Annotated in this window: 53 protein-coding genes and 3 tRNA genes (2 of these 56 cut by a window edge); 18 read left to right on the top strand and 38 right to left on the bottom strand. The window is 58.3% G+C overall.

Features of this window, described 5'->3' with window-relative positions:
* From G6L97_RS04835 to rpmG, 3 genes are all read left to right on the top strand, one after another.
* Positions 1-524 carry the 3' portion of an NUDIX domain-containing protein gene (locus G6L97_RS04835; RefSeq protein WP_065704967.1) on the top strand. 145 nt of this gene lie to the left of the window's left edge, so only the last 524 of its 669 coding nucleotides appear in the window; its start codon lies beyond the left edge, outside the window; it ends in the stop codon at positions 522-524.
* A 17-nt stretch (positions 525-541) separates the two neighbouring features.
* Positions 542-1,705 (top strand): MFS transporter, encoded by a 1,164-nt coding sequence (locus G6L97_RS04830; protein ID WP_019565488.1) that lies wholly within the window; start codon positions 542-544, stop codon positions 1,703-1,705.
* Positions 1,706-1,794: 89 nt separating this feature from the next.
* Complete coding sequence (gene rpmG, locus G6L97_RS04825) at positions 1,795-1,962, top strand: 50S ribosomal protein L33 (protein WP_003496403.1); 168 nt, start codon at positions 1,795-1,797, stop codon at positions 1,960-1,962.
* 878 nt (positions 1,963-2,840) lie between these two features.
* On the opposite strand, the gene G6L97_RS04820 is transcribed toward rpmG, so the two are convergent.
* Positions 2,841-4,211: a PleD family two-component system response regulator gene (locus tag G6L97_RS04820; protein ID WP_019565487.1), complete on the bottom strand. Its 1,371-nt coding sequence runs from the start codon at positions 4,209-4,211 to the stop codon at positions 2,841-2,843.
* Between the two features lie 18 nt (positions 4,212-4,229).
* Complete coding sequence (locus tag G6L97_RS04815) at positions 4,230-4,601, bottom strand: response regulator (RefSeq protein WP_003496409.1); 372 nt, start codon at positions 4,599-4,601, stop codon at positions 4,230-4,232.
* Between the two features lie 131 nt (positions 4,602-4,732).
* Here G6L97_RS04815 and G6L97_RS04810 point away from each other — a divergent pair, with 131 nt between their 5' ends.
* The 3 genes from G6L97_RS04810 to G6L97_RS04800 all read left to right on the top strand — a co-directional run bounded on the left by G6L97_RS04810 (position 4,733) and on the right by G6L97_RS04800 (position 7,798).
* Positions 4,733-5,041 carry a DUF3572 domain-containing protein gene (locus tag G6L97_RS04810; RefSeq protein WP_080798728.1) on the top strand — a complete coding sequence of 103 codons (309 nt, stop codon included), beginning with the start codon at positions 4,733-4,735 and terminating at the stop codon, positions 5,039-5,041.
* A 69-nt stretch (positions 5,042-5,110) separates the two neighbouring features.
* The gene (locus tag G6L97_RS04805) at positions 5,111-6,394 is read left to right on the top strand and encodes a DNA polymerase IV (protein ID WP_111783128.1); all 1,284 of its coding nucleotides are present in this window, start codon (positions 5,111-5,113) and stop codon (positions 6,392-6,394) included.
* Positions 6,395-6,559: 165 nt separating this feature from the next.
* Complete coding sequence (locus G6L97_RS04800) at positions 6,560-7,798, top strand: L,D-transpeptidase family protein (RefSeq protein ID WP_111783129.1); 1,239 nt, start codon at positions 6,560-6,562, stop codon at positions 7,796-7,798.
* Positions 7,799-7,810: 12 nt separating this feature from the next.
* Here G6L97_RS04800 and dnaE read toward each other — a convergent pair whose 3' ends face one another.
* The 26 genes from dnaE to G6L97_RS04670 form a co-directional block, all read right to left on the bottom strand.
* Positions 7,811-11,311, bottom strand: a complete 3,501-nt coding sequence (dnaE, locus tag G6L97_RS04795) for a DNA polymerase III subunit alpha (protein ID WP_111783130.1) — start codon at positions 11,309-11,311, stop codon at positions 7,811-7,813.
* Between the two features lie 483 nt (positions 11,312-11,794).
* Complete coding sequence (locus G6L97_RS04790; RefSeq protein WP_013635957.1) at positions 11,795-12,478, bottom strand: ABC transporter ATP-binding protein; 684 nt, start codon at positions 12,476-12,478, stop codon at positions 11,795-11,797.
* A gap of 15 nt (positions 12,479-12,493) precedes the next feature.
* Complete coding sequence (locus G6L97_RS04785; protein ID WP_003512696.1) at positions 12,494-13,801, bottom strand: lipoprotein-releasing ABC transporter permease subunit; 1,308 nt, start codon at positions 13,799-13,801, stop codon at positions 12,494-12,496.
* Between the two features lie 122 nt (positions 13,802-13,923).
* Positions 13,924-15,246: a proline--tRNA ligase gene (proS, locus tag G6L97_RS04780; RefSeq protein WP_174002777.1), complete on the bottom strand. Its 1,323-nt coding sequence runs from the start codon at positions 15,244-15,246 to the stop codon at positions 13,924-13,926.
* Positions 15,247-15,932: 686 nt separating this feature from the next.
* On the bottom strand, positions 15,933-16,238 hold the full coding sequence (locus tag G6L97_RS04775; protein ID WP_162633693.1) for a DUF1467 family protein: 306 nt from the start codon (positions 16,236-16,238) through the stop codon (positions 15,933-15,935).
* Between the two features lie 148 nt (positions 16,239-16,386).
* On the bottom strand, positions 16,387-18,054 hold the full coding sequence (locus tag G6L97_RS04770; RefSeq protein ID WP_174002775.1) for a ribonuclease J: 1,668 nt from the start codon (positions 18,052-18,054) through the stop codon (positions 16,387-16,389).
* Positions 18,055-18,261: 207 nt separating this feature from the next.
* Positions 18,262-19,002: a biotin--[acetyl-CoA-carboxylase] ligase gene (locus G6L97_RS04765; RefSeq protein WP_025593259.1), complete on the bottom strand. Its 741-nt coding sequence runs from the start codon at positions 19,000-19,002 to the stop codon at positions 18,262-18,264.
* A gap of 26 nt (positions 19,003-19,028) precedes the next feature.
* Complete coding sequence (gene nuoN / locus G6L97_RS04760; protein ID WP_003512691.1) at positions 19,029-20,471, bottom strand: NADH-quinone oxidoreductase subunit NuoN; 1,443 nt, start codon at positions 20,469-20,471, stop codon at positions 19,029-19,031.
* Between the two features lie 18 nt (positions 20,472-20,489).
* Positions 20,490-22,001, bottom strand: coding sequence for an NADH-quinone oxidoreductase subunit M (locus G6L97_RS04755; RefSeq protein ID WP_013635953.1), 1,512 nt, complete (start codon positions 21,999-22,001; stop codon positions 20,490-20,492).
* Entirely contained in the window at positions 22,001-23,998 is a 1,998-nt protein-coding gene (gene nuoL, locus G6L97_RS04750; RefSeq protein WP_013635952.1) for an NADH-quinone oxidoreductase subunit L, read from the bottom strand. Before nuoL ends, G6L97_RS04755 begins: the two co-directional genes overlap by 1 nt.
* 7 nt (positions 23,999-24,005) lie before the next feature.
* Complete coding sequence (gene nuoK, locus G6L97_RS04745; RefSeq protein WP_003496445.1) at positions 24,006-24,314, bottom strand: NADH-quinone oxidoreductase subunit NuoK; 309 nt, start codon at positions 24,312-24,314, stop codon at positions 24,006-24,008.
* 29 nt (positions 24,315-24,343) lie between these two features.
* Complete coding sequence (locus G6L97_RS04740) at positions 24,344-24,958, bottom strand: NADH-quinone oxidoreductase subunit J (protein ID WP_003512680.1); 615 nt, start codon at positions 24,956-24,958, stop codon at positions 24,344-24,346.
* A 141-nt stretch (positions 24,959-25,099) separates the two neighbouring features.
* The gene (gene nuoI, locus G6L97_RS04735; protein ID WP_003512679.1) at positions 25,100-25,591 is read right to left on the bottom strand and encodes an NADH-quinone oxidoreductase subunit NuoI; all 492 of its coding nucleotides are present in this window, start codon (positions 25,589-25,591) and stop codon (positions 25,100-25,102) included.
* A 36-nt stretch (positions 25,592-25,627) separates the two neighbouring features.
* Positions 25,628-26,674 carry an NADH-quinone oxidoreductase subunit NuoH gene (nuoH, locus tag G6L97_RS04730; protein ID WP_013635951.1) on the bottom strand — a complete coding sequence of 349 codons (1,047 nt, stop codon included), beginning with the start codon at positions 26,672-26,674 and terminating at the stop codon, positions 25,628-25,630.
* Between the two features lie 12 nt (positions 26,675-26,686).
* Positions 26,687-28,768: an NADH-quinone oxidoreductase subunit NuoG gene (gene nuoG, locus G6L97_RS04725; protein ID WP_041694373.1), complete on the bottom strand. Its 2,082-nt coding sequence runs from the start codon at positions 28,766-28,768 to the stop codon at positions 26,687-26,689.
* 156 nt (positions 28,769-28,924) lie between these two features.
* Positions 28,925-30,229 carry an NADH-quinone oxidoreductase subunit NuoF gene (gene nuoF, locus G6L97_RS04720; RefSeq protein ID WP_003512673.1) on the bottom strand — a complete coding sequence of 435 codons (1,305 nt, stop codon included), beginning with the start codon at positions 30,227-30,229 and terminating at the stop codon, positions 28,925-28,927.
* Positions 30,230-30,239: 10 nt separating this feature from the next.
* Positions 30,240-31,349, bottom strand: a complete 1,110-nt coding sequence (locus G6L97_RS04715) for an NADH-quinone oxidoreductase subunit E (protein WP_013635949.1) — start codon at positions 31,347-31,349, stop codon at positions 30,240-30,242.
* 16 nt (positions 31,350-31,365) lie between these two features.
* Positions 31,366-31,626 carry a hypothetical protein gene (locus tag G6L97_RS04710; RefSeq protein ID WP_013635948.1) on the bottom strand — a complete coding sequence of 87 codons (261 nt, stop codon included), beginning with the start codon at positions 31,624-31,626 and terminating at the stop codon, positions 31,366-31,368.
* A complete protein-coding gene (locus G6L97_RS04705) occupies positions 31,626-32,816 on the bottom strand; it encodes an NADH-quinone oxidoreductase subunit D (protein WP_003512668.1) in 1,191 nt (396 codons plus the stop codon). Before G6L97_RS04705 ends, G6L97_RS04710 begins: the two co-directional genes overlap by 1 nt.
* 1 nt (position 32,817) lies before the next feature.
* Positions 32,818-33,246, bottom strand: coding sequence for a GFA family protein (locus G6L97_RS04700; RefSeq protein WP_003512658.1), 429 nt, complete (start codon positions 33,244-33,246; stop codon positions 32,818-32,820).
* Positions 33,243-33,845 (bottom strand): NADH-quinone oxidoreductase subunit C, encoded by a 603-nt coding sequence (locus G6L97_RS04695; RefSeq protein WP_111783131.1) that lies wholly within the window; start codon positions 33,843-33,845, stop codon positions 33,243-33,245. Before G6L97_RS04695 ends, G6L97_RS04700 begins: the two co-directional genes overlap by 4 nt.
* 21 nt (positions 33,846-33,866) lie before the next feature.
* Complete coding sequence (locus G6L97_RS04690) at positions 33,867-34,451, bottom strand: NuoB/complex I 20 kDa subunit family protein (RefSeq protein WP_003512655.1); 585 nt, start codon at positions 34,449-34,451, stop codon at positions 33,867-33,869.
* Positions 34,442-34,807, bottom strand: coding sequence for an NADH-quinone oxidoreductase subunit A (locus G6L97_RS04685; protein ID WP_003512653.1), 366 nt, complete (start codon positions 34,805-34,807; stop codon positions 34,442-34,444). The genes G6L97_RS04690 and G6L97_RS04685 overlap by 10 nt, the downstream gene beginning before the upstream one ends.
* A gap of 435 nt (positions 34,808-35,242) precedes the next feature.
* Positions 35,243-35,319: transfer RNA gene (locus G6L97_RS04680), tRNA-Asp, on the bottom strand.
* A gap of 41 nt (positions 35,320-35,360) precedes the next feature.
* Positions 35,361-35,437, bottom strand: a tRNA-Asp gene (locus G6L97_RS04675).
* 89 nt (positions 35,438-35,526) lie between these two features.
* Complete coding sequence (locus G6L97_RS04670) at positions 35,527-35,658, bottom strand: hypothetical protein (protein ID WP_003512651.1); 132 nt, start codon at positions 35,656-35,658, stop codon at positions 35,527-35,529.
* A 226-nt stretch (positions 35,659-35,884) separates the two neighbouring features.
* On the opposite strand from G6L97_RS04670, the gene G6L97_RS04665 reads away from it, so the two are divergent.
* Positions 35,885-35,960: transfer RNA gene (locus tag G6L97_RS04665), tRNA-Val, on the top strand.
* A 311-nt stretch (positions 35,961-36,271) separates the two neighbouring features.
* On the top strand, positions 36,272-36,412 hold the full coding sequence (locus G6L97_RS04660) for a hypothetical protein (protein ID WP_003512649.1): 141 nt from the start codon (positions 36,272-36,274) through the stop codon (positions 36,410-36,412).
* Between the two features lie 208 nt (positions 36,413-36,620).
* On the opposite strand, the gene G6L97_RS04655 is transcribed toward G6L97_RS04660, so the two are convergent.
* From G6L97_RS04655 to clpP, 5 genes are all read right to left on the bottom strand, one after another.
* Positions 36,621-38,819, bottom strand: a complete 2,199-nt coding sequence (locus G6L97_RS04655) for an esterase-like activity of phytase family protein (RefSeq protein WP_111788238.1) — start codon at positions 38,817-38,819, stop codon at positions 36,621-36,623.
* 358 nt (positions 38,820-39,177) lie between these two features.
* Positions 39,178-39,453, bottom strand: coding sequence for a DNA-binding protein HupB (gene hupB, locus G6L97_RS04650; protein WP_003496481.1), 276 nt, complete (start codon positions 39,451-39,453; stop codon positions 39,178-39,180).
* Positions 39,454-39,741: 288 nt separating this feature from the next.
* Complete coding sequence (gene lon / locus G6L97_RS04645; RefSeq protein ID WP_003512645.1) at positions 39,742-42,159, bottom strand: endopeptidase La; 2,418 nt, start codon at positions 42,157-42,159, stop codon at positions 39,742-39,744.
* A 412-nt stretch (positions 42,160-42,571) separates the two neighbouring features.
* Positions 42,572-43,849 carry an ATP-dependent Clp protease ATP-binding subunit ClpX gene (clpX, locus tag G6L97_RS04640; RefSeq protein WP_003512644.1) on the bottom strand — a complete coding sequence of 426 codons (1,278 nt, stop codon included), beginning with the start codon at positions 43,847-43,849 and terminating at the stop codon, positions 42,572-42,574.
* 291 nt (positions 43,850-44,140) lie between these two features.
* Complete coding sequence (gene clpP / locus G6L97_RS04635; RefSeq protein WP_003496491.1) at positions 44,141-44,773, bottom strand: ATP-dependent Clp endopeptidase proteolytic subunit ClpP; 633 nt, start codon at positions 44,771-44,773, stop codon at positions 44,141-44,143.
* Between the two features lie 455 nt (positions 44,774-45,228).
* Here clpP and G6L97_RS04630 point away from each other — a divergent pair, with 455 nt between their 5' ends.
* Both G6L97_RS04630 and G6L97_RS04625 read left to right on the top strand, forming a co-directional pair.
* Positions 45,229-46,476 carry a GGDEF domain-containing protein gene (locus G6L97_RS04630; RefSeq protein WP_065704702.1) on the top strand — a complete coding sequence of 416 codons (1,248 nt, stop codon included), beginning with the start codon at positions 45,229-45,231 and terminating at the stop codon, positions 46,474-46,476.
* A gap of 85 nt (positions 46,477-46,561) precedes the next feature.
* Positions 46,562-47,815: a cytochrome P450 gene (locus G6L97_RS04625; protein WP_065704705.1), complete on the top strand. Its 1,254-nt coding sequence runs from the start codon at positions 46,562-46,564 to the stop codon at positions 47,813-47,815.
* Positions 47,816-47,873: 58 nt separating this feature from the next.
* Here G6L97_RS04625 and G6L97_RS04620 read toward each other — a convergent pair whose 3' ends face one another.
* The 4 genes from G6L97_RS04620 to G6L97_RS04605 form a co-directional block, all read right to left on the bottom strand.
* Positions 47,874-48,242, bottom strand: a complete 369-nt coding sequence (locus G6L97_RS04620) for a cupin domain-containing protein (protein ID WP_003512641.1) — start codon at positions 48,240-48,242, stop codon at positions 47,874-47,876.
* 15 nt (positions 48,243-48,257) lie between these two features.
* Positions 48,258-49,541, bottom strand: coding sequence for an O-acetylhomoserine aminocarboxypropyltransferase (locus G6L97_RS04615; protein ID WP_003512640.1), 1,284 nt, complete (start codon positions 49,539-49,541; stop codon positions 48,258-48,260).
* A gap of 73 nt (positions 49,542-49,614) precedes the next feature.
* Complete coding sequence (locus tag G6L97_RS04610) at positions 49,615-50,049, bottom strand: CoA-binding protein (RefSeq protein ID WP_025593243.1); 435 nt, start codon at positions 50,047-50,049, stop codon at positions 49,615-49,617.
* 497 nt (positions 50,050-50,546) lie between these two features.
* Positions 50,547-50,693: a hypothetical protein gene (locus G6L97_RS04605; protein WP_162163069.1), complete on the bottom strand. Its 147-nt coding sequence runs from the start codon at positions 50,691-50,693 to the stop codon at positions 50,547-50,549.
* A gap of 239 nt (positions 50,694-50,932) precedes the next feature.
* On the opposite strand from G6L97_RS04605, the gene G6L97_RS04600 reads away from it, so the two are divergent.
* The 6 genes from G6L97_RS04600 to G6L97_RS04575 all read left to right on the top strand — a co-directional run bounded on the left by G6L97_RS04600 (position 50,933) and on the right by G6L97_RS04575 (position 55,900).
* Positions 50,933-51,769 (top strand): EamA family transporter, encoded by an 837-nt coding sequence (locus tag G6L97_RS04600; protein ID WP_065704708.1) that lies wholly within the window; start codon positions 50,933-50,935, stop codon positions 51,767-51,769.
* Positions 51,770-52,020: 251 nt separating this feature from the next.
* Positions 52,021-52,485 carry a 50S ribosomal protein L13 gene (gene rplM / locus G6L97_RS04595; RefSeq protein ID WP_038490710.1) on the top strand — a complete coding sequence of 155 codons (465 nt, stop codon included), beginning with the start codon at positions 52,021-52,023 and terminating at the stop codon, positions 52,483-52,485.
* A gap of 2 nt (positions 52,486-52,487) precedes the next feature.
* Complete coding sequence (rpsI, locus tag G6L97_RS04590) at positions 52,488-52,955, top strand: 30S ribosomal protein S9 (protein ID WP_003512631.1); 468 nt, start codon at positions 52,488-52,490, stop codon at positions 52,953-52,955.
* Positions 52,956-53,086: 131 nt separating this feature from the next.
* A complete protein-coding gene (gene speB, locus G6L97_RS04585) occupies positions 53,087-54,040 on the top strand; it encodes an agmatinase (protein WP_174002773.1) in 954 nt (317 codons plus the stop codon).
* A gap of 71 nt (positions 54,041-54,111) precedes the next feature.
* Complete coding sequence (gene argC, locus G6L97_RS04580; protein ID WP_065704711.1) at positions 54,112-55,044, top strand: N-acetyl-gamma-glutamyl-phosphate reductase; 933 nt, start codon at positions 54,112-54,114, stop codon at positions 55,042-55,044.
* A 10-nt stretch (positions 55,045-55,054) separates the two neighbouring features.
* Positions 55,055-55,900 carry an aminoglycoside phosphotransferase family protein gene (locus G6L97_RS04575; RefSeq protein ID WP_111783134.1) on the top strand — a complete coding sequence of 282 codons (846 nt, stop codon included), beginning with the start codon at positions 55,055-55,057 and terminating at the stop codon, positions 55,898-55,900.
* A gap of 6 nt (positions 55,901-55,906) precedes the next feature.
* Here G6L97_RS04575 and G6L97_RS04570 read toward each other — a convergent pair whose 3' ends face one another.
* Positions 55,907-57,025, bottom strand: a complete 1,119-nt coding sequence (locus tag G6L97_RS04570) for a COX15/CtaA family protein (RefSeq protein WP_065661568.1) — start codon at positions 57,023-57,025, stop codon at positions 55,907-55,909.
* A 227-nt stretch (positions 57,026-57,252) separates the two neighbouring features.
* On the opposite strand from G6L97_RS04570, the gene G6L97_RS04565 reads away from it, so the two are divergent.
* Positions 57,253-57,465 (top strand): DUF2842 domain-containing protein, encoded by a 213-nt coding sequence (locus G6L97_RS04565; protein WP_003512618.1) that lies wholly within the window; start codon positions 57,253-57,255, stop codon positions 57,463-57,465.
* Positions 57,466-57,563: 98 nt separating this feature from the next.
* Positions 57,564-57,671: the 5' end (the start) of a polysaccharide biosynthesis GNAT family N-acetyltransferase UppA gene (uppA, locus tag G6L97_RS04560; protein WP_111783135.1), read on the top strand. 1,125 nt of this gene lie beyond the right edge of the window; only the first 108 of its 1,233 coding nucleotides appear in the window; the start codon lies at positions 57,564-57,566; the stop codon falls past the right edge of the window.

Genomic DNA, 57,671 nt, shown 5'->3' with positions numbered 1-57,671 from the left:
GCGCTTACGTGTTTCCCGGCGGCAAACGCGATCCACGCGACCACGCCCTGCCCTTCTCCGGCGATCTGCACCCCGCCGTGCTGCGCAGCCTCACCTCGTCTGCCGCGCGCCGCCTGAGCGCTGCCGGGGCACGGGCGCTGGCGCTTGCCGCCGCGCGCGAGCTCGTGGAGGAAACCGGCGTCGATATGGGCATGGACGCTGATGGTCCGGATCTTTCGCGTTTTCGATATGTGGCGCGCGCAATCACCCCGCCCGGCAATATCAGGCGTTACGACACGCGATTCTTTTGCTGTTACGCCGACGAGTTGCGGCTGGATACCCGGCTAATCAGGGATTCAGATGAGCTGCACAATGTGCAATGGCTTGACATGACAGCGCTTTCCAGTCTGAACATGCCGAAAATCACACGCACGGTTCTCGAAGATGTCACAAAACTCATGATAGGTGATCCGTCACTGCCCTTTGAAAGCCCCGCGCGGCTCTATGTCACGCGCCACGGCCGATTCATTCGAGACTTTGTATAAAGGCCGTCATGTCACAAATGAAATGCGAAGCGGACGCCATTCACTGGCCCTCACTGATCGCCGCCATCTCCGCCATCAGTGCGGTCGGTGTCGCCATCGGCCTGGGCCTGCCGCTCCTGTCGATCATCCTTGAGAAGCGCGGCATCTCCTCCACCATGATCGGGGTAAATTCGGCAATGGCCGGCGTTGCGGCGATGATGGCAGCGCCGGTGACCACCAAGATCGCCCATGATTTCGGCGTGGCGCGAACGATGCTATTTGCCGTTGTCGTGTCGGCCCTGAGTGCGCTCTGTTTCTATTTCGCCGACGCCTTCTGGATGTGGTTTCCGCTGCGAATCGTCTTCCATGGCGCAACCACCACGCTGTTCATCCTCTCCGAATACTGGATCAACATGACCGCACCGCCGAAAAAACGCGGCATGGTTCTCGGCATCTATGCCACCGGACTTGCGGTTGGCTTTGCGGTTGGCCCATTATTGTTTTCCGTGGTCGGCAGCGATGGCATCCTGCCATTTCTGGTCGGGGCGGCAATCATCCTGCTTGCCGCGATCCCGATCTTCCTTGCGCGCGGCGAAAGCCCGGAGCTGAGCGAAAGGCCGAACCACCATTTCGCCCGTTATATATGGCTGGTGCCGATGGCTTCTGCGGCGGCCTTCGTGTTCGGCGCCGTGCAAGCGGGCGGTCTGTCGCTCTTTCCCATCTATGCGACCCGCGAAGGCTTCAACGAATCGCAGGCGGCACTTCTGCTGACCGTAATGGGCATCGGCAACATGGTCTTCCAGATACCGATCGGCCTGCTTTCGGACCGAATGAAGGACCGGCGCACAATGCTGGCGCTGATGGCCTTTGCGGGCGTTTGCGGCACGCTGGCGCTGCCCTTGCTGGTGGATAGATGGATTCTCGTCGCGGCCCTGCTGCTGTTCTGGGGCGGCCTCGTATCCGGCATGTATACCGTCGGCCTCACCCATCTGGGATCGCGTCTCAAAGGGGCCGATCTGGTGGCCGCCAACGCCGCCTTCATCTTCTGCTATGCCATGGGCACTATAGCCGGACCACAGGCCGTCGGCATTTCCATGGATGTTGCGGGTACCGATGGTTTCGCCTGGGCGCTTGCCGTGTTTTTCGGGCTTTACGTGGTGCTTTATGCCTTCCGTTTTGTTTTCAGGGCAAAACAGACTTGACTTTTCAGGCGCGATACGTAGTTTCGCGCCAGATTTAGCCGAGGTGAGAAGCGCCTGCGGCTTCTCTTTTGTTTAAAGGCAGGACGACCATGGCGAAAGCTACAACAATCAAGATCAAGCTGCTGTCGACAGCCGACACCGGTACCTTCTACGTCACCACCAAGAACAGCCGTACGTTCACGGACAAGATGACGAAGACGAAGTATGACCCGGTTGTACGCAAGCACGTTGAATTTAAGGAAACCAAGATCAAGTAATTCTTGATCGGGTTCTCCGGCAAAAGCGCGCCCAACGGGCGCGTTTTTTGTTTGTATGGAAAGGATGCCGCCAACGGCATTCTTTGCGCCAGCGCCCTCGCAAGGCCCGCCACGGGCCAACGAATCGCAACCTTCCTAGTTGCGGTTGTTGAGTTTGGAACCCAGTCGGCGCTATTGGCACGGCGGGAAAACTCTTTATCACCGTCTCGCCTAACCAGCGCCTCTCCTAATCAGCGTCTCATCGGCCAAATGCGTCAACCGCTGCGACAGCGCGCTGCCTGCGCGCGCAGCCGGATGTGCTGCGCTATAAGCGGCAGCACAAGCACAGAATATTTTGGGAGATAAGGCGGTCGGCCAACGATGTGATCACGGCACGAGGAACCGATTCGGACATCGTCAGCCGACCGACCCCACGATCCAGGAGATGCGGCGGACCTGAGCATCATGGGGCATTCAAACTACGCAATACCAGCCCCTGACGACCGAAACATCAGCGGTGTAAACCGCCATCGTTTCTTCATCACTAGACGGAAAAACCGCCGGAAGAACTGTTATTCTCGATTGGGAGTGTGCGCAGAAGTAAAATAAAAATCAACAAATTCTTAAGCCAGAGATACATCACCTGGAAAACATGGTTAAATATACAACGCTGGCACACTATAGTTCCGTGAGCGATTGAATTCAACGTATTTTTCAACTTGAACTCTATTAACCCTGTTAGACTTCACCCCCTCATTGTAAGAAGATAAAATACTGGCAAGGTCAGGGACTTCGCGCTTGCCACAGTTTGCCGTCAGGTCTTTGGGCGGCTATCGATAACGGTAAACGTCGAAAGTCTCAAAAGGCGGCACGGATTGTCAGCGTCATGGTCTGCGCCTTTAGGCGGCGGCCGCCACGACGCGGTTGCGTCCCGTGTGTTTCGCCTCGTAGAGCGCCCTGTCGGCCTGCTTCAGAAGCTCGTCCGGCGCACCGAATGCTCCGCTGCTGGTGGCGATGCCGAGCGAAGCCGTGATACTCAACTCGCGGTCGATGGAACGAACGTGAAATGGCTTATCCTCGATGATTGCCCGCAGGCGTTCGGCAACGCTTGTGGCAAGCTCCATCGGCGTGTCGGGCATCACAACCACGAATTCCTCTCCGCCATAACGGCAGGCAAGATCGGCGCCGCGCACCGTGCTGCGGATGCGGGCTGCAAACTCGCGCAGAACCTCATCGCCGACATCGTGGCCATAGGTATCGTTGACCAGCTTGAAGCGGTCGATATCGGTCATGCAAATGGAAATCGGGCGGCCACGCACGGCGGCGCGGTCGAAAAGTATTTTCAGATGATTGTCGAGATAACGGCGATTGTTAAGACCAGTCAGCCCGTCGACAATAGCAAGCTCCATCGTGTGCTGGAGATTGAGCCGCAGATGCTCGTTATAGCGCTTGCGCCGGATCTGCGTCAGAGACCGGGCGACAAGTTCGTTGGGATCGATCGGGCGGAGAATATAATCGTTCACGCCAAGATCGAGCGCCCGCGCCACCATGTCGTCCGCCCCCTGTTCCGCTACCAGAAGCAACGGCAGGAACCGGGTACGCTCCAGCGAACGAAGCTGCGAACACAGTCTCAGCGGATCGTAATCCTCAAAATTGGAATTGACGATGACAAGCTCGAAGGGGTTGCTCGCGGCCTTCAACAGGGCCGCCTGAGGCTCCGTGACGGCATCGACCTCGGCAACCGGCTTCAGCGCCCTGACGATGCGTTCCTGCGAGCTGGCGCGGCCATCCGCCACCAGAACGCGGCCAGGCGTCTGCATGAGGCCATCGCTGCGCAGCATCTCCTCGATGCCGATCTCGCGCGCGGTCTCGGCCCGCAGCCGCAATTCGTCACTGACGGCCTTGAGGCGCACGAGGCTTTTGACACGGGCGATCAATTGAAGGTCGTTAACGGGCTTGGTCAGAAAATCATCGGCGCCGGCTTTCAGGCCGCGCACGCGGTCTGAGGGCTGATCGAGTGCGGTGACCATGACAACAGGAATATGCGCCGTTTTCGGATTGGCCTTCAGCCGTTCGCAGACCTCGAAACCGTCCATGCCAGGCATCATGATGTCCAGCAGGATGATATCGACCTGTTCCTGGTCGCAGATATCAAGCGCCTTGAAACCATCCTCGGCGGTTACGACGTCGAAATATTCCGCGACAAGCCGGGCTTCGAGAAGCTTTACGTTTGCGGGTATGTCGTCAACAACCAGAACTCTCGCCGTCATAACAGTTCCCCAACCGCCTTACGCATCGCCTAGATAGGTCTTGATGATTTCGATGAATTTCGGAACGGAGATCGGCTTGGACACGTAGGCCTCGCATCCGCCCTGACGAATGCGCTCCTCATCCCCCTTCATGGCGAAGGCGGTTACCGCGATGACCGGAATGACGTGCAGCTCATCATCCTCCTTCAGCCATTTCGTCACCTCCAGCCCGGAAACCTCCGGCAGCTGAATATCCATGAGAATGAGGTCGGGGCGATGCTTGCGGGCAAGATCCAGCGCTTCCATGCCGTTGCGTGTCTGGATCGTCGTATAGCCAGACGCCTCGATCAGGTCACGAAAGAGCTTCATGTTCAGCTCGTTGTCTTCGACTATCATGACCTGCTTGGGCATGGTGGGCAGTCCCCGTTTCGCTTTGAAACCTTCTCCCAGACATATAGGGTGCCAGAGAACCGATTCCATCGTCCATTTGTTGCGCAAGGCTAGAACGATTTGGTTTCAAAATAGGTAACTTCGGTAGAGAAATGCTGAGAGATACAAAAAACAAAGACAATGCCGGAAAAGATCCGCAAGAAACGGCGGCCGCCATACTTGGCTGGCTGGCAAACGAGCCGGAAATGCTCGGGCGTTTTCTGGCGCTGAGCGGATTGCAGGCCAATATGCTGCGCCATGCCGCCCACGATCCCGGCTTTCTGGCGGGGCTCACCGATTTTCTGATGAGCCACGAACCAGACCTCATGGCCTTCTGCGCGGCGACCGAAACATCCCCCGAAACGGTTGCCGCTGCCTGGCACCATTTTTCCGGCCCGGGACTGGATTCGGGTGAGTATTGACAGACCACCCCTTGAGCCACCGTCACGGCCGGAGTATGGTTGGCGACGTTCTGGTTTTGTTTTCGGCCCATGTCCACGTCGCATCTTTATGATCCCGGGTTTTGCCGCGACTGTCTGGCCGGCCAGCCAGCGGACCTGAAGCGTTGTCGCGCCTGTGGCAGTCCCCGCCTCGTCTACCATGACGAACTCTACGACCTCAGCATCGCCCATATCGATTGCGACGCCTTTTACGCCTCCGTTGAAAAACGGGACAATCCCGATCTTGCCGACAAGCCGTTGATCATCGGCGGCGGAAAACGCGGCGTGGTTTCCACTGCCTGCTACATTGCCCGCATCCAGGGCGTGCGCTCCGCCATGCCAATGTTCAAGGCGCTGGAAGCCTGTCCGGACGCCGTGGTCATCAAGCCCGACATGGAAAAATATAGCCGCGTCGGCCGTCAGATCCGAACCATGATGCAAGATTTGACACCGCTCGTGCAGCCGCTTTCCATAGACGAGGCGTTTCTCGATCTTTCCGGAACGGAGAGGCTGCATCACGATCCGCCGGCGCGGGTTCTGGCGAAATTTGTGAAACGGGTGGAAAAAGAAGTGGGCGTGACCGTCTCGGCCGGGCTGTCCTATTGCAAATTTCTGGCCAAGGTCGCGTCCGACCTTAAAAAACCGCGCGGTTTTTCGGTGATCGGCGAAGCGGAAGCGCTTTCCTTTCTGGCAGCACGGCCAGTCACGACGATATGGGGCGTTGGAAAGGCGTTTGCGGCGACGCTGGAGGCGGACGGCATCCGCATGATCGCGCAGTTGCAGGAGATGGAGGAAGGCGACCTGATGCGCCGCTATGGCGTGATGGGACAACGGCTGTTCAGGCTTTCGCGCGGCATCGATGAACGGCACGTGCACAATAACGACCCCGTGAAAAGCGTGTCTTCCGAGACCACCTTCTTCAACGATATTTCCCGGCACGAGGACCTCGTACCGATCCTGCGGTCGCTTTCCGAAAAAGTTGCCTGGCGCCTGAAGAAGAGCGGCATTTCCGGCCAGACGGTTGTGCTAAAAATGAAGACGGCCGATTTCAAACTCCGCACCCGCAACCGCAAGCTTGACGACCCGACCCAGCTTGCCGACCGCATATTCCGCGCCGGCCTTTCGCTGCTTGCGAAAGAAACCGACGGCACCAAGTTTCGCCTGATCGGCATAGGCGTCAGTGATCTGCGCGATGCGGACCTTGCCGATCCTCCCGATCTCGTCGACAGGCAGGCGGAACGGCGGGCGGCGGCGGAAGCGGCAATGGACAAGTTGCGCGACAAGTTCGGCAAGGGCAGCGTCGAGACCGGCTACACTTTCGGTACACGCAAATAGCGGCCATGCCGCTTGCAAACGCCGTGAAACCCTGCGGCCTGCAACACCCCGCCCCTATTTTAGATATTACACAAATTAGTGATGTGGCAGACGCCGTATCCTTAAACTTCATTAAACTTCGCGTGGTTGAGTAAACGAAGTTTTGTGCATGTGGTGTATTGCGTCATGTCCCTTCGCTTCCGTCTTCTGACCGGCATGCTGTCGGCCAGCATTCTTGCCTTTCCGGCGCTTGCCGCCGACAACAAGTCCCTGCAGATCGTCGTTTCGAAAAGCGATCAATCGCTGGCGCTTTACGAGAACGGCGAGATCGTTGCTACATCCAAGGTCTCAACCGGCAAGGCCGGGCATGAGACGCCGAGCGGCATTTTTTCGATTCTGGAAAAACGCAAATACCACGAATCGAACATCTACTCGGCCGCGCCCATGCCTTTCATGCAGCGACTGACATGGTCGGGCATCGCGTTGCACGAAGGCAAGGTGCCAAATTACCCGGCCTCGCATGGCTGCGTGCGCCTGCCTTCGAAATTCGCGCAGTCGCTGTTCGGCGAGACCCGCTACGGCGTGCATGTCATCATCACCGACCGGTCGGTTTCTCTACGCTCCGTACAACATTCAGCCCTGTTTGAGCCGCGGGACGATGCCGATGACGGCAAGCTGCTTTTATCCGACGTCGAGCTGCGCCCCGCGACCTTCGACGCCGCATTGGGCACCGTTGAGGTGGCCGTGAATGAAAAAACGCAAGCCATCAAACCGATGGCCAAAGGCAAGGAGCCCTCGCCCTTGCGTATCCTCATCACCCGGCGCGGCGAGCGCGAAAAGGTGATGGATATTCAGGCCGTGCTGACCCGCCTTGGCTTCGATGCCGGCGCACCGGACGGCTATACCGGAGAAATGACGATCAGCGCCGTCAACGGGTTCAAGCGCTGGAAGGGGCTGAAAACCACCGGGCCGCTACTGACCGACGATTTCGTTGCTGCACTTTACGCGTCCGCCGGCGAAGATCATCCACCGAATGGCCAGATCATGGTGCGACAGGATTTCAAGCCGCTATTCGAGGCTGCGATCGACATCAAGGATCCCGAGGTGGCACTCGGAACGCATTTCTTCGAAGCCGTTGCCGTCAACCGCGCAGCCGGAACCGCCGAATGGAATGGCGTAACACTGGAAAACCATCTGCCGGCCGCAGCCCGCAAGCGGCTCGGCATCACCGTTACCGAAGCGCCCGGTGGCTTTGACCAGCTAAGCGCCGTACTCGGCCGCCTTGAAATACCGGCTGAAATTCGCTCCCGAATCGAGAAAGAGCTTTCAACCGGCAGTTCGATTACCGTTTCCGACCTCAGTCACCAGATGGAGACAGGGATGGGGACGGACTTCATTACCGTGACAAAGGAAGGGCCGGTTTGAGGGCTTGAGGCCTCACACCAGCTCCACATCAACAACGCCGGGGGCAGAGCGAAGTGCGGCGGCGATCTCAGGGGAAATACGGTATTTCTCCGTCAGCTCCACCTCGATCTCACGGCTCCCCTCGTCCTTGATGACGATGAAATAAACCGATCCGTCACCTTTGGTATTGAGGTGGCGGGCGACGGTTTTCAGCGGGCCTGAATCGCGCACATAAACCCGCAACGCCTTCTGCATTTGGACGGATTTTTCCTCGAGCGATTGCGCCGTCTGGATGCGAAGACCGATGCCTTCCGGGCGCTCTTCCGCCTGCACGGTGATAACAAGCGATTTGCCCACCTCGAGCAGATCGCGAAACTGGGCAAGCCCTTCGGAAAACAAAACCGCCTCATATTGGCCGGAGGCATCGGAGAAGGTGACGATACCCATCTTGTTGCCAGTGCGGGTCTTGCGCTCCTGCTTGCCGGTGACGGTGCCGGCCAGACGCCCGGCGGTCGCACCCTGTTTCACTGCGGCGGAAAAATCGGCGAAATTCTGCACCCGCAACTTTTCCAATACAGGGCGGTAGGTATCGAGCGGATGTGCGGTCAGGTAAAAACCGAGCACCTGATATTCGCGCAGCAGTTTTTCCGAGGCGAGCCAGGGCTGGAAGGCAGGCAGGATGAGCTTTTCCGGACCGCTTGCGCCGCCGGAGCCGAACATGTCCGACTGGCCGGTAACGCGGCTTTCCTGCGCGCGTTGCGAATAACCGATGATACGGTCCAGCCCGCCGATCATCTCGGCGCGGTCGCGGCCAAAACAATCGAAACCGCCAGCGTTGATGAGGCTTTCGAGCACACGCCGGTTGATCTGCTTCGGATCGATGCGCAGGCAGAAATCCTCCAGGCTCGCAAATGGCTTGCCGTCGCGCACGGTAACGATGTGTTCCACAGCGCCCTCGCCCACGCCCTTGATGGCGGCCAGCGAATAATAGATGCGGTTCTCACCCGTCTCGAACTGCCGGAAGGACGTCTGCACCGAAGGTGCCACGACCTCTATACCGAGACGGCTGGCATCCTGGCGGAAATCATTGAGTTTTTCCGTGTTGGCCATATCCAGCGTCATGGAGGCCGCAAGGAACTCAACCGGATAATGCGCCTTCATATAGGCGGTCTGATAGGACACGATGGCGTAAGCGGCGGCGTGGCTCTTGTTGAAGCCGTAATTGGCGAATTTCGCCAGAAGGTCGAAGATGGTGTTGGCCTGCGGCTTCGACACGCTGTTTCTGATCGCGCCGTCCACGAAGCGCTCGCGCTGCTGGTCCATCTCCTCCTTGATCTTCTTGCCCATGGCGCGGCGCAGAAGATCGGCTTCGCCGAGCGAATAACCTGACAGAACCTGGGCGATCTGCATCACCTGTTCCTGATAGACGATAACGCCCTGCGTTTCCTTCAGGAGGTGGTCGATGGTGGGGTGGATCGACTCCAGCTCCTCCTCGCCATGCTTGCGGGCATTGTAGACCGGAATGTTTTCCATCGGACCCGGACGATAAAGCGCCACCAGCGCAATGATGTCCTCGATGCAGTCCGGGCGCATGCCGATAAGCGCCTTGCGCATGCCGGCACTTTCCACCTGGAACACGCCGATGGTTTCGCCGCGTGACAACATCTCGTAGGTTTTGGCGTCGTCCAGCGGAATTGCGGCGAGATCCACCTTGATGCCGCGTTTGGCAACGAAATCGACGGCAACCTTCAGCACCGTCAGCGTCTTCAGACCGAGAAAGTCGAATTTGACGAGGCCGGCGCTTTCCACCCACTTCATGTTGAACTGGGTAACCGGCATGTCGGAGCGCGGATCGCGATACATCGGCACCAGCTTCGACAGCGGCCGGTCACCGATGACGATACCGGCAGCATGGGTGGAGGCGTGACGGTAAAGCCCCTCGATCTTCTGGGCGATATCCAGAAGTCGGGCAACAACGGGTTCCTTGTCCGCCTCTTCCTGCAGACGCGGCTCTTCCTCGATCGCTTTTGACAGCGGCGTCGGATTGGCTGGGTTGTTGGGGACCAGCTTGCAGATCTTGTCCACCTGCCCATAGGGCATTTCCAGCACGCGGCCGACGTCGCGCAATGCCGCGCGCGCCTGCAACGAACCGAAGGTAATGATCTGCGCCACCTGCTCGCGGCCATATTTGCGCTGCACGTAGCGGATCACCTCTTCGCGGCGGTCCTGGCAGAAGTCGATATCGAAGTCGGGCATCGACACGCGTTCGGGATTGAGGAAGCGCTCGAACAGCAGCGAGAAGCGAAGGGGATCGACATCGGTGATGGTCAGCGCATAGGCCACGAGCGAGCCTGCACCCGAACCGCGGCCGGGGCCGACCGGAATATCCTGCTGCTTGGCCCATTTGATGAAGTCCGCAACGATCAGGAAGTAACCTGGAAAACCCATGCGTTCGATGACGCCAAGCTCGAAATCCAGCCTGTCGCGATATTCCTGCTCTGTGTAGCCAGGTGCCATGCCGAGGGCCACAAGGCGAAGATCAAGACCTTCGACGGCCTGACGGCGAAGCTCTTCGGCCTCTGCCCGTTGCGCCGCTTCGGGATCGTCGCTGGCACCGGTGAAGCGCGGCAGGATCGGCCCACGCTTCTTCAGCACATACGAGCAACGCATTGCGATTTCGACGGTGTTTTCCAGTGCCTCCGGAAGGTCGGCAAACAGCTCCGCCATCTCCTCACGGCTTTTCATATAATGGTCGGGGGTCAGGCGGAACCGGCTGTCATCCGAAACGATGGCGTTATGCGCCACCGCCATCAATGCATCATGCGCCTCATAATCGGCCCTCGAAGGGAAGAAGGCCTCGTTTGTGGCGACCAGCGGAATATCATGTTCATAAGCAAGCCCGATCATACGCCGCTCATGGGCGCGGTCGAAACCGGACTGACGCTGCAATTCGATATAAAGCTTGTCACCGAAGAGTGATTTCAGCGCCAGCAGGCGTTCTCTCGCCTGTGCCGTATGCCCTTCCTTCAGAGCCATATCCACCGGACCACCGGAGGCACCCGTCAGCACGATCAGCCCGGCATTGGAGGCTTCCTCCAGCCATGCACGGGTAATATGCACGGACTGGCCACCGCTTTCGCCTTCCAGATAGGCGCGGCTGATAAGGTCCACTAGCCGCTCGTACCCTCCGGCATCAGCCGCGAGCAGCACGATGGCTGGAAGCTTGGCAAGGTGGCTGTTGTGATTGCGGCGATCATCCACCGCATCCTGCATGTCGATCGACACCTGACAGCCGATAATCGGCTGCAAGCCCTCATCACGCGCCTTTTCGGAAAACTCCAGCGCGACGAAAAGATTGTTGGTGTCGGTAATGGCTATGGCCGGCTGGCCGTCTGCAACGGCCTTGGACATGATTTTCTTGAGGGGTAAAGCCCCCTCAAGCAGGGAGTAAGCGGAGTGAACCCGCAGATGGACGAAACCGGGTGTTTTCAGCGTTTCGCCAGAGGTCTCTCCACGCGTAACCGTCTCGCCCATATCGTCATCCTGTCATTCTGAATCGAGGGGGCGATTTTCCGATTTTCGGCCTTCAAAGTCCACCGCCTTTCGGCGTCTATACAGGCTTCTGCGCCGGTGTGCCCTTCACAGGGCAGTGAGGATCACCGAAAAGCTGGCGACAAACACAGCGATGGAGGCGAAAGCGGCAACGTCACGGATGAAATCAGTCATTGGTCTCTCCTTACTCGTTATGTTCTAACTTTGTTCTCATTTTGTTCGATTGTCAACAGGCTTTTATTGATAGTCTCCTTGCTAACGCGGCAGAATCGGCCGCGGTTCCACCTTCGTGAATGGCAAGCCACTGACTCCAAAGCAAAAAAACCCGGAGGCAAAAACACCTCCGGGTTCGTGAAAATTCAATTGTGGAAGGACGAGTGGCCTTGCGGGAAACGTGAACGTAGACAGACTCAGCCGCAGAAAAGATCTCAAAGGCGGCGTTATGGTCGCCTTACTGCATCACGATCAGAAGTCTACGATCTTGCCGTCTGCAAGCGTCACGCGGCGGTCCATGCGGTTGGCGAGCTCGTGATTATGGGTGGCGATCAGTGCGGCAAGGCCGGACTGGCGCACCAGCGCCTCCAGCGCATCGAACACGTAATGCGCGGTCTCGGGATCGAGATTGCCGGTCGGCTCGTCGGCGAGAAGCAGGAGCGGTGCGTTGGCAACGGCGCGCGCAATCGCCACACGTTGCTGTTCACCGCCGGAAAGCTCAGCCGGGCGATGTTCGCCGCGATGGCCGACGCGCATGTAATCGAGTAGCGCGCTCGCACGCTTGCGAGCCTCGCCCTGCGTCAGACCGGCGATGAGCTGCGGCATCATCACGTTCTCCACCGCCGTGAACTCCGGCAGCAGATGATGGAACTGGTAGACGAAACCGATGTCGCTGCGGCGGATCGCCGTGCGCTTTTCATCCGGCAGACCATTGCAGGGCGCGTCATTGATGAAAACCTCGCCAGCATCCGGATGTTCGAGAAGCCCGGCGAGATGCAACAGCGTGGATTTGCCGGTGCCCGAGGGGGCAACAAGCGCCACCATCTCACCGCTCTTCAACTCGAAATCGGCCTTGCGCAGAATGGAGAGCGACGTCTCGCCCTGACCATAGGTCCTCTCGACGCCGGTAAGCCGCAGCACTGATTTTTTTGCCATATTGTGAAGCGGTCCTTATTCGTAACGCAGGGCCTGCACCGGATCGAGCTTGGAAGCCCGCCATGCCGGAAAGATGGTTGCCAGGAAAGAAAGCGTCAGCGCCATGATGACGACGGTAATGGTCTCGCTGATATCCATTTCGGCCGGAAGCTGGCTGAGGAAATAGAGCTGCGGATCAAACAGCACCGTGCCTGATACCCAGGAGAAGAACTGCCGGATCGATTCCACATTGAGGCAGACGATGACGCCGAGTGCCACACCGGCGAATGTGCCGACCGTGCCGATGGCAGCTCCCGTCATGAAGAAGATACGCATGACGGCGCCGGAACTGGCGCCCATGGTGCGCAGAATGGCGATATCGCTGCCCTTGTCCTTCACCAGCATGATGAGGCCGGAAATGATGTTGAGCGCCGCTACCAGAACGATGAGCGTCAGTATCATGAACATCACGTTTCTTTCCACCTGCAGGGCGGAAAAGAAGGTCTGGTTACGCTGTCTCCAGTCGGTGATATATATCTGCCGTTCAGCTGCCTGCTCCACCAGGGGGCGGATGCCGTCGACATTGTCTGGGCGACTGACGTAAAGCTCGATGGATTGCACCAGGCCTTCGGCATTGAAATAAAGCTGGGCTTCGGACAGCGGCATATAGATCATCGACGCGTCATATTCCGACATGCCGATCTCGAAGACGCCCGAAATCTTGTAGGATTTGACGCGGGGGTTGACACCCATCGGCGTCACATCGCCTTCAGGCGAAATGAGGGTGATATCGTCGCCCGCCGTCACGCCAAGCTGTGCGGCAAGCCTTGAGCCAACCAGAACCCCGTCGCCCGCCATGAAGCCGACGAGATCGCCGGTCTTGACGTTGGTGGCGACTTCCTTGATCTTGTCGATATCGTCCTGGCGAACGCCGCGCACGAGCGCACCCGAGCCGGCGCCACCGCGACCGGAGGCCAATGTCTGCCCCTCTACCAGCGGCAGGGCCATCGTCACGCCCGGAATGGCGGAGAACTTCTTCGCCAGCTCATCGTAATTGTTGAAGGGCTGGTCGATCGGCTGGACGATCATATGGCCGTTGATGCCGAGAATTCGCGAAATCAGCTCGGTGCGAAAACCGTTCATGACAGCCATGACGATGATAAGCGTCGCGACGCCCAGCATGATGCCGACGAAGGAAAAGCCGGCGATGACGGAAATGAACGCTTCCTTGCGCCGCGACCGCAGATAGCGCCAGGCCACCATGCGCTCGAAAGCAGAAAACGGCCGGGCGGTCCTTTCCCGGGCGGAAGGAGCCGCACCCTTGTCAGCCTCGGCTTTTGCCATGTCGTCTCCCTGATCTGAACTTGAAAGGCCGGTTTTCACAAAAAACCGACCCCTGATCTTGATCTCATAAAGCTGGAGCGGATTTCAGGCGAAAACCGCTCGTCACTTTCACCATTTCGCGCTTAGCCAAGCACCCTGTTCATTGCCGCTTCGATTGTGACGGTTTCACGGTCGCCGGTCTTGCGATCCTTCACCTCGACTTCACCGTTCGCTGCCGAACGTGGGCCGACGATGATCTGCATCGGCACGCCGATCAGGTCAGCAGTCGCGAACTTCTGGCCCGCGCGGTCGTCCGTATCGTCATAAAGAACATCCTTGCCGGCATTGGAGAGCGAGTAATACAGCTTTTCGCACGCCGCATCACAGGCTGCGTCACCTGCCTTCATGTTGATAGTCACGACATCGAAAGGAGCGACCGAAGCCGGCCAGATGATTCCGTTTTCGTCATGCGATGCTTCAATGATGGCGGGAACAAGGCGTGTCGGGCCAATGCCGTAGGACCCCATGTGAACGGGGTGTTCCTTGCCATCAGCACCCTGCACCTTGGCGCCCATCGGCTCGGAATATTTGGTGCCGAAATAGAAGATGTGGCCGACTTCGATGCCGCGCGCCGAAAGGCGCTCGCCATCGGGAATGGCCTCATAAGCAGATTCGTCGTGCATTTCCGAGGTGGCAGCATAGTCGGCCGTCCATTCGTCGAAAACGCCTTGAAGGGCTGCGACGTCGTCGAAGTTGGTATCGTCGGCGGGGATGGCGCGGTCGAGGAAGCTCTTGTGGCAGAAGACTTCGGATTCGCCGGTATCGGCCAGAATGATGAATTCGTGGCTGTGATTGCCGCCGATAGGGCCGGTATCGGCACGCATGGGAATGGCGCGCAGGCCAAGGCGCTCAAAGGTGCGCAGGTAAGCCACGAACATCTTGTTATAGGAGTGGATCGCGTCTTCCTTGGTCAGATCGAAGGAATAAGCATCCTTCATCAAAAACTCGCGCGAGCGCATGGTGCCGAAACGGGGGCGCACCTCGTCGCGGAACTTCAGCTGAATATGATAGAGGTTCAGCGGCAGGTTCTTGTAGGATTTCACATAGGACCGGAAGATGTCAGTGATCATCTCCTCGTTAGTGGGGCCATACAGCATCTGGCGGTCCTGACGGTCCTTGATGCGCAGCATTTCCTTGCCGTAATCGTCATAACGGCCGCTCTCCTGCCACAGCTCAGCCGTCTGCAGCGTCGGCATCAGAAGCTCGATCGCGCCCGAGCGATCCTGCTCCTCGCGGATGATCCTGTTGACCTTGTCCAGAACGCGCTTGCCGAGCGGTAGCCAGGAATAGATGCCAGCCGATTGCTGCCGGATCATGCCCGCACGCAGCATAAGGCGATGGGAGACAATCTCCGCTTCCTTGGGGTTTTCCTTCAGGATGGGCATGAAATAACGGCTGAGACGCATGACGACTTCCATTGGTATGGGCAACAACACGCAAAGGCGCGGGAATCGCCCCGAATAGAGGGATATTGGCGCCGTACATAGCTGTTTCTGACCAAGAAGAAAACCCGCCATGCAAAGACCTGCCTAGGCGATTTCGTGGCATTTTCGCGATAGCTAATTCGCGTCAAAACGCTTTGGCCGGAATATTATTCTTGATCCGGTGCGACAAATTGCACCACAGGGAATTTTTTGCCGACTGTAACAAATATGCAAAAAATGAGATGACAAGCATGGGTGATTGGGCTAACTTTAGCTCACAAAAGAGGCAGGAAGTCTAAATTCTTGCCGTTTTCGCGGTCAGTCTTGGGAGGATTCGATCTTAGGCGCGCTTGTCGCTGCCCCGGTAACGGTTACAGATCACGCGAAACCTGAAAAACAAGGCTGAAATGCCTTGTTTTTTTTTGATTCCGGCGAAGTTCACAACCCCGAATGCTTATTCCGGTAAAATTGTGACAGCGAATTGCCCGCCAGACACGCTCATGGTGTGTGCACGACTGATATGACATCCATGTGACAGCACTGGCGCATCTTGTGGCGACCATTCATAAAACGGCAGCACAGCTTATGTTGCCTTAAATCGCATCACGAAGCCCGCCACGCTGCAAAATTCTGCGGCGCGCTTAATCCTAGGGCGTGGGTGAGGTGCTTCAGTCGAAAACCGGGATAATTCTCGGAAGGTCGTCCATGCTGACACCGAACCACCAGGTTCCGCCGTACCAGAGCCCGCAGATCAAAGCCGATATCAGCGTTGTCCACAACACGATGCGCCCGCCCCTGAACCTTGACGGGGCGCTTGCAACCGTGCCGATCGCCACATCGCCGTCTTCCTCCTGAGTGCGAAGGCCAATCGGCAGCACAACGAAAAGCACCGTCCACCAGACGATGAAATAAATGGCGAAGACCGAAAGAAGCGGCATGACGTCCTCCTGCGTGATGCGCCCCTTGTAACGCATTCATCCGCGAACCGGAATCACTTCCCTGCAAGATGTGTAAAAAGCTGCAAGAGAGGAGAAGGAACGATCGCGGACAGCGATTGCGTCATGTCCGAGATGGTCCGGACATGACGGGGCGTGACGGTTTGAAAACCCGGGATTTTCCGGTTCAGACCTTGGTGACGAAAACCGTCACGATCGGCTTCTTGCCCCATGCCTGATTGGCAGCGGCGCGTACGGCGCGGCGCACTGACTCGCGCAGCAGCGCAAGATCCTTGCGGCGGGCACGGGGGATGCTTTCCACGGCACCGAGTACGGCGTCATAGAGCGTATCTTCCATGTCCTCGCCCTCATCATCGAATTCCGGCAGGCCGAAAGGTACGACATCGGGATCTCCGAGGAAGTCGTAGCGGCTGTCCAGCAGCACATTGACGGAGACATGGCCGGCGAAGGAAAGCTTGCGGCGGTTGCTGATCCCCATCTCGTCGAGGTCACCGATGAGGTTGCCGTCCTTGAAGACGCGGCCGTGCGGTGCGTCGTTGATAACTTCCGCAGGACCTGGCGCCAGACGCAGAATGTTGCCGTTACGAACCTTCGGCACCTGAGAAATGCCGGCCTGTTCAGCCAGTTCCTTCTGCGCGACCAGATGCGCCGCCTCGCCATGCACCGGCACCAGGATTTGCGGCTTGGTCCATTCGTACATCCTCAGAAGTTCGTTACGGCGGGGATGGCCGGAGACATGCACCAAAGCCTCATTGTCGGTAACGATATGGATGCCCTGCTCTATCAGGCCGTTCTTGATCTCGATGATCGCCTTTTCGTTACCCGGAATGGCGCGCGAGGAAAATACTACCGTATCACCGGCAGCCAGCGCCACATTACGCATCTCATCGCGCGAAAGCTTGGCAAGGGCTGCCCGCGGCTCGCCCTGCGAACCGGTGAGAATGACGACCACCTTGTTGCGCGGAATATAGCCGTATTCGTCTTCAGCCAGGAACGGCTTGATACCTTCCATGATGCCGAGATCCTGCGAAACGTTGACGACGCGCTTCAGCGACGAGCCGAGCAGCAGCACTTCGCGTCCGGCAGCTTCCGCAGCCTGCGCGATGGAGCGGATACGGCCGACATTGGAGGAGAAGGTGGTGATGGCCACGCGACCCTCGGCATTTTCAATGATCTGGCGCAGCCCCTCAGACACTTCGTGCTCCGAAGGCGATACGCCGTCGCGCAGCGAGTTGGTGCTGTCGCACATCAACGCCAGCACGCCCTCCTCGCCAATGGCGCGGAAACGCGCCTCATCCGTCAACGGACCGAGAGACGGCGCCTCGTCAATCTTCCAGTCGCCCGTGTGGATGACATTGCCAAGCGGCGTGCGGATGACCAGCGACATCGGCTCGGGGATCGAATGGTTGACGCCGACGGCCTCGATTTCGAACGGGCCGACATTGATGCGATCACCCGCCTTGAACGGGGTGATTGGAATTTCGGCACGGCTGCCCTCGTAGGCGCGCTTTGCCTCCAGCATGCCGGCGGTGAAACCCGAGGCATAGACGGGCACGTTGAGGCCCGGCCACAGATCGTTCAGCGCGCCGTAGTGATCCTCATGGGCGTGGGTGATGATGATGCCTTTGAGGTTCTTCTTCTGCTCGGCGATACAGCTGATATCGGGCAGAACCAGATCGACACCAGGCAGATCGAGACCGGCAAAGGTAACGCCGCAATCCACCATGATCCATTGGCGCTTGCTTTCCGGACCGTAGCCGTACAGCGCGAGATTCATGCCAATTTCGCCGACGCCGCCAAGCGGCAGAAATACCAGTTCGTCCTGTTTAGTCATTGTTCTTCTTATCCATTCACGAGAGCGCGCTGGCGACGGCAATATGCCGCGCCCAGCCGCCCGTTTAACAGCATCGGACCTGAAACATCATCTGATCGACCGGGCCGATGCGGAGCCGGTCTGTCACCCTGCTTTTCATGAGCAGCAGGAAAGCTCCAACCTGTGGGAAGAGGTTCGGCGCGAGTCTTTGAAGACACGCCGTCCACCTCATCCAAAAAACACGTCGCCGGCGGCGATGGAGCGCCTTGTGCCCTCATCCTCATCCAGCAGCAGATAACCATTATCATCAATTCCAACGAAACGCCCGCCGATCGAGCGATCCGGAAAATTGACGGTGATATGTTCGCCGATACCGCAGGCAGCCGCCCGCCATCCGGCCATGACACCGGAAACGCCCCTGCCCTCATCCCAGCTTTGCAGCACATCCGCTGTCTCGCGGAAGAGATGCGCGAACAGCTCGTCGGGGGAGCACGACGCCCCGTGTTCGGACAGCATGGTGACGGGATAAAGCGGATTTTCAGGCTTGTGGGCGATATTGATGCCGATGCCGATGACGATGGCGCGGCGTCCATCCGGCAGAAGTTCGGCTTCCATCAGAATGCCGCAGGTCTTCCGGCGCCCGATCAGCACGTCATTCGGCCATTTTATCTCTAGCGGTTCGCCACCGGTCGGTAACACAGCGCGAATGGCGCGGTAGACGGCGAGCGCAAAGGCAAGCGGCAATGAACCGATGCGGTCCATTGGCGCGGGATCGATGAGAAGAAGCGAAGCGTAGAGATTGCCTGGTTCAGACACCCAAGGCCGGCCGCGGCGACCGCGCCCGCCAGTCTGGCGGATGGCGGTGATCCACAGATTGCCGCCATCGCCTGCCCTTGCCCGGGCGAAACATTCTATGTTGGTCGATGGCGTTTCCGCCATCGCCTCGTGCCGGAAGTCATCGATGGACATCCGGCCCGTATGCTTGTGCGTATTGCTCAAAAGAACGTCTTTGCCGCAACCGTGACTGCATTACCGAGCGCACCACCGAAGACGATGAAAGCGACGACGAACAGTCCAGACAGCGCATAAACGATTTTCAGTTCGCCAGCTGGACGCTCGAAGCTGCCCTTGGCTTCATCGAACCACATGACCTTGACGACGCGGATATAATAATACGCACCGACAACCGAGCCGATCACACCGATGACGGCAAGCGGATAGAGTTTGGCTTCGATGGCAGCAAGGAAGACGTAGTACTTGCCGAAGAATCCGGCGAGCGGCGGAATGCCGGCAAGCGAGAACATCAGGATCGTCAGAACAACTGCCATGAAGGGGTTGGTGGACGAAAGCCCGGCCAGATCCTCGACATTTTCGACATTGCCGATTTCCTTGCGACGCATGGAGAGAATGCAGGCGAAGGTGCCGAGCGTCATGACCATGTAGATGGTCATGTAAAGAATGACGCCCGAGATACCCGCCTCGGTGCCCGCCGCAAGACCAACCAGCGCGTAACCCATGTGACCGATGGAAGAATAGGCCATCAGGCGCTTGATATTCTTCTGGCCGATTGCCGCGAACGAGCCGAGCAGCATGGAAGCGATGGAGATGAAGACGACGATCTGCTGCCAGTCGGCAAAGACCGGCTGGAAAGCGTCAACAACGATGCGAACGAAGATCGCCATGGCGCCGATCTTGGGAGCGGCAGACAGGAAGGCCGTGACCGGTGTCGGCGCACCCTCATAAACATCCGGCGTCCACATGTGGAACGGCACGGCGGAAATCTTGAATGCCAGACCGGCGAGAACAAAAACCAGACCGAAGACGAGGCCGAGCGAACGGGTTTCTGCCGTCAGAACCTGGGCGATTTCGGTAAAGCCGGTATTGCCGGTAAAGCCGTAAACCAGCGACATGCCGTAAAGCAGCATGCCCGAGGAGAGCGCACCGAGAACGAAATATTTCAGGCCCGCTTCGGTGGAGCGCAGGCTTTCCCGGTTGATTGCGCAGACGACGTAGAGCGCAAGCGACTGCAGCTCCAGCGCCATATAGAGCGAGATCAGGTTGTTGGCCGAAATCATCAGCAGGATGCCGAGCGTCGCCAGAACCAGAAGCACCGGATATTCGAACCGGCCGACCGGCTCGAAACGGCTCTGGCCGACAGAAAGGATCATGGCGGTGATCGAGCCGATCAGCGCCAGCACCTTCATGAAGTTGCCGAAGGCATCGGCGACGTAAACGCCGCCGAAAGCCACACCCGAAGCGGGCGCAAAGACGATCCAGAGACCGACGACGAGCAGCAGGGCCACGGAGAGGCCCGTGACCGTCGTTGTCGACTTGTCGCCCGAGAAGACGCCAATCATGAGCAGCGCCAGCGCGCCGACCGCAAGGATCAGCTCGGGCGTCGCGATGTGCAGACTGGCAAAAAGAATTTCAGCGGTCATGTCCAACGGGTCCTGTCGTCAATTCATAGAAAGCGCAACATTTTGCGCCGCCTGCAATGCAGCCGTATAGTTGTTTACCAGAAGATCGACCGAAGCGGCTGTCGCATCGAAAACCGGAGCCGGGTAGACGCCGAAGAAGATCGTCAGCGCAACCAGCGGATAAAGGATGACCTTTTCGCGGGTCGACAGATCGAGCATCGATTTCAGGCTTTCCTTCTCAAGCGCACCGAAAATCACGCGGCGGTAGAGCCACAGCGCGTAAGCGGCCGAGAGGATGACGCCGGTTGCCGCAAACAGCGCGACCAGCGTGTTGGCGCGGAATACGCCGATCAGCGTCAGGAATTCACCAACGAAGCCGGAAGTGCCGGGCAGACCGACATTGGCCATGGTGAAGATCATGAAGGCGACGGCATATTTCGGCATGTTGTTCACGAGACCGCCATAGGCCGAGATCTCACGGGTATGCAGCCGATCGTAAACGACGCCGACGCAGAGGAAGAGCGCGCCCGACACGATGCCGTGCGACAGCATCTGGAAGATTGCGCCCTGCACGCCCTGCACATTGGCTGCGAAGATGCCCATGGTCACGTAACCCATGTGGGCGACGGAGGAATAGGCGATCAGCTTCTTGATGTCGTCCTGCATCATCGCCACGAGCGAGGTGTAGATGATGGCGAGAACCGACAGCGTGAAGACGAAGGGAGCGAAATAGTCCGACGCCAAGGGGAACATCGACAGCGAGAAACGGATGAAACCGTAACCGCCAAGCTTCAGCATGACACCTGCCAGAATGACGGAACCCGCGGTCGGCGCCTGCACGTGCGCATCCGGCAGCCAGGTGTGTACAGGCCACATCGGCATCTTGACCGAAAAAGCGGCGAAACAGGCAAGCCACAGCCAGGTCTGCATGCCAGCGGGGAAGCCGTATTTCAGAAGTTCGGTCATGTCTGTTGTGCCGGACTGCCAGTACATCGCCATGATGGCGAGCATGGTCAGAACCGAGCCAAGCAGCGTGTAAAGGAAGAACTTGTAGGATGCGTAGACGCGATCCTTGCCGCCCCAGACGCCGATGATGATGAACATCGGGATCAGCGTTGCTTCGAAGAAGACGTAGAAAAGAACCGTATCCAGCGCCACGAAGACGCCGATCATGACGACTTCCAGAAGCAGGAAGGCGATCATGTATTCCTTGATGCGCTTTTCAACCGACTGCCAGCTTGCCAGCACGCAGAAAGGCATGAGGAAGGTGGTGAGGATGACGAACAGCATGGAGATGCCGTCGACGCCCAGATGATAGGCGGCGATGTTGCCGAACCATGCGTGTTTTTCCACCATCTGGAAACCGGGGTTCGAATTATCGAAGCCGATCCAGACGAACAGCGAAACCAGGAAAGTGAAAACGGTCGTCAGCAGCGAGACGTTGAGAATGTTGCGGCGACCGTAAGGGCCGTTCTCATTGGTCAGCAGCAAGAGCACCACGCCGACGAGCGGCAGAAAGGTGACCGTTGAAAGAATTGGCCAATCGGTCATCAAAACGCACTCCCGAGCATCATCCAGGTGACAAGCGCCGCGATGCCGATCAGCATCGCAAAGGCATAGTGATAAAGGTAACCGGATTGCAGGCGGACCATGCGGTTGGTCACGTCAACCACACGCGCTGCAATGCCGTTCGGTCCATAATGGTCGATGACGGCCACGTCGCCCTTCTTCCACAGGAAGCGGCCAAGCGCCTTTGCGGAACGCACGAACAGGAAGTCGTAAAGCTCGTCGAAATACCACTTGTTCAAGAGGAACTGATAGAGGCCGCGATGGGTCGCTGCCAGACGCTTCGGCGTCTCCGGCGACTTGATATACATGTACCATGCGGTGACAAAACCAAGCGCCATGGCGAAGAACGGGCTCCACTTGACCCACAGCGGAACATGGTGGAACTCGTCAAGGATTTCATTTTCCGGAAGCGTGAAGAGAGCACCCTTCCAGAACTCGGCATATTCATGGCCGAAGAAATAACCTTCGAAGACAACACCGGCGAAGATCGCGCCGACTGTGAGGATGAAGAGCGGGATCAGCATGACCATCGGCGATTCATGCACATGGTGCATCACGTCAGCCGAAGCGCGCGGCTTTCCGAAGAAGGTCATGAACGCCAGACGCCAGGAATAGAAGCTGGTGAACAGCGCGGCGATGACCAGCAGCGTGAAGGCGAAACCCGACAGCACCGAATGGGACGCATAAGCGGATTCGATGATCACGTCCTTCGAGAAGAAGCCGGCAAAGCCGATCATCGTGCCCGGAATGCCCACACCTGTCAGCGCAAGCGTGCCGACGGTCATCGTCCAGAAGGTGATGGGGATATGCTTGCGCAGGCCGCCCATGTAACGCATGTCCTGCTCGCCATCGACGGCATGGATAACCGAACCGGCGCACAAGAACAGCAGTGCCTTGAAGAAGGCATGCGTGAAGAGGTGGAACACGGCCGCGCCATAAGCGCCGACGCCAAGTGCCACGAACATGTAACCTAGCTGCGAGCAGGTCGAATAGGCAATCACGCGCTTGATATCGTTCTGCACGAGACCGACGGTCGCTGCGAAGAAGGCGGTGATGGCGCCGACCAGCGTCACGACAGTGAGCGCATCATGCGACAATTCGAACAGCGGCGACATGCGGGCAACCAGGAAGACACCGGCGGTGACCATTGTTGCGGCGTGAATGAGGGCGGACACAGGGGTCGGGCCTTCCATCGCGTCCGGCAGCCAGGTGTGCAGCAGGAACTGCGCCGACTTACCCATGGCGCCCATGAAGAGCAGCAGGCAAACGCCCGTCATCGCATTGGCCTTGTCCAGCTGCATGCCGAACAGGTTGATGACGGTTTCGGTGGAAGCTGCACCTTCAGCCGGCAGATAGGTGCTGGCGGCAGCGAAGATGGTCTCAAAATTGATCGAGCCGAACAGCACGAAGACGCCTGATATTCCGAGAATGAAGCCGAAGTCGCCAACACGGTTGACGATGAACGCCTTCATGGCAGCAGCAGACGCCGAAGGCTTCTTGAACCAGAAACCGATCAGCAGGTACGACGCCAGACCAACGCCTTCCCAGCCGAAGAACATCTGCAGCAGGTTGTCGGAGGTCACCAGCATCAGCATCGCGAAGGTGAACAGCGAAAGATAGGCAAAGAAGCGCGGACGATGCGGATCGTGGTGCATGTATCCGATCGAATAGAGGTGCACCAGCGTCGAGACGGTGTTGACGACGACGAACATGACGGCCGTCAGGGTATCGATGCGGAACGCCCACTCGACGTCGATGCCGCCGGACTGGATCCAGCGCAGCACGGTTACCTTGATCACCTCGCCCGGCTCGCCATGGGCAAGCGCGACGGAGAAGAAGACGATCCACGACAGGACGGCGACCACGATCATCAGACCGGTGGTGACATATTCCGAAGCCTTGGCGCCGATCGACCGGCCAAACAGGCCGGCAATCAGGAAGCCGATCAGGGGAAGAAAGACGATAGCCTTGTAGATCATAGCCTTATCAGCCCTTCATCATATTGACGTCTTCGACAGCGATCGATCCGCGGTTGCGGTAGAAGACAACGAGTATTGCAAGACCGATGGCCGCTTCGGCGGCTGCGACGGTCAGAATGAACAGTGCGAAGACCTGGCCGACGATGTCGTTCAGGAAAGCCGAGAACGCCACCATGTTGATGTTGACCGCCAACAGGATGAGCTCGATCGACATGAGGATGACGATGACGTTCTTCCGGTTGAGGAAGATACCGAAGATGCCGATCGTGAAGAGGATCGCGCTGACCGTCAGGTAGTGGGAAAGACCGATTTCCATATTCTGTTTCCTTGGATCCGTTCGCGCCTTCAGATGCCCTGGCCCGGCTTGACCTTGACCGTGGTGACGGCGGTCTTCGGGTCACGTCCGACCTGCGTGGATATGTTCTGCCGCTTGATGTCGGTGCGGTGACGCAGCGTCAGCACGATGGCGCCGATCATGGCCACCAGCAGCACGAGACCGGCAAGCTGGAAGAAGTAGACGTAATTGGTATAGAGCACGTCGCCCAGTGCGGCCGTATTGGTGCGCACGGCCGGTGACGGGATCGGCATGGTAATCGATTTGGCCGCCTGCGGGTTAAGCACGCTGCCGCCGACCACGACGATCAGTTCAGCCGCGAGGATGATACCGATCAGCGCACCGATCGGCGCATATTGCAGCACGCCGGAGCGCAGCTCCGCAAAATCCACATCCAGCATCATGACGACGAAGAGGAAGAGCACCGCCACCGCACCGACATAAACGACGAGCAGGATCATGGCGAGGAATTCGGCCCCCGTCAGCAGGAACAGCGCGGCTGCGTTGAAGAAGGTCAAAATCAGAAACAGCACCGAATGAACAGGGTTCTTCGATGCGATGACCATGAACGCAGACGCCACGGCGACGAAAGCGAATATATAAAAGAATACAGCGTGCAGACCCATGTTGGTGCCTTCTTGTCCTCATCCGGGCAAAGACCGCGCAATCGCGCGCTCTACCCGTTTCGTCCCCGCCGGCGATAACCGTGCAGGCTCTTTTACTCTTTCTTCGCTTCCCGGGGTCTCCCCCGGAAAGACGGTTGCGCCTTAACGGTAAGGCGCATCCAGTGCGAGGTTGCGCGCGATTTCACGCTCCCAGCGGTCGCCATTGTCGAGAAGCCTTTGCTTGTCGAAATAAAGCTCCTCGCGGGTTTCCGTCGCGAATTCGAAGTTCGGGCCTTCGACGATGGCATCCACCGGGCAGGCTTCCTGGCAGAAACCGCAATAGATGCACTTCACCATGTCGATGTCGTAACGCACCGTGCGGCGGGTGCCGTCATTGCGGCGCGGACCGGCTTCGATGGTGATCGCCTGAGCGGGACAGATCGCCTCACACAGCTTGCAGGCGATGCAGCGCTCTTCACCGTTCGGATAACGGCGCAGCGCATGCTCGCCGCGGAAGCGCGGAGACACCGGGCCCTTTTCGAAAGGATAATTCACCGTGGCCTTCTGCTTGAAGAAGTGGCGCATCGTCAGGAAGATCGCACCGACGAACTCCTTGAGGAACAGTGAATTGACGGCTTGGGAAAGGCTGGCCATCTCAAACTCCAGATTTCTGAGCGAGGCGTACGGACATCAACCGGCCCACCCCGTCAGCTTCAATACGAATGCAACAATAACGACCATGGCGAGCGACAGCGGCAGGAACACCTTCCAGCCAAGGCGCATGAGCTGGTCATAGCGGTAACGCGGAACGAAGGCCTTCACCAGAGCGATCATGAAGAAAACCATGCAGCCCTTGAGCGCGAACCAGACAATGCCCGGAATCCAGTTCAGGAACCACACATCCACGATCGGCAGCCAGCCACCAAGGAACAGGATCGTCGTCAGGCAGCAGATCAGGACGATCGCAGCATATTCGCCGAGCATGAACATCATGTAAGGCGTCGAGCCATATTCGACCATGTGACCGGCCACCAGTTCCGATTCCGCTTCCGGAAGGTCGAAGGGCGGACGGTTGGTTTCGGCAAGGCCCGAGATGAAGAACACGATGAACATCGGGAACAGCGACAGCCAGTGCCAGTCGAGGAACGAAGCCGGCAGACCGATCATCGTGCCGAGGCCGGTACGCTGCGCCAGAACGATATCCGTGAGGTTGAGCGAGCCGACGCACAGAAGCACGGTGACAATGACGAGGCCAATCGACACTTCGTAGGACACCATCTGCGCCGCCGAACGAAGCGCGCCGAGGAACGGGTACTTCGAGTTCGAAGCCCAGCCGCCCATGATGATGCCGTACACTTCAAGCGAGGAAATCGCGAAAATGTAGAGAATGCCGACATTAATATTGGCAACGACCCAGCCATCGGCGAAGGGGATGACCGCGTAGGTGGCGAGCGCCAGCGTTACGGCAACCAGCGGCGCCAGAAGGAAGACCGCCTTGTTGGCGCCCGCGGGAATGACGGGCTCCTTCAGGATGAATTTCAAAAGGTCGGCGAAGGACTGGAACAGACCAAAGGGGCCGACGACGTTGGGACCACGGCGCAACTGCACGGCTGCCCAGACCTTACGGTCGGCAAGCAGAAGGAAGGCGATGGCCACCAGAAGGCAAACGAGAAGCAGCAGGGACTGGCCGACCATGATCAGCGCGGGCCAGACGTAGCTCCAGAAAAACGATTCCATAATCCCCTACCCTTACTCTGCCGCAGCCTGGAAATTGTTGCGGGCCAATGCGGAACACTCGGCCATGACGGCGGATGCGCGCGCAATCGGGTTCGTCAAATAAAAGTCTTTTACCGGCGAGGCAAACGCAGACTTATTGAGGCTACCCGCGCGAGCGGCAAGTGCCTCGACATCCGCGCCGTTGCCGGCAACGATCTCATCGGTTTCCGCCAGATGCGGATGCGCGACATAAAGCTGGCCGCGCAGCGCCGACAGCGAATCGAACGGCAGCTTCTTGCCGAGCACGTCGGAAAGCGCACGCAGGATCGCCCAGTCTTCACGGGCCTCGCCCGGTGCGAAACCGGCGCGGTTGCCCACCTGAACGCGGCCTTCGGTGTTGACCCAGATACCGGATTTTTCGGTATAGGCCGCACCCGGAAGGATGACGTCGGCGTTCATCGCGCCATGATCGCCGTGGCTGCCGATGTAGACGGTGAACTTGGCGCCCTTGTTCGACAGGTCGATTTCATCGGCGCCGAGCAGGAAGAGAACGTCCATGGACGTTACCATTTCGGCAGCAGCAACACCGCCCTCGCCCGGCACGAAGCCGATGTCGAGACCACCGACGCGGGCAGCGGCAGTGTGAAGCACCGAGAAGCCGTTCCACTCTTCGCTGATTGCGCCAACCGAAACGGCAAGCTTCGCAGCGGCCGCGAGAACGGCTGCACCATCGGCGCGTGCCAGAGCGCCCTGGCCGATGATGATCAGCGGGTTCTTGGCGGACTTCAGCTTCTCAACGAAGCTGTGAGAGCCATTGGCGAGATCGGAAAGCGTTTCCGCGCCGGAGCCTAGATATTCGTAGTTGTAGCGCAGCTCACCGGCTTCGCCGATCACGCCGATCGGGAAACCACCGCGACGCCAGCGCTTGCGGATACGTGCATTGAGCACGGCCGCTTCGTAACGCGGGTTGGCGCCGACGATCAGCAGCGCATCCGCGTGCTCGATGCCTTCGATTGTGGAATTGAACAGGTAGCTGGCGCGACCCAAAGACGGATCAAGCGCTGCGCCATCCTGACGGCAATCGACATTGGCCGAGCCGAGCGACGCCAGAAGCGACTTCAGCGCGAACATTTCCTCGACGGAAGCAAGGTCACCGGCAATCGCGCCGATCTTGCTGCCGCTGGTTGCGGCAACCGCCTGCTTGATAGCGCCGAAGGCTTCGCCCCAGCTTGCGGGCTGCAAGCGGCCATCCTTGCGGACGTAAGGGCGGTCGAGACGCTGCGTCTTCAGGCCGTCCCAGATGAAGCGGCTCTTGTCGGAAATCCACTCTTCGTTGATTGCCTCGTTGACACGCGGCATGACGCGCATGACTTCGCGGCCACGGGTATCGACGCGGATTGCCGAACCGAGAGCGTCCATCACGTCGATGGTTTCGGTCTTGTTCAGTTCCCACGGACGGGCAGTGAAAGCGAAAGGCTTGGAGGTGAGCGCACCGACCGGGCAAAGATCGACGACGTTGCCCTGAAGCTCGGAGGTCATAGCCTGCTCGAGATAGGTGGTGATTTCAGCGTCCTCGCCGCGGCCGATGAGGCCAAGTTCGGCGATGCCGGCAACTTCCGTTGTGAAACGGACGCAGCGCGTGCAGTGGATGCAGCGGTTCATCACTGTCTTGACGAGCGGGCCGATATATTTGTCTTCAACCGCACGCTTGTTTTCCGCGTAACGCGAACCGGCGATACCGAAGGCCATAGCCTGGTCCTGCAGGTCGCATTCGCCGCCCTGGTCGCAGATCGGGCAATCGAGCGGGTGGTTGATGAGAAGGAACTCCATCACGCCTTCGCGGGCCTTCTTGACCATCGGCGTGTTGGTGAAAACTTCAGGCAATTCACCATTCGGGCCGCCGCGAACGTCGCGCACGCCCATGGCGCAGGATGCGGCGGGCTTGGGCGGTCCGCCCTTCACCTCGATGAGACACATGCGGCAGTTACCCGCGACCGACAAGCGCTCATGAAAACAAAAGCGCGGAACTTCAGCACCAGCCTCCTCGCACGCCTGCAACAGCGTGAAATGATCCGGAACCTCGATCTCTTTACCGTCAACCTTGAGCTTTGCCATGGTTCTACTTACGTCCTGTTGCCTGTTCGTCCCGTGTCTCTCACACGGTCCGCAACAAATCCTTAATCGCGCCCGACACTTCATCTCGTCGGTCAGGCGCTTCATGGTTTTCCGGCGCCGGGATCATCCCCGCGCCGCATGCAAACTGCGAAAAGCTTATTCGGCAGCTTCCAGAACAGCGCCATCATCCATGGCCCTGTAGGTATATTGGTCGATGCGCTTTTCGATTTCCGGACGGAAATTGCGGATCAGGGCCTGTACCGGCCATGCGGCGGCGTCGCCGAGCGCACAGATGGTGTGGCCTTCGATCTGCTTCGTCACTTCGAACAGCATGTCGATTTCGCGCTTCTGCGCGTTGCCCTTCACCATGCGTTCCAGCACGCGCCACATCCAGCCGGTGCCTTCACGGCACGGCGTGCACTGGCCGCAGCTTTCATGCTTGAAGAACGCCGCGATGCGGGCGATCGCCTTGATGACGTCGGTGGACTTGTCCATGACGATCATGCCGCCGGTGCCGAAGGACGACTTCACTTCGCGCATGCCGTCGAAGTCCATGATGGCGTCCTTCATGTCCTCACCGCGCACGATGGGGCAGGATGCGCCGCCGGGAATGACGCCAAGCAGATTGTCCCAGCCGCCGCGAATGCCACCGCAATGGTGTTCGATCAGCTCACGGAAGGACAAGCCCAGCGCATCTTCGAAGGTGCATGGACGCTCGACATGGCCGGAGACCATGAACAGCTTGGTGCCGACATTGTTCGGACGGCCGATAGACGAGAACCATGCCGCACCTCGGCGCAGAATGGTAGGAGCAACGGCGATGGATTCGACGTTGTTGACGGTCGTCGGGCAACCGTAAAGACCCATATTGGCCGGGAACGGCGGCTTCAGGCGCGGCTGGCCCTTCTTGCCCTCAAGGCTTTCAAGCAGTGCCGTCTCTTCGCCGCAGATATAGGCACCTGCGCCGTGATGGACGTAGATGTCGAAATCCCAGCCGTTCTTGTTGTTCTTGCCGAGCAGGCCCGCATCGTAACATTCGTCGATGGCGGCCTGAAGCGCCTCACGTTCGCGCATATATTCGCCGCGCACGTAGATATAGGCGGTGTGCGCACCCATGGCGAAACCGGCGATAACGCAGCCTTCGATCAGCGTATGCGGATCGTTGCGCAGGATTTCGCGGTCCTTGCAGGTGCCGGGCTCGGATTCGTCGGCGTTGACCACGAGATAATGCGGACGGCCGTCGCTTTCCTTGGGCATGAAGGACCACTTGAGACCCGTCGGGAAGCCTGCGCCGCCGCGACCGCGAAGGCCGGAAGCCTTCATCTCATTGATGATCCAGTCACGACCCTTTTCGATGATCTGCTTGGTGCCATCCCAGTGGCCGCGCGCCCTCACGCCCTTCAGGGACTTGTCCTTGAGGCCGTAGAGATTGGTAAAGATGCGATCCTGATCTTTTAACATGCTTCACCCTTTACCGCGGCTTCTTGCCGAAGACCCTGATATACTCGGCTTCGCCACCCTTGGCGAGCGCCTCGGCCTGCTTGATCCACTCATCGCGTTCGATGCGGCCCTTGAAATTCAAATAACCATCCACCCAGTCGCACTCGGCCTTCTTCCAGCCGGCAATCTGCGCATAGGTAAAGATACCGAGCTCGTTAAGCGTGCCTTCTATCTTCGGGCCAACGCCTGAAATGAGTTTCAGGTCATCGGGCGCAGCGGGCTTTTCAATGCCTGCCGGACGGTCGGCTGACTCAAGCGACGGTCTGGATGCTATCGCTTCCTTGCCTGCCGATTGCTGTTCCCCTGCCTTTGCGTTTTCCGCAGAAGCCTTGGGCTCGTTCGCAGGCGTCTTCAGCTTCGGGTCGGTTTCCGGTGCGTCCGTCTTCGGCTTGGCGGCATTCGAAGGAAGAACGGGGGCTGCTTCCGCCGGAGCTTCCGCAGGTTTGTCGAGATTGGAGCGATCTGGCTTGATCTCTTCCGTCAGCGTCGTCAGGCCGCCAACGGGCACCGACTGGTGACGGTCGATCTGGGGGCCGGTCTTGACCGTGTCGCCCTTGCCTGCCTCGAACGTGTCGATTATCTCTTCCAGGCGCTCGGGCGTCAGATCCTCATAGGCATCCTTGAAGATGATGACCATCGGCGCGTTGACGCAGGCGCCCTGACATTCCACTTCTTCCCAGGACAGCGTGCCGCTCTCGTTGGTGTGCAGCGGATCGTGATGGATCTTCTTGCGGCAGACATCCATCAGCGCTTCGGAGCCGCGCAGCATGCAGGGCGTGGTGCCGCAAACCTGAACATGGGCGCGTGTGCCGACCGGCTTCAGCTGGAACTGGGTGTAGAAGGTCGCCACTTCCATGACGCGGATATAGGCCATATCCAGCATGTCGGCGATTTTTTCGATGGCGGCGCGGGTAACCCAGCCGTCCTGCTCCTGCGCACGCATAAGCAGCGGGATAACCGCCGATTGCTGGCGTCCCTCCGGATATTTCTGGATCGTCTTTTCCGCCCATGCGGTATTATCCGCGTTAAAGGCAAATGCCACGGGCTGGAACTGATCTTCGGCTAGTCGACGAACGGACATACTTCCTCACGCCTTTTCAGTTTAACGTCTCACAACGCGATCTCGCCACCGTGACGAATTCGCAGGCATAAGCCGCCTTGTCTTTCTGCATGAACACGATGAACTTGCTGCCATTGGGAACTGAGGCCTTGATCTCGTATCCCGAAGACAGAAGCTGCTTGATGGTGGAACCGCCGCTGCTTGATAGCGATACGCCCCCCTCTTCCGTCGCCGTCTGGGCGAGAACGGAGGTCGACATCGCAGCAAGAAAAGCCAAGATGGCCAGCGGCAGACGCATCAGCGGTCGACCTCCCCGAACACGATGTCGAGGGAGCCGAGCACGGCTGTAACGTCGGCAAGCTGATGGCCCTTGCACAGGAAATCCATCGCCTGCAAATGTGCATAACCCGGCGCGCGGATCTTGCAGCGGTAGGGCTTGTTCGAACCATCGGCGACCACGTAGACGCCGAACTCGCCCTTCGGCGCTTCGACGGCGGCGTAAACTTCGCCGGCCGGAACGTGATAGCCTTCGGTATAGAGCTTGAAGTGATGGATAAGAGCTTCCATCGAACGCTTCATCTCGCCGCGCTTGGGCGGAACCACCTTGCCATCCAACGAGGAGACCGGGCCGATGCGGTGCTTGCCGGAGAGAAGATCGACGCACTGCTTCATGATCTTCACCGATTCGCGCATTTCCTGCATGCGGATCAGGTAACGGTCATAGCAGTCGCCGTTCTTGCCGACGGGGATATCGAACTCCAGATCGGAATAGCACTCGTAGGGCTGCGCGCGACGCAAATCCCAGGCAGCACCCGAACCGCGCACCATGACGCCCGTGAAACCCCAGGCAAAGGCGTCTTCAAGTGAGACGACGCCGATATCGACGTTACGCTGCTTGTAGATGCGGTTGTCGGTCAACAGGCCTTCGATATTGTCGAGAACGGTAATGAAGGGATCGCACCATTTGCCGATGTCTTCCACCAGCTCCGGCGGCAGATCCTGATGCACGCCGCCCGGACGGACATAGGCCGAGTGCATGCGGGCGCCACAGGCGCGCTCGTAGAAGACCATCAGCTTTTCACGTTCCTCGAAGCCCCAGACAGGCGGCGTCATTGCGCCGACGTCCATGGCCTGAGTCGTCACGTTCATGATGTGCGACAGGATGCGGCCGATTTCCGAATAAAGCACGCGGATCAGCTGGCCGCGCATCGGGATTTCGAGACCCAGCAGCTTTTCGACGGCGAGCGCGAAAGCGTGTTCCTGGTTCATCGGCGCGACGTAGTCGAGACGGTCGAAATAAGGCACCGCCTGAAGGTAGGTCTTGGTCTCGATCAGCTTTTCGGTGCCGCGATGCAGAAGACCGATATGCGGATCGACGCGCTCGACGATTTCGCCGTCCAGTTCCAGAACCAGGCGCAGCACGCCGTGCGCGGAAGGGTGTTCCGGACCGAAGTTGATCGTGAAATTGCGGACGTTATGCTCAGTCATTCTAGTGCTCCGCCGAGGTGATCATGGCGATGAATTCGGGGCCGGTCATGTTCTGCGTGGTTTGCGCGAAAGAATAGCTCGAAGGCTTCTCATCCGTGAAAATCTGCGACGCAAAATGGAAACTGGAAGGGTTGTCGAAAGCCTGCAACGAGACGGCAAAATGCTTGCCATCCTTGGAGCGCCACATCAGCGTGCTGCCGCAATTCCTGCAGAAGCAGCGCTCACCCCATTCCGACGAGGTATAAACACCGAAATGTTCCTCGTTCTCGATGGCGACGTCAGCGCATTCGACAGCCAGAAATGTTCCGCCGGACCAGCGGCGGCACATCGAGCAATGGCAAACGCCGAATTCGCGGGCGCCGATGCTGGCATTGAAGCCAACGGCGCCGCAAAGACATTGTCCGTGCTCTGTCGCGGGGGCTTCGCTCATTGCTTGGCCTTTTCGTCACCCGGGAGAACATAGTCAGTCCCCTCCCAGGGAGAGAGGAAATCGAAATTGCGGAATTCCTGCTTCAGTTCGACCGGTTCATAGAGAACCCGCTTCAGAACGTCATCGTAGCGTACTTCCACAAAGCCGGTAACCGGAAAATCCTTGCGCAGCGGATGACCTTCGAAACCGTAATCGGTGAGGATTCGGCGAAGATCCGCATGGCCTTCGAAAGGAATGCCGTACATATCCCAGGCTTCGCGCTCGAACCAGTCTGCACCCATGTAAACGGAGGTTGCCGAGGGAACGCCCTCGTCTTCCGCCACCTGCAGCTTGATGCGCACGCGCACATTCTGGCGCGGCGACAAGAGGTGATAGACAACGTCGAAACGCTTCTCGCGCTGCGGCCAGTCGACGCCGCAAATATCGATGATGTTGACGAAACCGCACTGCACATCGTCACGCAGGAACGTCAAAAGCGCGATAACGCTTTCCGTCGTCGTGTTCAGCGTCAGCTCGCCATAGGCGATATCGGCCGAAACCACGAGGGAACCACGCGCTTCCTTAACGTAAGCAGCAAGATCGTTTAGAGCTTCGCTCATTCCTTAATCCGTCCTTTGCCCTTAGCGCTCGATCGTACCGGTACGCCGGATCTTCTTCTGCAGCAGAAGCACGCCGTAAAGCAGCGCCTCCGCCGTGGGGGGACAGCCCGGAACGTAGATATCCACCGGGACGACTCGGTCGCAGCCGCGCACGACGGCGTAGGAATAATGGTAATAGCCGCCGCCATTGGCGCAGGAGCCCATGGAGATGACATAACGCGGCTCGGGCATCTGGTCATAGACCTTGCGCAGTGCCGGCGCCATCTTGTTGGTCAGCGTTCCCGCGACGATCATCACGTCCGACTGGCGCGGCGAGGCGCGCGGGGCGACACCGAAGCGCTCCATGTCGTAACGCGGGCCGGAAGCCTGCATCAGACCCTCGACGGCGCAGCAGGCAAGACCGAACTGCATCCACATCAGGGAGCCGGTACGCGCCCAGGTGATCAGCTCGTCGGTCGAGGTGACGAGAAAGCCCTTGTCGGCCAGCTCGTCGTTGATTTCCGTGAAGTAGGCATCGTTGCTGCCGACAGGCTTGCCGGTCGCGGGATCGATGATCCCCTTCGGCTGCGGTGCAACGAGCGTGCTGTTGTTCTGGCTCATGCCCATTCCAGCGCTCCCTTCTTCCACTCATAGATAAAGCCGATGGTGAGAACGGCGAGGAACACCATCATAGACCAGAAACCGAACCAGCCCATGTCACCGAAGGACACAGCCCAGGGGAACAGGAAGGCGACTTCCAGGTCGAAGATGATGAAGAGAATGGACACCAGATAAAACCGGATATCGAACTTCATGCGGGCGTCGTCGAAGGCATTGAAACCGCACTCGAAAGCGGAGAGCTTTTCCGGGTCCGGCGCCTTATAAGCGACAGCGAAAGGCGCGATGAGAAGCGCCAGGCCAATGACAAGAGCGATACCGATAAAGATTGCGATCGGAATATAGGAACTGAGGAGTTCAGTCATGGTCTCTTCCCTGTCCGGCCGGGTGCCGGACCTGCCTTTGCGACTGAAAGTCTAAAGGCGCACAAATATGTTGCAACGCCAAAGTGGTTAGCGCAGCCGCGCTCTCTCTGCAAGAGTTTAGGCACCATTTCAAGACACCTGCCGCATTGATTGGCAACAATATTGCCGGAATTGACGCAAATTTGGGCCACAATTCCCGGCTAAGCCCCTCAAATACAATAATAATCGATTGAACGACGCAACCGCAAAAAAGTCACACGAATTTTACGTCAAAATGGCAGCGAAGTGACGATCTCTCGATATCGAAACTTGACTAAAAACAGCAGGAAAAAGCGCGCTCGCAAATGCCGGAAACAGGCGCTGAAATCGCCATTGCCGATATGGCAGGAAGATGCCTGCTTGCTTCGTTTGGGAGTGTCATTTCGGTGAAAGAAATGGCGCGAGTGACGGGGCTCGAACCCGCGACCTCCGGCGTGACAGGCCGGCACTCTAACCGACTGAGCTACACCCGCGCTCCACAGACATTCGTCTGCGTTTTTTCCGAGGAACAGGATGGCGCGAGTGACGGGGCTCGAACCCGCGACCTCCGGCGTGACAGGCCGGCACTCTAACCAACTGAGCTACACCCGCTTATCCTGACCGACAAGACCTTAGTCTCGCCGTACGAACCAGCCTCGGCTGTTCGTTGAGCGGCTAACTACGGCGTTCGTGCGGGGGTGTCAAGCAGGTTTCACGACAAAAGAATAAGCTTCTTCATTTTGATCGGAAAAAACTGAAAGGCCTTTGACCGGCATTGCAGCGAATGCCTTGTTTTCCGGGCTTTTCCCAACAAAAACAAAAAACTTGTCCACAGCCGGGGCGTCCGTAGCGCGATTCCAGCATACCGCCAAAGGTAACGGCCGGGCGTTGTTTTTATCGAAAAGCCCGCAGTTCCCGGCTTTTTGCCGATCACCTCTGCCAGTGGGCAAAGCTGTCCGGAAAAAAAACAAAAAAACTTCACAAAAGCCCTTGCGGTTTTTTTCCGATCCGAATACATCACGGCCACCGACGCGGCAGACACGATCTGCAAGACGCGAAGGGCGATTAGCTCAGTTGGTAGAGCGCCTCGTTTACACCGAGGATGTCGGGAGTTCGAGTCTCTCATCGCCCACCATTTTCCAGCTTCTTCAAATTGTGCGCATTACCAAGCAGAAGCTCTTTCGGATGTCGGTGCGTTTTACCGTAAACTTCCTGCATCGGGAATCACGGCCCCTGCCCCCGATTCTGTAGACGGCCGCGGCCTTGGGCTGGTGGAGCGGCTTTTCCCGCGTGAGTCTATGCCAGATCGGCACTTCTGTTCCACATTCATACAGGCCGGCTCCAATAGGTGTGCCACCCCGCAACATACCGAAAAATAAGCAGATTCAGACTTTTTAAAGAGATTTCATGCATTGTTTTCGAGCCGTTTCATGATGAACGGTATAAATGATGGATGAAACCATGTCGGTCGACGCGTTTGTAACACTCGCGCTTATTGCGCTGCCTGTTTATATTTTTTTCCGCTGGGTCCAGCAGGACTCGGAAAAAGACAGCACTCCCAAAAGCAAGAATTCCATGGGGCGGTGATCTCTAGCGATCTGGTCCACTGCACATTCATGGAAGTCCTCCGGATAACACCCTCGATTATGCGATAGCGACGCGACCATGCCGGTTTTAACGGCTGGTACGCGACTCATCGTGGGGAATCGGCATTCCCCAGATCGGGGTTTCTTCCGCCGCACAAAAAAGCCGGGCTATGCCCGGCTTTTCTCATTTGCGATTCTATTCGGACCGATCAGTTGATCGCCTTTAGATCGACGGTAAAGAACAGCGTTTCGCCGGAAGATCCGTCGACGCCGTCATTGTCAGTGACGATATAGGCCGTTCCTGCCTTGTCGAAGGTGAAGCCTTCCAGCTTGTCAACGGTATAGCCATTCGTCTGGGCCTTGAGGTCCGGCAGGAAATCATGTGCTTCCTGCTTGGCCACCAGCGGCAGTTCGCCACCGATTTTGCCCGGCTTCAGGTCAGCGATCGCGACGCGGTAAAGCTTCTTGATCTTTGCCTTGTCACCGACCTGATTGTCGCGCTCGACGATATAGACATAGTCGCCCTGTGCGGTGATTTCAGAAAGGCCGACCCAGCCTGCCTCGGTCTTGTCGAGCGGGTAACGCACGGCGCCCCATTCCTTGGACTTCGGATTGTAGGAGACGAGCTTGACGAAACCCTTCTCGTCCGTGCCCCATTCGCGCTGTACGGCCATCCACAGCTTCGCGTCGTCGCCCTTGCCGATCATGGTCACGCCTTCGAAACCGAAGCGGGTTTCGCCAGCCAGCAATTCCTTCGGCAGAGCGATCTCAGCCTTGATCTCGCCCTTGGCGCTGACATTGTAGAGTGCGTGGGGCACTAGCTTGGCACTGTCACCTTCCGAGGCCAGCCAGAAGCCGCCCTTACCGTCAAGCGTAATGCCTTCGATGTCGAGTTTCTGGGCTGCGATACCGTCGCGCTTGATGCGCAGGGCGCTGGTTATGGTGGCGGGCTTCTTCGTTGCGTCGATGGTGTAGATCGACGGCTGGTTTCCATAGACCGAGTCGGACACGGCATAGAGGATGCCAGGCTTTTCAGCATCGCCCACCAGACCGGAGAGAGCGCCCCAGCCGATCGGTGTGCCGTCAACGGTGGCGGAAGCGAGCTGCGGGTAGGCAATCTGGCCTTCTGCACGTTCATAGATCATGACATGCGAGCGAGCGCCGCCATCTTCGACGAGATCGGCTTCGTTGGCAGTGACGAGGAGATTGCGCGACGGAATGGCGACGGCGCCTTCAGGCGAAATGCCCGAGGGCAGAAGCTGGACCAGTTCCGGTGTGCCGCCCGTATCCTTGTAGACCGCAGCGAGAGACGCGCGCTCGGCAAGAACGAAGAAGTACTTCTGGCCATCGAAGGTTGCCGCCTCCAGACCTTCCGGCTCGATGCCCTTGGCCTTTGAACGCTTTTCCGGATAGTGGCCGATGCTGGCGGCGGCGTGCTCAAGGGTGGCACCGGCTTCATAAAGAAGCTTGCCGGTCTTGTCGAAAATGGTGAAGCCGCGCGCGCCGCCCTGCCAGTCACCCTCATTGGCGATGACGATTCGGTCATTGTCCAGCCACTTCACGGCATCTGGCTCACGCTTGCGGCCTTCCTGCTTGTCGGTGAACTTGATCTGGCCGTCCGTCTTCGTGTCGACGCCTTCCAGATCAACCGTGCCAGCGGAGAAATGCGTCTTTACCGTACCGGTCTTGCCGTCGATGATGACGATGTGGTTGTTTTCCTGCAGCGTGAGCGCGATCTCGCCATTGGCATTGATCGAGACGAATTCCGGCTCCGGATCTTCCGGGGAGATTTCGGCAAGGCCGGTCACGTCGATCTTCTTCAGCGTCGCGCAGTCGGCAACGCCGTTTTTCAGACCGACCGTCACCAGATAACCGGCCGGCATCTGTGGCAGGGCGCCCTCGTTCACCTCTTCATCGCGTTCGTTTTCGATCGCGATGGCGGCGAAGGTCTTGTCCGGGGAAATTGCGACAGAATCGGGCTGGCCGCCGAGATCGCAGCTCGCTTCGATCTTCTTGGTGGCGATATCGACCGTCACCAGCTTGCCGGACGGCTTGGCTCGGTTTTCGGACGTGTTGACACCGGCCAGAACCTTGGCGCCAGCAACGGCAACAGAGGTCGGTTCGCCTTCCAGCAGCAACGCGCCGCCAGCCTTGGGTGCCTTCGCATCGGTGATGTCAACGAAACCAATGCCGCCAAGCGGGCTGTCCGAATAGATCAGCGTCTTACCGTCTTCGCTGGCGGTTACGATTTCAGCTGAAGTGACGGCCTTCGCGTCCTTGTCCGCTGGCAAGTTCTTTACGACCGGGAAAGATGCGATGCGGTTGAAAACCGGCTCGGCAGCAGCCGGAAAGGCCGCGGACGCGAGCAGAGCAGCAGTCAAAGCCATCTGAGAAAGTCGGAACGCCATTATAAATCCCCCTTGGATCCAAAAAAACACCCTATGGCTTCTGCGTCAGAGACATGACAGCGGCATGACATTTCCTGTCGGAGGAATCAAAAAGCCCGACCATGAAGGCCGGGCTTTCCTGTTCGTGCGCACATTCCGCGTATCAGAGCGCCGTGTGACCGGATGGAGGCTACACAGGCGCGCTCTCCTACTTTCAAGTACATCTTGCCGGTTCGAAAAAAGGGCTATCCGAAAAAGCATTTCGAAAAGCCGCCCGGTTTACGTGCCGGCATGATGGCGTCAGGGCGTCAAAACATGTTTCCTCGTGAACCAGAAAAGCCGCCCGCCCGCCGCCGGACGTCACGGCCTTTCGGAAACCTTACGAGTTGACGGCGTCCTTCAGGCCCTTGCCTGCGGAAAACTTCGGTACGTTGCGAGCCGGGATATCGACTTCAGCACCCGTGGAAGGGTTACGACCCTTGGAGGCTTCACGACGGCTTACGGAGAAGCTGCCGAAGCCAGCGAGACGGATGTCGCCACCGCTCTTCAGTTCGTTCTGTACGGTTTCGAATACGGCATCAACAGCGGAAGCAGCATCTGCCTTCGTGAGACCAGCCTTTTCGGCAACAGCAGAGACGAGCTCGTTCTTGTTCATGTTTCCACCCCTTTCAATGGTTTGAAACGACTCAAATTAAGCCGGCGCAGAATACGTCTGTATCCGCGCGCAGCAACTCAAAAGCGCTGGAATCGCCTGAAAAACAAGGGGTCTGCGGGGTTTTTCACAAAAAAGGCCGACATTTCTGCCGGCCTTTCCCTTAAACGTGCCAATTTCGCACCAGTTCTGCGAGCATCAAAGAAGCATCGCGCCTTTCGGCATCTAACACATTGAATCTACGCACAGGTGTCGCGAAAACCGATTCTGGCTTTCACAACCACTTGGCAATCAATGTGCGATCGTCTGTCCGCCCTCGTCGACACCGTCGACAGTTGCGATAACAGGCGTTTCGATGCTGCCGTCCCACTCGATTGGCTCGGGCATGCGAAGCAGCGCGTGCTTGATGACCTCACCCATGCGAGAAACCGGGATGATCTCCATCTCGTTCTTCACATTATCAGGAATATCCGCCAGGTCCTTGGCGTTTTCTTCCGGGATGAGCACCTTCTTGATGCCGCCGCGAAGCGCCGCAAGCAGCTTTTCCTTCAGGCCGCCGATTGGCAGCACGCGACCACGAAGTGTGATCTCGCCCGTCATCGCCACATCCTTGGAGACCGGGATACCGGTCATGATGGAGACGATGGCGGTTGCCATGGCGACACCGGCAGACGGTCCATCCTTCGGGGTAGCCCCTTCCGGAACGTGAACGTGGATGTCGCTCTTGTCGAAACGCGGCGGTTCGATGCCGAAGTCCACGGCGCGCGAGCGGACATAGGATGCCGCTGCCGAAATGGATTCCTTCATCACTTCCTTGAGGTTGCCGGTGACCGTCATGCGGCCCTTGCCCGGCATCATCACGCCTTCGATGGTGAGCAACTCACCGCCGACTTCCGTCCATGCCAGACCGGTGACGACACCAACCTGATCCTCACGCTCGGCCTCGCCGTGGCGGAACCGCGGAACGCCCAGATAATCCGGGACATTGGCTGCGGTGACTTCCACGGACTTGACCTTGCCCTTGATGATCTCGGTCACGGCCTTTCGCGCAAGCTTCATCAACTCGCGCTCGAAGCTGCGCACGCCCGCCTCGCGGGTGTACTGCTGGATCACGATCATCAGAGCGTCGTCGCTCACCGAGAACTCTTCCGGACGCAGGGCATGTTCCTTGATCGCCTTCGGCAGCAGGTGACGCTTGGCGATTTCGCGCTTTTCGTCCTCCGTGTAACCGGCGATGCGGATCACTTCCATACGGTCCATCAGGGGACCTGGAATATTCAGCGTGTTGGCCGTGGTCACGAACATCACGTCGGACAGGTCGTATTCCACTTCAAGATAGTGGTCCATGAAGGTGGAGTTCTGTTCCGGATCGAGCACCTCCAGCAGTGCGGAAGACGGATCGCCACGGAAATCCATGCCCATCTTGTCGATCTCGTCGAGCAGGAAGAGCGGATTGGACTTCTTGGCCTTCTTCATCGACTGAACGATCTTGCCCGGCATGGAGCCGATATAGGTACGGCGATGACCGCGGATTTCCGCCTCATCACGCACACCACCCAGCGCCATACGCACATATTCGCGGCCGGTCGCCTTGGCGATCGACTTGGCGAGCGAAGTCTTGCCGACGCCGGGAGGACCGACGAGGCACAGGATCGGGCCACGGATCTTCGAAGCGCGAGCCTGCACGGCCAGATATTCAACGATGCGTTCCTTGACTTTGTCCAGACCGAAATGATCCTGATCGAGGACCGCCTCGGCGCTGTTGAGATCAACCTTGACCTTCGACTTCTTGCCCCAGGGCAGGCTGAGCAGCCAGTCCAGATAGTTGCGCACGACAGTCGCTTCCGCAGACATCGGGCTCATCTGGCGAAGCTTCTTCATTTCCGCCTCGGCCTTATCCTTGGCCTCCTTGGAAAGCTTGGTCTTGGCAATGCGCTCTTCCAGTTCGGCCATCTCGTCACGGCCATCCTCGCCGTCGCCGAGCTCCTTCTGGATCGCCTTCATCTGTTCGTTCAGATAATATTCGCGCTGCGTCTTCTCCATCTGGCGCTTGACGCGCGAGCGGATACGCTTCTCGACCTGAAGCACGGAAATTTCGCCTTCCATGAAGCCGAGCGCTTTTTCAAGCCGCTGCTTCACGCTGACGGTTTCCAGCATTTCCTGCTTTTCGGTGATCTTGATCGACAGGTGCGACGCAACAGTGTCGGCCAGCTTCGAATAATCGTCGATCTGGCCGGCAGCGCCGACAACCTCGGGCGAAATCTTCTTGTTGAGCTTCACATAGCTCTCGAACTCCGAAACAACGGAACGCGACAGCGCCTCGATCTCAACCGGGTCTTCCGCAGGCTCCTGCAGCGGCGTCGCAGACGCTTCGTAGAAATCCTCGCGGTCTGTATAGGCCTCGATCTGGGCGCGACCCTTGCCTTCCACAAGCACCTTCACGGTGCCGTCAGGCAGCTTCAGCAGCTGGAGAACGTTAGCGACCGTGCCGACCTTGTGGATGGCTTCCGGGGACGGATCGTCATCGCTGGCGTTGATCTGGGTAACAAGCATGATCTGCTTGTCCGAGCCCATGACCTCTTCGAGAGCGCGAATGGATTTTTCCCGCCCGACGAACAGGGGAACGATCATATGCGGGAAAACGACAATGTCGCGCAGGGGAAGTACCGGATAGATACCGCCGGATGCCGCAGACGTGATGTTCGTCATATCATTTCCTTTCATGGTCCCTTTCAGGACACTTTGCCTGACGTCTTGGGGCGTCCGGCATATTCATTTCTCGAGACTGAAAGTGGAGTTTCGGAACGCCGATTTCAAGTCACCGGAAGAGACGACCCCGCGCAACGGCACGGCCGTAAAATTCAAACAAATACAGCGCCGGCTATTACTCCCGACATTTCCGGTTATCCCACAGGATCAGGAACCGGGTCGCCGACGGTAATTCACATTTCCGTCATATCGCGCTGCAAATCAGTTTTAAGACTTTATCAGCAAAGCGCAATCCGCTCCAAACGCAAAATCGGGTTACTCCAAGTTAGCGGCAAGTTTCGCACCTGCCACAACAGAAAAGGCCCACACGAGTGCGGGCCTTTTGAATTCATCAAAGCGTCGGATCGGTCAATCAAGCCGAAACATTGGCCTTTTCTTCCTGACGATCCGCATAGATGTAGAGCGGGCGAGCGATGCCGCTGACGACATCGTTGGAGATCACCACTTCGCGCACGCCTTCCAGCGTCGGCAGTTCGAACATGGTATCCAGAAGGATCTTTTCCATGATCGAGCGCAGACCGCGGGCACCCGTCTTGCGGGTAATCGCCCGGCGGGCAATCTCGCGCAACGCGTCCTCGTGGAAGGTCAGTTCCACATCTTCCATCTCGAACAGACGCTGATACTGCTTGACCAGCGCGTTCTTCGGCTCGGACAGGATCTGGATCAGCGCATCCTCATCAAGGTCCTCCAGCGTCGCCAGAACCGGCAGACGGCCGATGAATTCCGGAATAAGACCGAATTTCACCAGATCTTCCGGCTCCAGTTCGCGCAACACCTCGCCAACGCGGCGATCGTCTTCCGCCTTGACGGTCGCACCGAAGCCAATCGAGGTCTTTTCGCCCCTGGCCGAGATGATCTTGTCCAGGCCGGCAAACGCGCCGCCGCAGATGAACAGGATGTTGGTCGTATCCACCTGCAGGAATTCCTGCTGCGGATGCTTGCGGCCGCCCTGCGGCGGAACGGAAGCGACCGTGCCTTCCATGATCTTCAGAAGCGCCTGCTGAACGCCCTCGCCCGACACGTCACGCGTGATCGACGGGTTATCCGACTTGCGGGAGATCTTGTCGACTTCGTCGATATAGACGATGCCGCGCTGGGCGCGCTCAACATTGTAATCCGCAGCCTGCAACAGCTTGAGGATGATGTTTTCCACGTCCTCGCCGACATAACCGGCTTCGGTCAGCGTCGTTGCGTCTGCCATCGTGAAGGGAACGTCGATGATGCGGGCGAGCGTCTGGGCAAGATAGGTCTTGCCGCAACCCGTCGGACCGACGAGCATGATGTTCGACTTCGCAAGCTCGACATCGCCATTCTTGGAGGCGTGCGCGAGGCGCTTGTAATGGTTGTGAACGGCCACCGACAGGATCTTTTTCGCCTGCTTCTGGCCGATGACGTATTCGTCGAGGATCTTGATGATGTCCTGCGGGGTTGGAACACCCTCGCGCGACTTCACCATCGACGTCTTGTTCTCCTCGCGGATGATGTCCATGCACAATTCGACGCATTCATCGCAGATGAATACCGTCGGTCCGGCAATGAGTTTCCGGACTTCGTGCTGGCTCTTGCCGCAGAATGAACAATAGAGTGTATTCTTAGAGTCGCCGCCGTTGCTGCCGCTGACTTTGCTCATATCACTTTCCTTCCAGCACGCCGCAGGTCCGCCAAACGGATCGCGGTCAACTTACCGCCCGCCGATACGGCCGCCCTTGGGTGCATCGCCGTATCCGCCTCGTTTCCCGGGGTACTAACCGGTATCAGATACATGAGCTGACAACCGGCTGCAACGAATTCCCCATCAAACCAAAGGCCACGTCATAAAAATTCAACACAGCCTTTATATATACTAATATCGCTTTCTGTTGCGGTTGAAAGCCCCGAAATTACTTTGCGGGGTTAAACAACCGTCAAAAAGCGTCGCGCCTTAATTCGCGGCGGCGCCTTCCATTTCCTGGCGCGAGGTGAGGATCTTGTCGATCACACCCCAGTCCTTGGCCTCGTCGGCATCCATGAAGTGGTCGCGATCAAGGGTTTTTTCAACCTCTTCCAGCGTACGGCCGGTGTGCTTCACGTAGACTTCATTAAGGCGACGCTTCATTTTGATGATGTCGCGGGCGTGACGCTCGATATCCGAAGCCTGCCCCTGGAAGCCGCCGGAGGGCTGATGCACCATGATGCGGGCGTTCGGAGTTGCGAAACGCATTCCCTTTTCGCCAGCGGCCAGAAGCAGCGAGCCCATGGATGCGGCCTGGCCGACGCAAAGCGTAGAAACGGCAGGGCGGATGAACTGCATCGTATCGTAGATCGCCATGCCGGCGGTCACGACGCCACCCGGCGAATTGATGTAGAGCGCGATTTCCTTCTTCGGGTTTTCAGCCTCGAGGAAAAGCAGCTGCGCGCAGACGAGCGAGGCCATCTGGTCTTCCACCGGTCCGGTGAGGAAAATGATGCGTTCCTTGAGAAGACGGGAAAATATGTCATAGGAGCGTTCGCCGCGATTGGTCTGCTCTACGACCATCGGCACCAGAGCCATGGCGGTATCAACTGGATTTTTCATGTCCGTCCTTTGTCAAACTCTGCCCTTCGCGGAAAACCGCTCCGGAATCACTTCTAACCTTCGTTCTCCCTACATAGAGTGTCCCTGCCCGGTACTTCAAGACACGAAGCCGCATATCCTTAACGGCTCAACAGCGTTTACGGGCGTTTTCCACCCGCGGGGTAACGGCTATGGACAAGCCGATGCCAACCGGACCATTCTCTGTCGCCCGCATTATTTTTTAACAGGAGCAAACCGCAAACGCAAAAACCGGTGTGTTGCCCAGATATAACTTCTCACTGGCAAGAACTCGTTAGGTATTTGCGGCTGATACTACGCCCGCGAATTTCCGGTTTCCCGTCAGGGGGCGGGAGCCTCTTTTGAGGCGAAATGGCATCTCCACCAATTCGGCGGGCATTGCGCACATCGTGCCGCGAACCGCTTTTACGGCATGATAGCGCAGATAGGATTTTGCAATGCTGGATGCAAAGACGGGCATGCTGCTTTGGGCGTCGGAAACGCTGACCCTTGCCCTGCTGCTGGGAACCCTGTGGCTGCACCGCCCTGCCCGCCGGCACAATATCTATTTCGCCGCCGGTTTTGCCGCAACGAGCGCCGGCACGGTGATGGTGGCGCTGCGCGGCGATATTCCCAACTTCCTGTCGATCGAAGTCGGCAATACGCTTGCCCTTTCGGCCTTCAGTTTCTGGCTCGCCGGTCTCCTGTCCTTCGAACAGCGCAAGACCGCCGGCTGGATCGCCATTCCGGCGCTGTTATGGGTGGCGGGCATGCTGATCGGCCCCGTACGCGAAAACATGGTCCCGCGCATCCTGCTCTATCACATCTGTGCCGCCACCGGTTATTTCATGCTGGCCGGCATTCTTCTGGCCAGCAAGGCACGCGCGTCATTCAGCCGCAAGGTGCTGGCGGCCACCTTCATCGTGCAGGCGTTTTGCGGGGCGCTCGTGGCGTCCATCGTCATTCCCGTCAACGCCGCAGCCCCCAACGCCATTCCGCTGACGGCAGCGCTCGCCTTTTCAGGCATTCTCGGCTTTACCATCATCGTCATGATGAGCGCCAAGATCATCATGGAAGACACGGAAACCCGCCTGCACCGGCTGGCCATGACCGACCACCTGACCGGCGTCCTCAACCGGCGAGGGCTGCTTGAAGAGTTCGAACACATCAAAAAAAGGTCGCCCGGCTCCAGCCGTTACGTGGCGCTGGCGCTGTTTGACATCGACCATTTCAAGAAGATCAACGACAAATACGGCCATCAGTCGGGAGACGCGGTGCTTGTGCATTTTTGCAATATGGCGCAGCGGGTCATCGGTGAGCGCGGCCTGTTCGTCAGGATGGGCGGAGAAGAATTCGCGCTCGTCGCCGAAGTGGAAAGCCCCTCCAGCACCGTGACGCTTGCGGAAGCCATCCGCAGCAACCTGCGCCTTTCGAAGATCAGCGCACGCGGCGAAAACATCGAGGTCACGACCAGCGTCGGCATATCCGAAGCCATGATCAAGGATGCGGATCTGAGCGTGATGATGACGGAGGCCGACCGCGCGCTTTACGCGGCCAAGAAGGCCGGCCGCAACCGCACCGTGATCCACGTCAATTCAGCCAATGTTGTCGTCCCCTCTCCGGACCGGGACGAAAACCCGATGGACAACAATGCCAACCGGCAGGTTGCGGCGCTGAACCGGATAGCGGCCATCGCCAACCGGTGACAAAGTAACCGCACAGTGACATGCGGATAAACACACGAAACGGCATTTTCACGCCCTTCCCAAAGTGCGGCGCGCGGAATAAACCATGGACATGACAGCGACATTTCCCTTTCTCAAAATCGATCCCGCCACGCGTCGTGTTTCACTCGATGCCCGCAATCCGGCTTTCTACAACGATCCGAACCCGGTTTATGCTGCCCTGCATGCCCAATGTCCCACTTTCTATTGGGAAGAGCAGCGGCAGTGGTTTTTCACCGAATACGACCATGTCAGCGCCCTCCTGCGCGACCGCCGGTTCGGACGGCAGATCCTGCATGTTGCGAGCCGCGAGGAGATCGGTCTGGCAGAGCCGCTCGAGCATGTGAAGCATTTCGACGCCGCAGAGCAGCACTCGCTTCTGGAGCTGGAGCCGCCGGAACACACACGGCTGCGCACCCTCATCAACCGCGCTTTCGTTTCGCGGCATGTCGACAAGATGAAGCCAGAAATAGAGGAACTCGCCAACCGGCTGATCGACGCCTTCGAAAGAAACGGCGAGACGGAACTGCTTTCTTCCTATGCCGATATCATCCCGGTCACGATGATCGCGCGCATGATCGGCATTCCCGAGGAAATGGGACCGCAGCTTTTGAAATGGTCACATGCCTATGTCGGCATGTACATGTTCAAGCGCACGCCCGAGGACGAGCTTCTGGCCGACAGGGCCGCACATGAGTTTTCAGACTATGTGCGCAGTGTGATCGCGGAGCGCCGGGCGGAGCCGAAAGACGATCTGCTGAGCCACATGATCCATACGGAGCACAAGGGCCAGTATCTGACCGACGACGAGCTGATCTCGACCACCATCGTTCTGTTGAACGCCGGGCACGAGGCGACGGTGCACCAGATCGGCAATTCCGTGCGCATCATTCTGGAAAGCGGCATCTCGCCCGACACACTTTTCCACGACGAGACGGCAACGGAACGCACGGTGGAAGAAACGCTGCGTATCTGCGCGCCCGTCCATATTTTCCAGCGCTGGGTTCTGGAGCCGGTCGAGATCGATGGCGTGGAATTCAAACGCGGCGACAAGGTCAGCCTCATTCTGGCGGCCGCCAATCTCGATCCGGCCAAGTTTTCCGATCCCCTGGCATTCAGGCCGGACCGAAACGAAGGCGCCAACGTCTCCTTCGGCGCCGGCATCCATTTCTGCATTGGCGCGCCGCTGGCAAGGCTGGAGCTGAACCTAGCCTTGCCTCTGCTTTTCAAGCGACTGCCGGGACTGAAGATTGCCGAGCCACCCAGGGTCAAGGACGTCTATCACTTCCATGGTCTGGAACGGCTCGATCTCAGCTGGTGACAGCCACGCCGGGAACAACCTTTATCCCGGCGATGGACCAATAGAAATCATCCGGCCCCTACAACCGGATGACATAATCCTTGCGGGTCGTTTCGACGACCTCCCAGGTTCCCTTGAAGCCCGGCCGCAGGACCAGCCTGTCGCCCGGTTTCAGGTCGCGCGGGGATCCGCCATCCTCCGTCAGGATCGAGTGACCCTCGAGAATGTTGAAATATTCCCATTCGTCATAGACCACCCGCCATTTGCCGGGTGTCGACTGCCAGATGCCGGCATAGATGCCACCGGGCGCTTCCTCCAGATTCCACGTGGTGAATTTGGGGTCGCCGGAAATCAGCCTTTCCGGTGCGGGTGCACTGTGCTCCACCTCCGCCTCGACATCACTGGCCGTAGCGGTTCGTGTATCTTCGAATGCGAGAAAATTCGTCATGACGACCCCGGTCTCTCAGAGCTTCGCAAGCGATTGTTCGAGATCGGCGATGATGTCCTTGACATCCTCGATGCCGATCGAGAGGCGCACCACATCCGGTCCGGCACCCGCCGCCGTCTGCTGTTCCGGTGTCAGCTGCGCATGTGTCGTGGAAGCCGGGTGGATGACGAGAGAGCGTGTATCGCCGATATTGGCGAGATGGGAGAAGAGTTGCAGACCTTCCACCAGCGCCTTGCCGGCGGCATAACCGCCCTTGATGCCGAAGGTGAAGACGGAACCAGCGCCCTTTGGCGAATAATGCTGCTGGATTGCGTAGTTGTCGCTGTCCTCCAGCCCGGCATAATGCACCCAGCCCACCTTGGGGTGCGCTTTCAGCCATTTGGCGACGGCCAGCGCATTATCGGAGTGGCGCTGAACGCGCAGCGGCAGGGTCTCTATGCCCGTGAGGATGAGGAAGGCATTGAAGGGCGAGATCGCAGGGCCGAGATCGCGTAAGCCAAGAACGCGGCAGGCAATCGCGAAGGCGAAATTGCCGAAGGTCTGGTGCAGCACGACGCCGGAATATTCTGGGCGGGGCTGCGACAGCGACGGATATTTATCCGTGGCCGACCAGTCGAAAGTGCCGCCATCGACGATGATGCCACCCATGGAATTGCCATGGCCGCCGAGGAATTTCGTCAACGAATGCAATACGATATCCGCGCCATGTTCCAGCGGCCGCAACAAATAGGGGCTTGCCATGGTGTTATCGACGATGAGCGGCAGGCCGTGACGATGGGCGACATCTGCAATCGCGGCGATATCCACGAATGTGCCGCCCGGGTTGGCGAGGCTTTCGATGAAGATGGCGCGTGTGCGGTCGTCGATCTGCCGTTCGAAAGTGGCCGGATCAGCCGCATCGGCCCAGCGCACCTGCCAGTCGAAACCCTTGAAGGCGTGGCCGAACTGATTGATGGAGCCGCCATAAAGTTGGCGTGCCGCGACGAAATTGTCGCCGTGTTGCAGCAATGTGTGGAAAACCAGCAATTGCGCGGCGTGACCGGATGCAACGGCAAGTGCCGCCGTGCCGCCTTCAAGCGCTGCGACACGCTCCTCCAGAACCGCCTGGGTTGGGTTCATGATGCGCGTGTAGATATTGCCGAACTCTTTTAATCCGAACAGCGCGGCTGCGTGATCGGCGTCACGGAAGGCATAGGCCGTTGTCTGGTAGATCGGCGTCGCGCGCGCACCGGTGGTCGGATCGGGCTGTGCGCCCGCGTGCACGGCCAACGTTGAGAACCCGGGATTGCTGCTCGGCATGATGTTTCCTCCAATGATATTTTGGAGGGATCATAATGCCTTGCCGCCAAATGATAAGTCCAATCCGTACCAACTATCGCACAATATTGAGACGCGGATACTCAATTGCGGGGCAACGGTCCATCACCACGTTCATGCCGTAGGCCTCGGCCTTGGCCGCCGCATTGTCGTCTCTGACCGACAGCTGGCCCCAGATCACCGATGGCCGCTGCGGCAGCAATATCGCCTCTTCGACAATTGCCGACAAATATTCCGGCGCCCGGAACACATCGACCATATCAACGGGTTCCGGAATGTCGGCAAGCCGCGCATACACTTTCTGCCCCAATATCTCCTTGCCCGCCTGACCGGGATTGACCGGAAACACGCGGTAACCCTTGGACAGCAGAAAGCGCATGACGCCGTGGCTCGGCCGATCCGGATTGGGAGAGGCGCCAAGCAGGGCGATGGTCCTGACATCCGTCAGAATTTTTCTGAGGTAATCCGGTTCATAGGTATCATGCTGCATGTCGACTTTTCCCTCTGCCATATCGCGCGGTTCAAGGACCTCATGCGCCGGCTCGACGCTCAATGGCCCCGCGAGAATTGCCTCTCCCGCATAAATCCGCGGACGAGCTTTTCGCACCGCTTTTTTGCGGCCGCTTTCCTAAATCTAGGAACCCTCATCCTTCTCTTGAACCCCTGCCCGAATGAAAATATTGAACAAGCCGGACTCGTGGTGTCACGAAAGTACACCTAGTTTGCGCAAAATGATTTCACAAAAACACCTTAAGCGGCGTTGTGCTGAGTATTTTTATCCAGTTTTTCAAAAGCATACATTTCGATGAATATTTGCTGAAACAACATTTGCGTGCATCTTATGCGCCCTTCGTCTCCTGTTTGTTTTCATTCCGTTCACCGATGCATTAGGCGTATCTAATTTTCAGAAAGTTATTCTGTAAATCAAGTTATAGGTAAAACTGTAACGTTGTAGCGAGCCATTCAGTAATGAATTGAAACTTCTTTTCATTTTGAGCCTGCATGTGCTCGCTTGATTGATACAGTTTTATCTTCTGGATATGGGCAATTTTGAGCAGGAATAATCGCCGCAATCGGTCGCATTTTTGCAAAAAACACGTTCCACAGCAAAACCATAAGCTGTGCATCCGGCATCGGCGCGTATGTCCTGCTGATGAAATCGTGAGCACGGCCGCATATCGCCTCTCGCACAGTTACCCACTCCATCCCGCAACACGCACAAACCCGAAACTTGACACGCGTCATAATCTGCAAAGAAGCAACCGCTTACGACAGGAGGATTTGCGTCTCCCACAGCCACCACGGAAAATGGATTCCGGTTTTCAAGCCGATGCTGTAGGTTGCCTGGAATAGCCCATGAGCGAGTCTCTATCGTGACATTTGACATTCTAATTCTGGTGCTTCTGGGCGCGATATTGCATGCCGGATGGAATGCGCTGGTAAAATCCGGATCCGACAAGTCGCTGGACGCCTCGCTGATCGCGGCGGGCGCCGCAGCTTGTTCTTTACCCTTCCTGCCCTTCCTGCCGTTTCCTGCGCCGGTGGCCATTCCCTTTCTCATTGCCTCGGCCGTTCTGCAATTTGCCTATTTCCGCCTAGTCGCCGCCGCCTATACGATCGGCGATATCGGCCTCGTCTATCCCGTCATGCGTGGCGTGGCGCCGCTGATCGTCGCAGCGACGAGCAGCCTTTTCCTCGGCGAGATTTTAAGCCCGCTTGCGCTTGCCGGGATTGCCATCATTTCCGGCGGCATCCTGACGCTTGCCTTCGAGGCGCGGCGCGGCGGCGGAAAGGCGATCATTGTCGCGCTCATCAACGCCTTCGTGATTGCCTCCTACACCTTCGTTGATGGTGTCGGCGCAAGGCTTTCCGGCAATGCGATTTCCTATACGCTGTGGATGTCGCTTCTGCCGCCCGTCCTCCTCTTTGGTTTCGCCTTTTACCAGCGCGGCGTAAGCGCCGTTACGCAGCATGTGCGGCGAAACTGGTGGCGCGGCCTGATCGGCGGCGGCGGCTCCATCCTCTCCTACGGGCTGGCGCTCTACGCCATGACCAAGGCCCCCGTCGCCGTCGTCGCGGCGCTGCGCGAAACCTCAATTCTGTTTGCGCTGGTGATCTCCGTCGTCATCCTCAAAGAACGCGCCAGCGTCTGGCGTTATCTCGCTGGCGGCATCATCGCAGCGGGTGTTCTGGTCATGCGGCTGGGATGAAACAGGTAAATCTATGGGGTAAAATAATACCACATAAATAAACCATTGTTTTTATTGATTTATTTTTACAGTCAGCAAAATCCGTCATATTGACGCTTCATCCAGCACACCGTATAAGCGCGCCAGATCGGATTCCAAAGGGAATATGGTCATTTGCGGTCGCCTTCGGGTGACCAAACCAAGCAACAAGAAACGCCCGTATGCTCTTACTTTAAAAGAGGATGACGGGTCCACGTTAGAAAGTGAAATCCATGTCTACTTTCGTTCAGAAGCCTGCTGAGGTGGAGAAGAAGTGGGTCATCATCGACGCCGAAGGCCTCGTTGTTGGTCGCCTCGCCACCATCATTGCAACCCGCCTGCGCGGCAAGCACAAGGCCACCTACACCCCCCACGTCGATGATGGCGACAACGTCATCGTCATCAACGCGGAAAAGATTGCCTTCACCGGCAACAAGTACTCCGACAAGAAGTACTACTGGCACACCGGTCACCCGGGTGGCATCAAGGAGCGTACGGCTCGCCAGATCATCGAAGGTCGCTTCCCGGAGCGCGTCGTTGAAAAGGCCGTCGAGCGCATGATCCCGCGCGGCCCGCTCGGCCGTCGTCAGATGAAGAACCTGCGCGTTTACGCCGGCTCGAACCACCCGCACGAAGCACAGCAGCCCGTCGTTCTCGACGTAGCCGTGCTCAACAAGAAGAACGTAAGGAGCGCCTGATAATGGCCGATCTTTCCTCTCTGAAAGACCTCGCCCCTGCATCGGAAGCTTCTGCTCCCGTGCACGTCCGCAAGGTTGACACTCTCGGCCGCTCCTACGCGACCGGCAAGCGCAAGAACGCCGTTGCCCGCGTATGGGTAAAGCCGGGTTCTGGCAAGATCATCATCAACGGCCGCGATTTCACCACGTATTTCGCACGTCCGGTTCTGCAGATGATCCTTCAGCAGCCGATCGTTGCCGTTGCACGCACGGGCCAGTTCGACATCATCGCTACCGTTGCCGGTGGTGGTCTGTCCGGTCAGGCCGGTGCCGTTCGTCACGGTCTGTCCAAGGCCCTCACCTACTTCGAACCGGGCCTGCGCGCCGTTCTGAAGAAGGGTGGCTTCCTGACCCGCGACAGCCGCGTTGTCGAACGTAAGAAGTACGGTAAGGCCAAGGCCCGCCGTTCGTTCCAGTTCTCCAAGCGCTAATCGCTTCTCGGAACCGTTCGTTCAAAACTTCGAAAAGGCGGGGCTTCGGCTCCGCCTTTTTTCATTGCCATCCTCCTTGTTTTTTCGGCGAGAAGACAGCACCCTCAGCGCAAACCGCAATGGGGTGATCAATGCCATCAAAAACCATCGACCATGCCTTCACCGCAGCAACGCTGACATCGGCTGCGACCGACCCGACCCATGCGGGCGTCCTCTCCTTCATGCGGCGCAAATATACCAAGATCCTCAAGGGCGTATCGACGGCCGTCTGGGGTGTCCCCTTTGATGCAGCGACATCCAACAGGCCGGGTGCACGCTTCGGGCCGCAGGCGATCCGCCGCGCCTCCGCGATTTTCGACAACGACCCGCAATATCCCTTTGCCCGCGATCTTTTCGCCCATATGCCGACCATCGATTATGGCGACTGCCTGCTCGACTACGGCAATCACTGGAAAACGCCTGATACGATCGAAAAGGAAGCGCGCAAGATCATCTCCAAGACGGATTATCTGCTGACGCTTGGCGGCGACCATTTCATCACCTGGCCGCTGCTGAAGGCGCATGTGGCAAAGCACGGCCCGCTGGCGCTGGTGCATTTCGATGCGCATCAGGATACCTGGTTCGACGACGGCAAACGCATTGACCATGGTTCCTTCGTGGCCCGCGCCGTGCGCGATGGTCTGATCGATGCCGATCGTTCCATCCAGATCGGCATTCGCACCCATGCGCCTGAGGATTTCGGCATCCGCATTCTCCACGGTTACGAGGTGGAGGAGATGCGGGCGAGCGACATCGCCTCGCTGATCATCAAGCACACGGCAGGCATGCCCACCTATCTGACCTTCGATATCGATTGCCTCGATCCAGCCTTCGCGCCCGGAACCGGTACGCCTGTGGCCGGTGGGCCGACAAGCGCCAAGATATTGTCCGTCCTTCGCGGACTCGGGCAGCTCGATATTCTCGGCTCCGATGTGGTGGAGGTCGCGCCCGCTTACGACCATGCTGATATCACTGCCATTGCCGGAGCGACCGTTGCAATGTATATGCTTGGCCTGCGCGCCGAACGGCTGGCGAAGGCCGGCTGAACCGACGCCCGGGCGCTTAGCAAACTGAATCCGATTACACTCGCAACCCTCTGAAAAGTCAGGACAAGGACATGACAGCGAAGATCTTCATCGATGGCGAACACGGCACAACGGGTCTGCAGATCCGCACGCGCCTTGCTGGTCGCCGCGATATCGAGTTGCTGTCCATTCCCGAAGCCGAGCGCCGCAACGCCGCTATCCGCGAGGACATGCTCAACAACGCCGACATTTCGATTCTCTGCCTGCCGGATGATGCTTCCAGAGAAGCTGTCACCATGGTGGCGGGCAACAACAATGTCCGCATCATCGACACCTCGACCGCCTATCGTATCCATAAGGACTGGGCTTACGGCTTTGCCGAAATGGACAAGGAACAGGGCGAAAAGGTTCGTTCCGCCCGCTTCGTCGCCAATCCGGGCTGCTACCCGACCGGCGCGATCGGCCTTCTTCGTCCGCTGCGCGCCGCCGGCATTCTGCCCGATGGTTATCCCGTCAGCGTCAACGCCGTGTCCGGATATACCGGCGGCGGCAAGCAGATGATCGCGCAGATGGAAGATCAGAGCAGGGAAGATGCGATCAGTGCCAACAACTTCCTCTATGGCCTGACGCTTGCACACAAGCACGTGCCGGAAATGACCATTCACGGCCAGCTGGACCGCGCGCCGCTGTTTGCACCCTCCGTCGGGCGCTTCCCGCAGGGCATGATCGTGCAGGTTCCGCTGTTTGCCGCCGACCTCAAGGACGGCGCGACCATCGAGACCGTGCATGCCGCGCTCACCGCCCATTATGCCGGACAGGACATCGTCAGCGTCGTTCCACTTGCCGAAAGCAAGGGGCTGTCCCGCATCGATGCCGAGGAACTGGCGGGCAAGGACACGATGAAGCTGTTCGTCTTCGGCACGCCGGGCGGCGAACACATCAATCTCGTCGCGCTGCTCGACAATCTCGGCAAGGGCGCATCGGGTGCGGCTGTCCAGAACATGGAGCTGATGCTCTCGGCATGAGGCTTTTTGCGTGAGCCGAGCTATCCCCTTTTTTCCGGCCTCGTGGAATATCGAGGCCGCAAAACAGATTGCCGATACGCCGGCCGGGGTGGTTTACGAAGTCAGACTTGGCAATGGTTCCCTTGCCATCGCCAAGGTACTTAAACACAAGGTTCTGAAAGACAGCCTTCGCGGGGCGGATTTCATCGAATGGCGGGCAGGTGTCGGCTGCGTGAAGCTGCTCGATCGCTCCGACGACATATTGCTCATGGAACATGCCGGCAATGAGACATTGCGCGACGTGCTTTTCCGCGACGGCGACGATGATGCCACGACCGCAATCGCCGCTGACGTTCTCCTTCACTATCACCAGCCTTCAACGCAGACGCCACCAGCAAGCCTGCTGACGCTGCCGCAATATTTCGAAAGTCTGTTCCGTAAAGCCGAGCACGATCGCAGCGAAGGCACGAACAGCCCCTATATCGAAGCCGCTTCGCTTGCCGAGGAGCTTATCGGGCACCAAAGCAATATTCGACCGCTGCACGGCGATCTGCATCACGAAAACATCATGCGCAGTGCGCGTGGCTGGATCATCATCGACCCGGCAGGCCTGATCGGCGATGAAGCACTCGACGTCGCCAACATGTTCTCCAATCCGCTCGACCGCTTCGATCTGACACGCAGCGAGGCACGCATCGCCTCCATGGCGTCGATTTTTGCGAAAGCGCTCAATCGGGACGAACGGGTGCTTCTACAATATGCCTTCGCCTACGGCTGCCTTTCGGCAGCATGGCACGAGGAAGATGGCAACACGCGCGAACGCGACGACGAACTGGCCGTCGCGACAACCATCAAGTCTGTCCTGAAGCAATTTTAAGGGTTTTCAGTCCCTGATCTCAACCGCGACAGGTGCCGGGTATTCGCCTAGGAAGCCGCGCCAATGGGCGACTGCAAAACCAAGCACAAGCAGCGCCATGCCCTGATGGGCGAGCGCCACATGAATGTCCACATGCATCAGAAGCGTGGTAATGCCGAGCGCCGCCTGAATGGAGATCAACACGAAGAACAGTACGGCGCGGCGGGCATGCGGCGTGCCGGGCAAGGCGCGAGCCAAGGACACCATATGCCACAGCGTGGCGGCAAACAGCGTATAGGCACCGAGGCGGTGGACGAACTGCACCGTCTTCGGGTTTTCGAACAAGTTGATCCACCAGGGCTGTTGCAGGAAAAGATCGCCGGGCACCAGGGAGCCGTCCATCAGCGGCCACGTGTTGTAGGACAGGCCGGCATTCAGCCCCGCCACCAGCGCGCCGAGATAAATCTGGAACAGACAGAGGAAGGTCAGCAGCGCGGCAAAACGGCGGCCGGTCGTTTCATTGGCAGCATCGGCCGAATGGTGCGACAGGCCGCGCAATATCCACATGCAGCCCGCAAAGATGAGGCACGCGATCGTCAGATGCGTTGCCAGGCGATATTGCGAGACATCCGTACGGTTGACGAGGCCGGAAGACACCATCCACCAGCCGACGAAGCCCTGAAAGCCGCCAAGCCCCAGAAGGCCGATGAGCGGCAGGCGCAAGCGCCTTTCGATGCGACCGGTCAGCCAGAAGAAGGCGAGTGGCAGGGCGAAGATGAGACCGATGGCGCGGGCAAGCAATCGATGCGCCCACTCCCACCAGAAGATCGTCTTGAACTCATCGAGCGACATGCCCCGGTTGATTTCCTGATATTGGGGAATACGCTTGTAGAGCTGGAATTCCTCTTCCCATTCGGCAACGGAAAGCGGCGGAATGGCGCCGTGGATCGGTTTCCATTCGGTAATTGACAGGCCAGACTCGGTCAGCCGCGTGGCGCCGCCGACAAGCACGAGACAGAACAGCGTGAAGAGAACGACGCGCAGCCAGATGCGCAGCAGGCGGCGATCCTTCTCCTGTTTCTGCAGGGCAGCCTCCACCACCATTTCCGCAGAACCATTTGCCATCGTCATGCCGCTCGAACGCATCTTTGAGGTCTCCATCATACAGTCATGTTGATTAGCCCCAACCGGCACCACAAAACAAGGCCTCAGGGTTTGCGGCATCCGGTCGCGGCGGTATAGTTGCGCCAGACACTAGATCGTCCTGTCTCTGCTTCGAATCACCAAGACGATCTAGATTTTTTGTTTTACGCATGTCTTTTCCCCAAAACCGATGACACTTTTGGGATACATGCTCGGTTACGGAAGATTTCATGCACCCTCGCCTCAGATCGCTCATCGGCACCATCGTCATCATCTGCCTCGTCGTCATCTACGCCGTAGCGGCGACGGCCATCGCGTCGGCGACGCTGGCGCAATCTCCATGGTGGGTGCATCTTGCCTACTTCGTGCTGAGTGGGCTTTTGTGGATACTGCCCGCCATGCTGGTCATCAAATGGATGGCCGGCTCCAAAAAACAGGAATAGGCACCTGCCTTCTACGGGACATCCAGAGGTCGCAATTTTATAAACCTCTTGTTTGCCGCTCAACGATATAGTCTCACCGAAACAACCGGAGAGCGTGGATGGCGGCTGAAGCGCCGGTCATAGTCAGCGAGGGTGAAGGACCAGCCGCCGTGCAAAACGAGCGGCGGGGCGCCGATCGCCTGGCTATCGATCTCGTCGACGATGCC

It is taken from the genome of Agrobacterium tumefaciens (assembly GCF_013318015.2).
GTDB classification, from domain to species: domain Bacteria; phylum Pseudomonadota; class Alphaproteobacteria; order Rhizobiales; family Rhizobiaceae; genus Agrobacterium; species Agrobacterium tumefaciens.
Note: the sequence above shows the minus strand (reverse complement) of the source record. Positions and strands in the feature narration are given on the sequence as shown.

Excerpts from the sequence above, each read along its gene's own strand:
- G6L97_RS04830 (WP_019565488.1), top strand. The coding sequence starts at position 542 with ATGAAATGCGAAGCGGACGCCATTCACTGGCCCTCACTGATCGCCGCC.
- rpmG (WP_003496403.1), top strand. The coding sequence starts at position 1,795 with ATGGCGAAAGCTACAACAATCAAGATCAAGCTGCTGTCGACAGCCGAC.
- G6L97_RS04820 (WP_019565487.1), bottom strand. The coding sequence starts at position 4,211 with ATGACGGCGAGAGTTCTGGTTGTTGACGACATACCCGCAAACGTAAAG.
- G6L97_RS04815 (WP_003496409.1), bottom strand. The coding sequence starts at position 4,601 with ATGCCCAAGCAGGTCATGATAGTCGAAGACAACGAGCTGAACATGAAG.
- G6L97_RS04810 (WP_080798728.1), top strand. The coding sequence starts at position 4,733 with ATGCTGAGAGATACAAAAAACAAAGACAATGCCGGAAAAGATCCGCAA.
- G6L97_RS04805 (WP_111783128.1), top strand. The coding sequence starts at position 5,111 with ATGTCCACGTCGCATCTTTATGATCCCGGGTTTTGCCGCGACTGTCTG.
- G6L97_RS04800 (WP_111783129.1), top strand. The coding sequence starts at position 6,560 with ATGTCCCTTCGCTTCCGTCTTCTGACCGGCATGCTGTCGGCCAGCATT.
- dnaE (WP_111783130.1), bottom strand. The coding sequence starts at position 11,311 with ATGGGCGAGACGGTTACGCGTGGAGAGACCTCTGGCGAAACGCTGAAA.
- G6L97_RS04790 (WP_013635957.1), bottom strand. The coding sequence starts at position 12,478 with ATGGCAAAAAAATCAGTGCTGCGGCTTACCGGCGTCGAGAGGACCTAT.
- G6L97_RS04785 (WP_003512696.1), bottom strand. The coding sequence starts at position 13,801 with ATGGCAAAAGCCGAGGCTGACAAGGGTGCGGCTCCTTCCGCCCGGGAA.
- proS (WP_174002777.1), bottom strand. The coding sequence starts at position 15,246 with ATGCGTCTCAGCCGTTATTTCATGCCCATCCTGAAGGAAAACCCCAAG.
- G6L97_RS04775 (WP_162633693.1), bottom strand. The coding sequence starts at position 16,238 with ATGCGTTACAAGGGGCGCATCACGCAGGAGGACGTCATGCCGCTTCTT.
- G6L97_RS04770 (WP_174002775.1), bottom strand. The coding sequence starts at position 18,054 with ATGACTAAACAGGACGAACTGGTATTTCTGCCGCTTGGCGGCGTCGGC.
- G6L97_RS04765 (WP_025593259.1), bottom strand. The coding sequence starts at position 19,002 with ATGTCCATCGATGACTTCCGGCACGAGGCGATGGCGGAAACGCCATCG.
- nuoN (WP_003512691.1), bottom strand. The coding sequence starts at position 20,471 with ATGACCGCTGAAATTCTTTTTGCCAGTCTGCACATCGCGACGCCCGAG.
- G6L97_RS04755 (WP_013635953.1), bottom strand. The coding sequence starts at position 22,001 with ATGACCGATTGGCCAATTCTTTCAACGGTCACCTTTCTGCCGCTCGTC.
- nuoL (WP_013635952.1), bottom strand. The coding sequence starts at position 23,998 with ATGATCTACAAGGCTATCGTCTTTCTTCCCCTGATCGGCTTCCTGATT.
- nuoK (WP_003496445.1), bottom strand. The coding sequence starts at position 24,314 with ATGGAAATCGGTCTTTCCCACTACCTGACGGTCAGCGCGATCCTCTTC.
- G6L97_RS04740 (WP_003512680.1), bottom strand. The coding sequence starts at position 24,958 with ATGGGTCTGCACGCTGTATTCTTTTATATATTCGCTTTCGTCGCCGTG.
- nuoI (WP_003512679.1), bottom strand. The coding sequence starts at position 25,591 with ATGGCCAGCCTTTCCCAAGCCGTCAATTCACTGTTCCTCAAGGAGTTC.
- nuoH (WP_013635951.1), bottom strand. The coding sequence starts at position 26,674 with ATGGAATCGTTTTTCTGGAGCTACGTCTGGCCCGCGCTGATCATGGTC.
- nuoG (WP_041694373.1), bottom strand. The coding sequence starts at position 28,768 with ATGGCAAAGCTCAAGGTTGACGGTAAAGAGATCGAGGTTCCGGATCAT.
- nuoF (WP_003512673.1), bottom strand. The coding sequence starts at position 30,229 with ATGTTAAAAGATCAGGATCGCATCTTTACCAATCTCTACGGCCTCAAG.
- G6L97_RS04715 (WP_013635949.1), bottom strand. The coding sequence starts at position 31,349 with ATGTCCGTTCGTCGACTAGCCGAAGATCAGTTCCAGCCCGTGGCATTT.
- G6L97_RS04710 (WP_013635948.1), bottom strand. The coding sequence starts at position 31,626 with ATGCGTCTGCCGCTGGCCATCTTGGCTTTTCTTGCTGCGATGTCGACC.
- G6L97_RS04705 (WP_003512668.1), bottom strand. The coding sequence starts at position 32,816 with ATGACTGAGCATAACGTCCGCAATTTCACGATCAACTTCGGTCCGGAA.
- G6L97_RS04700 (WP_003512658.1), bottom strand. The coding sequence starts at position 33,246 with ATGAGCGAAGCCCCCGCGACAGAGCACGGACAATGTCTTTGCGGCGCC.
- G6L97_RS04695 (WP_111783131.1), bottom strand. The coding sequence starts at position 33,845 with ATGAGCGAAGCTCTAAACGATCTTGCTGCTTACGTTAAGGAAGCGCGT.
- G6L97_RS04690 (WP_003512655.1), bottom strand. The coding sequence starts at position 34,451 with ATGGGCATGAGCCAGAACAACAGCACGCTCGTTGCACCGCAGCCGAAG.
- G6L97_RS04685 (WP_003512653.1), bottom strand. The coding sequence starts at position 34,807 with ATGACTGAACTCCTCAGTTCCTATATTCCGATCGCAATCTTTATCGGT.
- G6L97_RS04660 (WP_003512649.1), top strand. The coding sequence starts at position 36,272 with ATGATGGATGAAACCATGTCGGTCGACGCGTTTGTAACACTCGCGCTT.
- G6L97_RS04655 (WP_111788238.1), bottom strand. The coding sequence starts at position 38,819 with ATGGCGTTCCGACTTTCTCAGATGGCTTTGACTGCTGCTCTGCTCGCG.
- hupB (WP_003496481.1), bottom strand. The coding sequence starts at position 39,453 with ATGAACAAGAACGAGCTCGTCTCTGCTGTTGCCGAAAAGGCTGGTCTC.
- lon (WP_003512645.1), bottom strand. The coding sequence starts at position 42,159 with ATGACGAACATCACGTCTGCGGCATCCGGCGGTATCTATCCGGTACTT.
- clpX (WP_003512644.1), bottom strand. The coding sequence starts at position 43,849 with ATGAGCAAAGTCAGCGGCAGCAACGGCGGCGACTCTAAGAATACACTC.
- clpP (WP_003496491.1), bottom strand. The coding sequence starts at position 44,773 with ATGAAAAATCCAGTTGATACCGCCATGGCTCTGGTGCCGATGGTCGTA.
- G6L97_RS04630 (WP_065704702.1), top strand. The coding sequence starts at position 45,229 with ATGCTGGATGCAAAGACGGGCATGCTGCTTTGGGCGTCGGAAACGCTG.
- G6L97_RS04625 (WP_065704705.1), top strand. The coding sequence starts at position 46,562 with ATGGACATGACAGCGACATTTCCCTTTCTCAAAATCGATCCCGCCACG.
- G6L97_RS04620 (WP_003512641.1), bottom strand. The coding sequence starts at position 48,242 with ATGACGAATTTTCTCGCATTCGAAGATACACGAACCGCTACGGCCAGT.
- G6L97_RS04615 (WP_003512640.1), bottom strand. The coding sequence starts at position 49,541 with ATGCCGAGCAGCAATCCCGGGTTCTCAACGTTGGCCGTGCACGCGGGC.
- G6L97_RS04610 (WP_025593243.1), bottom strand. The coding sequence starts at position 50,049 with ATGCAGCATGATACCTATGAACCGGATTACCTCAGAAAAATTCTGACG.
- G6L97_RS04605 (WP_162163069.1), bottom strand. The coding sequence starts at position 50,693 with ATGCCGGATGCACAGCTTATGGTTTTGCTGTGGAACGTGTTTTTTGCA.
- rplM (WP_038490710.1), top strand. The coding sequence starts at position 52,021 with ATGTCTACTTTCGTTCAGAAGCCTGCTGAGGTGGAGAAGAAGTGGGTC.
- rpsI (WP_003512631.1), top strand. The coding sequence starts at position 52,488 with ATGGCCGATCTTTCCTCTCTGAAAGACCTCGCCCCTGCATCGGAAGCT.
- speB (WP_174002773.1), top strand. The coding sequence starts at position 53,087 with ATGCCATCAAAAACCATCGACCATGCCTTCACCGCAGCAACGCTGACA.
- argC (WP_065704711.1), top strand. The coding sequence starts at position 54,112 with ATGACAGCGAAGATCTTCATCGATGGCGAACACGGCACAACGGGTCTG.
- G6L97_RS04570 (WP_065661568.1), bottom strand. The coding sequence starts at position 57,025 with ATGCGTTCGAGCGGCATGACGATGGCAAATGGTTCTGCGGAAATGGTG.
- G6L97_RS04565 (WP_003512618.1), top strand. The coding sequence starts at position 57,253 with ATGCACCCTCGCCTCAGATCGCTCATCGGCACCATCGTCATCATCTGC.